The organism is Lacticaseibacillus jixianensis (assembly GCF_003946485.1).
In the GTDB taxonomy this organism is placed as follows: domain Bacteria; phylum Bacillota; class Bacilli; order Lactobacillales; family Lactobacillaceae; genus Lacticaseibacillus; species Lacticaseibacillus jixianensis.
In genome coordinates this window covers 1-57,120 of sequence record NZ_RHOJ01000007.1, presented here as the reverse complement: position 1 = coordinate 57,120, position 57,120 = coordinate 1, and the positions used below count along the sequence as shown (strand labels likewise).

Annotated in this window: 50 protein-coding genes and 1 tRNA gene (1 of these 51 only partly in view); 13 read left to right on the top strand and 38 right to left on the bottom strand. The window is 58.6% G+C overall.

All coding sequences use genetic code 11. The annotated features are described in order from the left end of the window. The 3 genes in view from EKM85_RS04765 to EKM85_RS04755 are tightly spaced (at most 33 nt apart) and all read right to left on the bottom strand, a layout consistent with a single transcriptional unit that may run on beyond the window. A protein-coding gene (locus EKM85_RS04765; protein WP_125585127.1) for an NAD-dependent protein deacylase crosses the window boundary here: on the bottom strand, positions 1 to 367 show its 5' portion. The gene continues 320 nt to the left of window position 1, outside the view; 367 of the gene's 687 nt are visible here — the first part of the coding sequence; it begins with the start codon at positions 365 to 367; its stop codon lies beyond the left edge, outside the window. Positions 368 to 377: 10 nt separating this feature from the next. Next, complete coding sequence (locus EKM85_RS04760; protein ID WP_125585126.1) at positions 378 to 1,310, bottom strand: hypothetical protein; 933 nt, start codon at positions 1,308 to 1,310, stop codon at positions 378 to 380. A gap of 33 nt (positions 1,311 to 1,343) precedes the next feature. Then, positions 1,344 to 2,120, bottom strand: coding sequence for a PHP domain-containing protein (locus EKM85_RS04755; protein WP_125585125.1), 777 nt, complete (start codon positions 2,118 to 2,120; stop codon positions 1,344 to 1,346). Between the two features lie 62 nt (positions 2,121 to 2,182). On the opposite strand from EKM85_RS04755, the gene EKM85_RS04750 reads away from it, so the two are divergent. The 3 genes from EKM85_RS04750 to EKM85_RS04740 all read left to right on the top strand — a co-directional run bounded on the left by EKM85_RS04750 (position 2,183) and on the right by EKM85_RS04740 (position 4,003). Next, complete coding sequence (locus EKM85_RS04750; RefSeq protein WP_125585124.1) at positions 2,183 to 2,692, top strand: YbhB/YbcL family Raf kinase inhibitor-like protein; 510 nt, start codon at positions 2,183 to 2,185, stop codon at positions 2,690 to 2,692. Positions 2,693 to 2,762: 70 nt separating this feature from the next. After that, positions 2,763 to 3,302 (top strand): dihydrofolate reductase family protein, encoded by a 540-nt coding sequence (locus EKM85_RS04745; RefSeq protein ID WP_125585123.1) that lies wholly within the window; start codon positions 2,763 to 2,765, stop codon positions 3,300 to 3,302. A gap of 197 nt (positions 3,303 to 3,499) precedes the next feature. Then, entirely contained in the window at positions 3,500 to 4,003 is a 504-nt protein-coding gene (locus EKM85_RS04740; protein ID WP_125585122.1) for an NUDIX hydrolase, read from the top strand. A gap of 59 nt (positions 4,004 to 4,062) precedes the next feature. On the opposite strand, the gene EKM85_RS04735 is transcribed toward EKM85_RS04740, so the two are convergent. The 4 genes from EKM85_RS04735 to EKM85_RS04720 all read right to left on the bottom strand — a co-directional run bounded on the left by EKM85_RS04735 (position 4,063) and on the right by EKM85_RS04720 (position 9,800). After that, positions 4,063 to 5,046, bottom strand: coding sequence for a DUF1002 domain-containing protein (locus EKM85_RS04735; RefSeq protein WP_379882313.1), 984 nt, complete (start codon positions 5,044 to 5,046; stop codon positions 4,063 to 4,065). Positions 5,047 to 5,143: 97 nt separating this feature from the next. Then, positions 5,144 to 6,088 carry a Ppx/GppA family phosphatase gene (locus EKM85_RS04730; RefSeq protein ID WP_125585121.1) on the bottom strand — a complete coding sequence of 315 codons (945 nt, stop codon included), beginning with the start codon at positions 6,086 to 6,088 and terminating at the stop codon, positions 5,144 to 5,146. Continuing rightward, positions 6,085 to 8,274 (bottom strand): RNA degradosome polyphosphate kinase, encoded by a 2,190-nt coding sequence (locus EKM85_RS04725; RefSeq protein ID WP_125585120.1) that lies wholly within the window; start codon positions 8,272 to 8,274, stop codon positions 6,085 to 6,087. The genes EKM85_RS04730 and EKM85_RS04725 overlap by 4 nt, the downstream gene beginning before the upstream one ends. Further along, positions 8,271 to 9,800, bottom strand: a complete 1,530-nt coding sequence (locus EKM85_RS04720; RefSeq protein ID WP_125585119.1) for a Ppx/GppA phosphatase family protein — start codon at positions 9,798 to 9,800, stop codon at positions 8,271 to 8,273. The genes EKM85_RS04725 and EKM85_RS04720 overlap by 4 nt, the downstream gene beginning before the upstream one ends. A 162-nt stretch (positions 9,801 to 9,962) precedes the next feature. Between EKM85_RS04720 and EKM85_RS04715 the strand changes: the two genes are divergently transcribed. After that, the gene (locus tag EKM85_RS04715; RefSeq protein WP_125585118.1) at positions 9,963 to 10,880 is read left to right on the top strand and encodes an aldo/keto reductase; all 918 of its coding nucleotides are present in this window, start codon (positions 9,963 to 9,965) and stop codon (positions 10,878 to 10,880) included. 145 nt (positions 10,881 to 11,025) lie between these two features. On the opposite strand, the gene EKM85_RS04710 is transcribed toward EKM85_RS04715, so the two are convergent. Genes EKM85_RS04710 through EKM85_RS04690 form a run of 5 tightly spaced genes read right to left on the bottom strand, consistent with a single transcriptional unit; the run spans position 11,026 to position 18,146 of the window. Next, positions 11,026 to 12,036, bottom strand: a complete 1,011-nt coding sequence (locus EKM85_RS04710; protein WP_125585117.1) for a GDSL-type esterase/lipase family protein — start codon at positions 12,034 to 12,036, stop codon at positions 11,026 to 11,028. 1 nt (position 12,037) lies between these two features. Further along, positions 12,038 to 14,080: a beta-galactosidase gene (locus EKM85_RS04705; RefSeq protein WP_125585116.1), complete on the bottom strand. Its 2,043-nt coding sequence runs from the start codon at positions 14,078 to 14,080 to the stop codon at positions 12,038 to 12,040. 53 nt (positions 14,081 to 14,133) lie between these two features. Then, positions 14,134 to 16,371, bottom strand: a complete 2,238-nt coding sequence (locus tag EKM85_RS04700) for an alpha-galactosidase (protein ID WP_225418934.1) — start codon at positions 16,369 to 16,371, stop codon at positions 14,134 to 14,136. Next, positions 16,343 to 16,819 carry a DUF3284 domain-containing protein gene (locus EKM85_RS04695; protein ID WP_164510662.1) on the bottom strand — a complete coding sequence of 159 codons (477 nt, stop codon included), beginning with the start codon at positions 16,817 to 16,819 and terminating at the stop codon, positions 16,343 to 16,345. The genes EKM85_RS04700 and EKM85_RS04695 overlap by 29 nt, the downstream gene beginning before the upstream one ends. Before the next feature lie 22 nt (positions 16,820 to 16,841). Continuing rightward, on the bottom strand, positions 16,842 to 18,146 hold the full coding sequence (locus EKM85_RS04690; protein ID WP_125585114.1) for a PTS sugar transporter subunit IIC: 1,305 nt from the start codon (positions 18,144 to 18,146) through the stop codon (positions 16,842 to 16,844). Positions 18,147 to 18,275: 129 nt separating this feature from the next. Between EKM85_RS04690 and EKM85_RS04685 the strand changes: the two genes are divergently transcribed. Then, positions 18,276 to 19,127: an AraC family transcriptional regulator gene (locus tag EKM85_RS04685; protein ID WP_125585113.1), complete on the top strand. Its 852-nt coding sequence runs from the start codon at positions 18,276 to 18,278 to the stop codon at positions 19,125 to 19,127. A 65-nt stretch (positions 19,128 to 19,192) separates the two neighbouring features. Here EKM85_RS04685 and lepB read toward each other — a convergent pair whose 3' ends face one another. The 8 genes from lepB to EKM85_RS04645 form a co-directional block, all read right to left on the bottom strand. After that, on the bottom strand, positions 19,193 to 19,807 hold the full coding sequence (gene lepB / locus EKM85_RS04680) for a signal peptidase I (RefSeq protein WP_125585112.1): 615 nt from the start codon (positions 19,805 to 19,807) through the stop codon (positions 19,193 to 19,195). Further along, positions 19,791 to 21,173, bottom strand: a complete 1,383-nt coding sequence (locus EKM85_RS04675) for an MATE family efflux transporter (protein ID WP_125585111.1) — start codon at positions 21,171 to 21,173, stop codon at positions 19,791 to 19,793. The genes lepB and EKM85_RS04675 overlap by 17 nt, the downstream gene beginning before the upstream one ends. Before the next feature lie 154 nt (positions 21,174 to 21,327). After that, positions 21,328 to 22,197 (bottom strand): TPM domain-containing protein, encoded by an 870-nt coding sequence (locus EKM85_RS11640; RefSeq protein ID WP_191987291.1) that lies wholly within the window; start codon positions 22,195 to 22,197, stop codon positions 21,328 to 21,330. A gap of 10 nt (positions 22,198 to 22,207) precedes the next feature. After that, on the bottom strand, positions 22,208 to 22,795 hold the full coding sequence (locus tag EKM85_RS04665) for a LemA family protein (RefSeq protein ID WP_125585110.1): 588 nt from the start codon (positions 22,793 to 22,795) through the stop codon (positions 22,208 to 22,210). A gap of 93 nt (positions 22,796 to 22,888) precedes the next feature. Further along, positions 22,889 to 23,905 (bottom strand): tryptophan--tRNA ligase, encoded by a 1,017-nt coding sequence (gene trpS, locus EKM85_RS04660; RefSeq protein ID WP_125585109.1) that lies wholly within the window; start codon positions 23,903 to 23,905, stop codon positions 22,889 to 22,891. 655 nt (positions 23,906 to 24,560) lie between these two features. After that, positions 24,561 to 25,883: a dihydrolipoyl dehydrogenase family protein gene (locus tag EKM85_RS04655; protein WP_125585108.1), complete on the bottom strand. Its 1,323-nt coding sequence runs from the start codon at positions 25,881 to 25,883 to the stop codon at positions 24,561 to 24,563. A gap of 14 nt (positions 25,884 to 25,897) precedes the next feature. After that, positions 25,898 to 26,836, bottom strand: coding sequence for an ABC transporter ATP-binding protein (locus tag EKM85_RS04650; protein ID WP_125585107.1), 939 nt, complete (start codon positions 26,834 to 26,836; stop codon positions 25,898 to 25,900). Further along, positions 26,836 to 28,365 (bottom strand): ABC transporter permease/substrate-binding protein, encoded by a 1,530-nt coding sequence (locus EKM85_RS04645; protein ID WP_125585106.1) that lies wholly within the window; start codon positions 28,363 to 28,365, stop codon positions 26,836 to 26,838. The genes EKM85_RS04650 and EKM85_RS04645 overlap by 1 nt, the downstream gene beginning before the upstream one ends. A 138-nt stretch (positions 28,366 to 28,503) precedes the next feature. On the opposite strand from EKM85_RS04645, the gene helD reads away from it, so the two are divergent. Further along, on the top strand, positions 28,504 to 30,801 hold the full coding sequence (gene helD / locus EKM85_RS04640; protein ID WP_125585105.1) for an RNA polymerase recycling motor HelD: 2,298 nt from the start codon (positions 28,504 to 28,506) through the stop codon (positions 30,799 to 30,801). Between the two features lie 98 nt (positions 30,802 to 30,899). Here helD and EKM85_RS04635 read toward each other — a convergent pair whose 3' ends face one another. From EKM85_RS04635 to EKM85_RS04625, 3 genes are all read right to left on the bottom strand, one after another. Beyond that, entirely contained in the window at positions 30,900 to 31,571 is a 672-nt protein-coding gene (locus EKM85_RS04635; RefSeq protein ID WP_125585104.1) for a CPBP family intramembrane glutamic endopeptidase, read from the bottom strand. Between the two features lie 334 nt (positions 31,572 to 31,905). Continuing rightward, positions 31,906 to 31,978 (bottom strand) — tRNA-Thr (locus tag EKM85_RS04630). Between the two features lie 83 nt (positions 31,979 to 32,061). Next, on the bottom strand, positions 32,062 to 32,706 hold the full coding sequence (locus tag EKM85_RS04625) for an HD domain-containing protein (protein ID WP_125585103.1): 645 nt from the start codon (positions 32,704 to 32,706) through the stop codon (positions 32,062 to 32,064). 86 nt (positions 32,707 to 32,792) lie between these two features. Here EKM85_RS04625 and EKM85_RS04620 point away from each other — a divergent pair, with 86 nt between their 5' ends. Beyond that, positions 32,793 to 33,215 (top strand): MarR family winged helix-turn-helix transcriptional regulator, encoded by a 423-nt coding sequence (locus tag EKM85_RS04620; RefSeq protein WP_125585102.1) that lies wholly within the window; start codon positions 32,793 to 32,795, stop codon positions 33,213 to 33,215. Here the strand turns inward: EKM85_RS04620 and EKM85_RS04615 are convergent, their stop codons facing one another. Then, on the bottom strand, positions 33,216 to 33,947 hold the full coding sequence (locus EKM85_RS04615; RefSeq protein ID WP_125585101.1) for a nitroreductase family protein: 732 nt from the start codon (positions 33,945 to 33,947) through the stop codon (positions 33,216 to 33,218). It abuts the gene before it with no gap. A 31-nt stretch (positions 33,948 to 33,978) separates the two neighbouring features. On the opposite strand from EKM85_RS04615, the gene EKM85_RS04610 reads away from it, so the two are divergent. After that, positions 33,979 to 36,516: an excinuclease ABC subunit UvrA gene (locus EKM85_RS04610; RefSeq protein WP_125585100.1), complete on the top strand. Its 2,538-nt coding sequence runs from the start codon at positions 33,979 to 33,981 to the stop codon at positions 36,514 to 36,516. Positions 36,517 to 36,577: 61 nt separating this feature from the next. On the opposite strand, the gene EKM85_RS04605 is transcribed toward EKM85_RS04610, so the two are convergent. From EKM85_RS04605 to EKM85_RS04575, 7 genes are all read right to left on the bottom strand, one after another. Beyond that, positions 36,578 to 37,417, bottom strand: coding sequence for a class C sortase (locus EKM85_RS04605; protein ID WP_125585099.1), 840 nt, complete (start codon positions 37,415 to 37,417; stop codon positions 36,578 to 36,580). A gap of 24 nt (positions 37,418 to 37,441) precedes the next feature. Further along, a complete protein-coding gene (locus EKM85_RS04600) occupies positions 37,442 to 39,097 on the bottom strand; it encodes a SpaH/EbpB family LPXTG-anchored major pilin (RefSeq protein ID WP_125585098.1) in 1,656 nt (551 codons plus the stop codon). A 13-nt stretch (positions 39,098 to 39,110) separates the two neighbouring features. Continuing rightward, positions 39,111 to 40,400, bottom strand: a complete 1,290-nt coding sequence (locus tag EKM85_RS04595) for a pilin N-terminal domain-containing protein (RefSeq protein ID WP_125585097.1) — start codon at positions 40,398 to 40,400, stop codon at positions 39,111 to 39,113. Between the two features lies 1 nt (position 40,401). Then, entirely contained in the window at positions 40,402 to 43,515 is a 3,114-nt protein-coding gene (locus EKM85_RS04590) for an MSCRAMM family protein (RefSeq protein ID WP_125585096.1), read from the bottom strand. Between the two features lie 255 nt (positions 43,516 to 43,770). Next, entirely contained in the window at positions 43,771 to 44,760 is a 990-nt protein-coding gene (locus tag EKM85_RS04585) for an aldo/keto reductase (protein WP_125585095.1), read from the bottom strand. A gap of 152 nt (positions 44,761 to 44,912) precedes the next feature. Next, positions 44,913 to 45,725 carry an HAD family hydrolase gene (locus EKM85_RS04580; protein ID WP_125585094.1) on the bottom strand — a complete coding sequence of 271 codons (813 nt, stop codon included), beginning with the start codon at positions 45,723 to 45,725 and terminating at the stop codon, positions 44,913 to 44,915. Positions 45,726 to 45,965: 240 nt separating this feature from the next. Further along, positions 45,966 to 46,310 (bottom strand): hypothetical protein, encoded by a 345-nt coding sequence (locus tag EKM85_RS04575; protein WP_125585093.1) that lies wholly within the window; start codon positions 46,308 to 46,310, stop codon positions 45,966 to 45,968. Between the two features lie 172 nt (positions 46,311 to 46,482). Here EKM85_RS04575 and EKM85_RS04570 point away from each other — a divergent pair, with 172 nt between their 5' ends. Then, positions 46,483 to 46,752, top strand: a complete 270-nt coding sequence (locus EKM85_RS04570) for a DUF2187 domain-containing protein (RefSeq protein ID WP_125585092.1) — start codon at positions 46,483 to 46,485, stop codon at positions 46,750 to 46,752. 15 nt (positions 46,753 to 46,767) lie between these two features. Here EKM85_RS04570 and brnQ read toward each other — a convergent pair whose 3' ends face one another. Genes brnQ through EKM85_RS04555 form a run of 3 tightly spaced genes read right to left on the bottom strand, consistent with a single transcriptional unit; the run spans position 46,768 to position 49,463 of the window. Then, positions 46,768 to 48,114: a branched-chain amino acid transport system II carrier protein gene (brnQ, locus tag EKM85_RS04565; protein WP_125585091.1), complete on the bottom strand. Its 1,347-nt coding sequence runs from the start codon at positions 48,112 to 48,114 to the stop codon at positions 46,768 to 46,770. 9 nt (positions 48,115 to 48,123) lie between these two features. Further along, entirely contained in the window at positions 48,124 to 48,939 is an 816-nt protein-coding gene (locus EKM85_RS04560; protein WP_125585090.1) for a Cof-type HAD-IIB family hydrolase, read from the bottom strand. Between the two features lie 53 nt (positions 48,940 to 48,992). Then, a complete protein-coding gene (locus tag EKM85_RS04555) occupies positions 48,993 to 49,463 on the bottom strand; it encodes a nucleoside 2-deoxyribosyltransferase (RefSeq protein ID WP_125585089.1) in 471 nt (156 codons plus the stop codon). A gap of 83 nt (positions 49,464 to 49,546) precedes the next feature. Between EKM85_RS04555 and EKM85_RS04550 the strand changes: the two genes are divergently transcribed. Continuing rightward, positions 49,547 to 50,029 carry a ribonuclease H family protein gene (locus EKM85_RS04550; protein WP_379882331.1) on the top strand — a complete coding sequence of 161 codons (483 nt, stop codon included), beginning with the start codon at positions 49,547 to 49,549 and terminating at the stop codon, positions 50,027 to 50,029. Here EKM85_RS04550 and EKM85_RS04545 read toward each other — a convergent pair. From EKM85_RS04545 to EKM85_RS04530, 4 genes are all read right to left on the bottom strand, one after another. Further along, the gene (locus EKM85_RS04545; RefSeq protein WP_125585087.1) at positions 50,015 to 50,911 is read right to left on the bottom strand and encodes a LysR family transcriptional regulator; all 897 of its coding nucleotides are present in this window, start codon (positions 50,909 to 50,911) and stop codon (positions 50,015 to 50,017) included. The two genes, EKM85_RS04550 and EKM85_RS04545, sit on opposite strands and share 15 nt — an antisense overlap. Positions 50,912 to 51,162: 251 nt before the next feature. After that, positions 51,163 to 51,531: a DUF1634 domain-containing protein gene (locus tag EKM85_RS04540; protein WP_125585086.1), complete on the bottom strand. Its 369-nt coding sequence runs from the start codon at positions 51,529 to 51,531 to the stop codon at positions 51,163 to 51,165. Beyond that, positions 51,528 to 52,373 (bottom strand): sulfite exporter TauE/SafE family protein, encoded by an 846-nt coding sequence (locus EKM85_RS04535; RefSeq protein WP_125585181.1) that lies wholly within the window; start codon positions 52,371 to 52,373, stop codon positions 51,528 to 51,530. The genes EKM85_RS04540 and EKM85_RS04535 overlap by 4 nt, the downstream gene beginning before the upstream one ends. A gap of 6 nt (positions 52,374 to 52,379) precedes the next feature. After that, complete coding sequence (locus EKM85_RS04530) at positions 52,380 to 52,994, bottom strand: hypothetical protein (protein ID WP_125585085.1); 615 nt, start codon at positions 52,992 to 52,994, stop codon at positions 52,380 to 52,382. Between the two features lie 163 nt (positions 52,995 to 53,157). Between EKM85_RS04530 and EKM85_RS04525 the strand changes: the two genes are divergently transcribed. Genes EKM85_RS04525 through EKM85_RS04515 form a run of 3 tightly spaced genes read left to right on the top strand, consistent with a single transcriptional unit; the run spans position 53,158 to position 57,015 of the window. Then, positions 53,158 to 55,536 (top strand): ATP-dependent DNA helicase, encoded by a 2,379-nt coding sequence (locus tag EKM85_RS04525; protein WP_125585084.1) that lies wholly within the window; start codon positions 53,158 to 53,160, stop codon positions 55,534 to 55,536. After that, positions 55,514 to 56,185: a hypothetical protein gene (locus tag EKM85_RS04520; protein WP_125585083.1), complete on the top strand. Its 672-nt coding sequence runs from the start codon at positions 55,514 to 55,516 to the stop codon at positions 56,183 to 56,185. Before EKM85_RS04525 ends, EKM85_RS04520 begins: the two co-directional genes overlap by 23 nt. After that, complete coding sequence (locus EKM85_RS04515; protein WP_125585082.1) at positions 56,182 to 57,015, top strand: sce7725 family protein; 834 nt, start codon at positions 56,182 to 56,184, stop codon at positions 57,013 to 57,015. The genes EKM85_RS04520 and EKM85_RS04515 overlap by 4 nt, the downstream gene beginning before the upstream one ends. The last annotated feature ends 105 nt before the right edge of the window (positions 57,016 to 57,120 follow it).

The following is a 57,120-nucleotide window of genomic DNA, read 5'->3' as shown; positions in this document are numbered from 1 at the left end:
TTTGACAGAAAATATTGTAAAGATTGCCATGAAACTCGATCACGTGTTTGGCACCACCCTTTTGATGCAGGCCGTCAACGTTTTGGGTGACGATGGCGCCCTTCTCATTCGTGATCGCAGCCATCTTTTCGTGGATCACGTTGGGCTTGGCGTTTGGGTAATACATTTTCTTGACCACCCAATCGTGAAAGGCCTGATGGTGCAGGCGCAGATTATCGTCCGAAAGCGCCTCTTCCGGGCTGGCGAGGTCGGAATACAGCCCGCCCTTGCTGCGGTAATCGGGAATGCCGGACGCCGTCGACACCCCGGCACCGGTCATAAACGTCACAAATTGGGCTTGAGCAATGGCTTCCTTAAGATCAAACATCGCGCGCCTCCTAGCCGCGAATCGCGTAATCCACCTTGTACTGGAGCAGCACCGTCTTAAGCGGCGTCTGGTAAAGCTGCTGGAATCCTTCCGCCGACAAATTGGCCAAAGGCAGCACAAAGGCGTTCTGCCCGTCGCCCTTACCCAAGGCAACGTAGGCCCGCTTTTTGGTCGTGCGGTCGATCATTTCACTGTGCAACACTTCGAACGTCTGGTTCAGCGCCAAGCGGAGCTGCCGCTCGGAAAGGATCGGCGGCAAGGTGGCGAACTCCGCGTTGGCGGTCGCCTGAAACCCATGCTTTTGCAAGATCTGATCGAACTGCCACCACAGCCGCACGACCATGCGGCGGAAGTCAAACGGCCTGGTGCACGGCTTCGCCATCAGCGTCGTGTAAAGCTGCTGGGCCAGTGGCAAGGCGTCCGCGTAGTTAGCACCCCAGTATTTGAGCTGGCCCTTGCTGCCGCCTTCAAACGCCACCAGCGCATCCAGCAGCGTCATCACGCAGTAAACCAGCTGGTCCGGCCGCGGCGTCTTCGGCAAGACCGCCGTCACCCCCGCCGCCAGCTGCTTTTCGACCGCCGGGGTCAACACCCCCAGCTTGGCCTGCGCGGCGCGGATCGGCAGGTGCAGCGCCGCGTTGTACAGCGCCGTCCCCACCGCAAAGAACTGCTGGTCCACTTGCGGCTCGCCCGTCGCCAGCCGGTACTGCAGCGGCGGAAAGCCGTCCGTCACCAGTTTCATGTGCAACAGCTCATGGCTGAGGGTGTAGTCCACATTGGTGGTGTCGCTGATCCTCAGCTCAAGGTGGCCATTGGGCAGCAGTTTCTGCGTCGATTGGGTGTGCGTGAGGACCCCTGAGGCCGGCCCGTCGATCACCACGTCTACCGGCATGGTGTAATGCTGTTTCACTTCATCCAGCAAAATCGAAATTTCTTCGTTCATCAGTTTGTTCCTCCTCGATTAACCGCTTGCGCCTTAAAAGCGCACCAGCTGTGGGCGATGCTGCTCGTAAAAGGCCACCTTGGTGAACCCGGTCCGCCGCAGCATCTGCTTGGCCGCTGCGAACCCGCTTTGCAGTTTCTCGGCCGTATGACTATCCGACCCCAAGGTGATCAACTCGCCGCCGGCCGCGCGGTACCACGGCAGCACCAGCTCGTACAGCTCGGCATCCTGCCAGCGATCCATTGACTTCGTGTTGACCTCAAGTGCCATGCCGCGCCGGACCACTTGGCCGAAGATGGCCTGCAGGCACGGCTTGGCCCATGCCTCAAGCTGGGCCGGGGTCACATCCAGCACCCGCAACCCGTAATCAAAATGTGCCAGCACGTCCCCGTAAGTGGTCTGCTCAAGCCCCGTCAGCATCCGCTCAAAGTAGGCCTGCACGTGTGCTTTCGGCTCCCGGCGGCGAAATATGGGATCCTGAAAGTCGTGATGACCATCGTGGTGGAAGCTGAGCAGCACCAGGTCAAACGGCTGGGCGGCGAGATAGCGGGCAAGATCAGCACGCCGCGGCGCGTAATCGCCGCATTCGATTCCGCGCAGAAACCGGTTCGCGTACCGGCGCTTAAGTGCGGTGAGCTTGGCCGAGTACGCGGCCTGATCCGGTTCATCGTCTCGCCCGCCATCGTCGGGATTGGCGAGTTCAAGGTGCTCCGTCGTGATAAAAGGCGCCGCAGTCTGGGCGAGGTAGTCTTCGAACTGCGCGGTTGAATCAAACGAGAAATAGGTGTGCACGTGCTGGTCATACTCCATTGTAAGCCCGCCTTTCCGGTTCGTGGTACTCTTAAGTTAACGCTAACAGGAGGCGAATGACAATGGAAGTAAACGTTCCGACAACAAACGGCTACCTCGCCGACAAATTCGGCAAGTATGCGCCGGAAGCAGACAAGCATGCCGGCACTCCGACCCGCAGTTTCCCCATTGAAATCAAGGATGCACCCAGTCAGACGCAGACTTTCGCGCTGTGGTTGATCGACTACGATGCGGTGCCGGTGTCCGGCTTCCCGTGGATCCACTGGACCGCGGCCAACATCCCCGCCGGCACGACGGTGATCCCAGAGAACGCCAGCCATGACGGCAGTCTGTCCATGATTCAAGGCCATAACTCCACTGCTGGGCGAATCGTCGGCAACACCGACCCGCTGACAGTCACCGGTTATGTGGGTCCGCAACCGCCCAACGCGGATCACGCCTACACACTGACCGTTTTTGCCCTGGACAGCGCACTAACTTTAGCAGACGGCTACTGGCTCTCCGAACTGCGTCATGCCATGGCTGGGCATGTGCTTGCCGAATGCACCGTCGATCTTTGGTCGCGGCGGTGATTATGAAAGTCTGAGAAACCGTTTTCTTTTGTGCTACAATTAACTTAATCAAACAGAAGAGGGTGGTTGGATGTCTCGCAATGTGATTTTGTACCTTACCGAAAGTCTTGACGGTTTTATCGCTGAACCCAACGGCAGCACAGATTGGCTGCGCAAGTTGAACTCCAGCGCAGGAGACGACGCATACCAAGGCTTCTACCAAAACGTCGACACGGTGCTGATGGGCCGCAAGACCTACCAGCGCGCGCTCAAGCTCGCCGGGACCTATCCTTACCAAGATAAGGAGTCGTACGTCTTTTCGACCACACTGCACGATACTGACGACCCGACCACCGTGGTTGCCGGCAACATTCCGGAATTCGTTCGCCAATTGAAAGCGAAAAAAGGCGGCGACATTTGGCTGGTGGGCGGTGCCGATATCTTCACCGAACTGCTGAAAGCGGAGTTGATCGATAAGCTGACCATCACCATTGCCCCGGTCCTCTTGGGCGACGGGATCAGCCTTGTGTCCACGAACCTGACGGACGTCCCGCTGAAGCTGGAGAGCACCATGCAGCACGGCCAGGTGGTCACGCTGACTTACCAAGTCTGCAAGCAAGCCGAAGAATAAGCCTGGACGACTGCGCCCCAAACCGGTGTCGCCCAAAGGACAAACGCCTCTGCGCCGCGTTTCTAGAAGCGCGGCCCAGAGGAGTTTGCGTGCTTGGCAGTGTTTGCCAGAACGCACCGCGGCTTTTCGGGCTTACCCTTTTTGCATCTGCAGACCCCGACGTGTAAACTAAGCCTTCCAAGAATGGGGGCGGCAAAATGATCACCGATAAACTGAACGAACCATGGGATCTTTATGACCGGAAATTTAACCTCGTCGGCAAGCAGCGCCGCAAAGACCCGGTGCCGCACGGACTGTATCACCTGACCGTCGCGCTCCTGGTGTTCGATGGCCACGGCCGGCTGCTCGTGCAGCGCCGCAGTCCGCACAAGCTGCACCGGCCGGGCTGCTGGGACCTGGCCGCCGGCGGGTCTGCGCTGCGCGGTGAATCAAGTGCCCAGGCGGCGGCACGCGAGCTGCACGAGGAACTCGGCCTTACCGCTGACTTTACCCAGGAATCGCCGGTCGCGACCCTGTGGCACGCCTCCTGGGTCGAGGTCGTGTACCAGGTCACCTTCCCCGGGCTGACCGTGGCCCAGCTCGTCCTGCAGAAATCGGAGGTCGCGGCAGTGGCACTGTTGCCGCTTCCCGCCGCAACTGCCCGCTTGGCCGGCAGTGATACCGACTGGGCCGCAGTGGTGCAACGGGCCCGGCACGACTAAAAAATCGCCTCACGGTTGCGCGCAGTTGCGGGCAATGCCGTGAGGCGATTTTGATCTGCTTAGCTGAACAGGCTTTGGATCCAATCACCCAAAGTCTCGAAGAAGTTCACGATACTATCCCAGAGCCGCTGGAGGAAGTTGCGGTTTTCTGGGGTATCTAGGCCCTTCAGCTTGCTGAACAGGCCTTTGGCGCTGGCTTGAATGCTGGACGCCAGCTTGTTTGCCTGCGCCTTGAAGTCGCTGCTTTTCAGCGCGCCAGAGTTTTGGATCTTGACCAGCAGGTTGATGATCTGCGTGCGCTGGTTGTTGTTGATGACCGTGGTCAGGTTGTTCTGCTTCAGCTGACTGTCGACAATGTTGCCAATCTGATTCTGCGACAGTGTCTGCGTGCCGCTGTTGCTCTGACTAGCCATCTGCGACTTCATCCCCGCCACGGCGTTGTTCAGCTGCTTATCGGAGTAACCGTCCTGGCCCTTGTTGGCCTGGGTGATGCCAGACAAGGTGTTGACCTCGTCTTGGGCGGCGGTGATCTGCGATGAGTTCAGGGTCTCGCCATTTTGCGCGAAGGCGGCATAGACCCCCGCCAAGGCGCCGGAGCCGTCGATCTTGACCGCACTGGTGATGTAGATGTTGGCGTTGCTGACGCCGGCGGTCAGTGCCGCGTTGCGGTACTGGTCAGCGGTGATGGTCGTGATGTTATTGACCCCGTTATAGTCCACGATCTGAACGTTGATGCCGCCGCTGCTGGTCTTTTGCACCAGCGCGCTGGACCATACCCCAGAATTGGGCGTGAACGACGACCCCGCCGGATTGAGATACTTAACTAGCGTGCTGCCGTTGACGGTCAGCTGCGTAACATCGCTGACGCTGGCCGCATTCTCTAAGGTGGTCAAGGTCCCGCTCTTTTGGGCAGGGGTCAACGAGACCCCTAACGTCGCTACTGGCGTCCATGTGTCTGCGGCGTGCACGGACGCTTGCTGAACGCCAGCCATGCCGACCAGCGTGGTAGCGGCCGCCGCTAACGCAAAAAGCCATTTTTTCATGTGTTTGCTCCATTTCTAGTTGATAGTTCAGTTATACCAAAAGTCGCCTGACTGCATGCGCATTCGGGCGGCTTTTAAGCAAAGCTTTGGCAATCGGTTAAGGCTCGTTCACCGCAAAGTTCTCGGTGGTGGTCAGATACTGATACAGTGCGCCTTCTCGCAGCCCATTTTGCGAAAACATCAGCCGATCACAGTCGATGTAGCGCAGCATTGTGATCACCGGGGTCAGGCCGCCAATGATGATGTCCGCCCGTTCGCGCGCCAGCCCAGGGATCTCCTTGCGCGCCGTCAGGTCCTTGCCCAGGACGTCGGCGTATATTGCATTGGCGGCAGTCGTCGACATCCGGTAGCCATGGATATCCTCGTAGTTGCCAAGCGCCTCACGCCGGCGCTGAATCTTGGCGAGGGTGCGGTTAGAGCCGCCCAGGGCAACGATTGGCAAGTTCAGGGCCTTACGCAGCCACCAGACCCCGTTCAACATTGTTGAGAGATCGGTAATGAGGTTGAACAGCTCCACCGGTTTAACGCGGTCTGCGCTCAGGTAACGCTCTGACAAATTGACCGCCCCCACCGGCAGCGAAATGCGGTGGGCCAGCTTGCGACTTTGCACCAGGGCCAGCTCTGTCGAGCCCCCGCCGGTGTCCATGATCAGCGCATTTTGGATCGGCAGGGTGTTGACGACCCCCAGGTAATCCAGCTCGGCCTCACGGCTGCCGGAGATCACAGTAATTGCAAGGCCCGTCTCCGCCTTGACCCGAGTCAGGAAGGCCTTCTGGTTGGCAGCGCCGCGGGCCGCCGCCGTTGCCAGTACGTCCAGCTTTAGCGGGTGAAACGCGCGCAGGGCCGTCGCAAACTTCTTCAGCGCCGCGATGGTGCGCACCATCGCCGGCTCCTTCAACGTCCGCTCTGGCCCCATCTCCTCGGACAGGCGAACCATTTCCTTGAGCTTAACCACTTCCTTTGGCGTCCCGTCAGTAGTCATTGGCCACACTGAAAGCCGCGCTGAGTTGGAGCCCAGGTCGATCACGGCATAGTAATTCATCGCTCATCCTCCTGGCTTTGCGGCGCCGTGAGCGGCGTGAAGTGACGCGCGCTGGCCGGGTCCACCGGTGCTGCTTGCTCCTTGTGTGCCGCCTGAGCGGCAGTCTTCGCCGCTGCTTCCTCGAGGAACGTTTCCTGGGCATTTTGCGGGTTGACCCCGCGGCGGTCGACGCGCGTCCACGAATCGTCAGCCTGCAAGACCCGCGTTTTCACGTTATCGTCCCATAGGGTGTTGAAAATTTGGATGATCCGATCGTGAATATCGTCCTGCATGATTGGGAACAGCAGCTCAACGCGCCGCGACAGGTTGCGCTTCATCAGGTCCGCAGAGGACAAGTAAAGGTGCTCCGCCCCGCCAGCGTAGAAGTAGTAGATCCGACTGTGCTCCAAGAACCGGCCGACGATCGAGTGGACCGTGATGTTCTCAGACACCCCGGGGATCCCCACCTTGAGGTTGCAGATCCCGCGCACGAGCAGGTCGATCTTAACCCCTGCGGCAGAGGCTTTGTAAAGCGCCAAAATCATGTCCGTGTCCGAGAGGGAGTTCATTTTCATCCGGATCACGGCCGGCCGGCCCGCCTTCGCCTCGGCGATCTCTTCGGCGATCCGCTCCTTGAGAAAGTCGCGGATCCCCAGTGGCGCGATCACCAGCTTGTTAAAGTAAGCCGGCTCGGAAAAGCCCGAAAGCATGTTGAAAATGTTCGACGCGTCCGTGCCCATTTCGGTGTCCGCGGTGAAAAGGCCCATGTCGGTGTAAACGCGGGCGGTCACGTCGTTGTAGTTCCCCGTCGCCATGTGCATGTAGCGGCGAATCCCGTCCTCATCGCGGCGCACCACCAGCGCCAGCTTACTGTGCGTCTTCAGGCCAACCAGTCCGTAGATCACGTGGCAGCCGGCGCGCTCCAGCTCCTGCGCCCAGTGGACGTTATTTTCCTCATCAAAACGTGCTTTGAGCTCGACTAGGACCGTCACCTGCTTGCCATTTTGCGCGGCCAGTTTCAGGTAGGAAATAATCGGTGACTTGGAGGAGACCCGGTATAAGGTCATTTTCACGGCCAGCACCTGCGGATCCAGCGCGGCCTGATGGATGAATTCAACCACCGGGGTGAAGGAATCATACGGATGCTGCATGAAGATATCGTGATCCCGAATCTGGTCAAACAAGTTGCCCTGAACCAGCTGCTGATTAAGGTAGGGCTTGAATGGCGGGTACACCAAGTCGGCGTGCCCGCGCACCTGCTTGACCAGCTTGGACAGCACGTTGAGATCAATTGGGCCCTTGATGGCGTAAATCGCACTTTCCTTTTCGACCCCGAGGCCCTTGATCAGCCGCTTGCGCAGATACTTGCTCATGTCAGCATCGATTTCCAGCCGCATCACTTTGCCGCGCTGGCGCTTTTTGAGCTGGGACTGGATCTCCTTCATTAAATCGGATGCGTCCTCTTCGGCCACATCGAGGTCCATGTCGCGCGTCACCCGAAACAGCGCCGTCTCGCGAATCGTGGCGCCGACGAACAAGTCGTCCAGGTGTTGGCGAATGACGTTCTCAAGCAGGATGAACTCGTTATCGCCGCCTGGCAAGCGTAAGACCCGCGGGAAGACATCAGGGACCTGCACCATGGCAAAGCTGCGATTCTTCTCATCCTTGTCGTCTTTACCCTCGTCTTCCGGGCGTTGGAGCCTGATGGCCAGATTTAAGGAGTTATTCGCCAAAAACGGAAACGGCCGGGTCGGGTCGACCCCCATCGGCGTGAGGACTGGGTACAATTCTTGGTCAAAGTAGTCCCGGCAAAAGTCCGCCTGCCGCTGCGAAAGCTGATCGATGCCCAGCAAGTGAATATCCAGTTCGTCTAGTCGCGGCATCAAGGAGCGCGTCCAGGTCGAATACTGCTTTTCGACCATCGCGTGCGCGTCCTTGGCGATCCCGGCAAGCTGCTGCACCGGCGTCAGCCCCGCGGCGTCAGGCGTTTGGTAGTCGACCGCGACCATTTTGCGCAGGCTCGCCACCCGGACGTTGAAGAATTCGTCCAAATTGCTTTGCGTGATCGCCAGAAACCGCACCCGTTCAAGCAGCGGGTTGGTCTTATCACGGGCTTCTTCGAGCACCCGGTCATTGAACGCCAGCCAGCTCAACTCACGGTTGGTAAAGTGCTTAGGATCGTCAGACTTGATTTCATTCTTGCTCATAGCCGCGTCTTTCCTTTCAGCTCAATTGGCAGCCCGTAAACAGCAGCGAAGAATTCACCCTTCGTGTTCAGGGACCAACGTTCCAGTTCAACATCATCGTTTGCCGTCGCCGTTAACAGGACCCGCTCGTCTTGCAGGGAAACGCGGATCTTTTCGATCTTCTGCTGGCGAGACGCGTCCAGGGCATCCGCAACCCGCAGCAGCGCCGCCAGTTTGGCAATGACCAGGCGCCGGGCGGTGTTGAATTCCGTCAAGTCAGACAGGTCGGTCTGCGGGGTGTCGCTGGAATGGTAACGCGCGATGGTCGCCACCATCCGCTGTTCCGGCGCCGTCAGACCAATCAGCTCTGACGCCTGGATGATGTAGTCCGAGTGCTCGTAATGTTTGTGGGTATCGACGTACGCACCAATGTCCGTGACGGTTGCCGCGATCTCCAGGAGCAATCGTTCACGCTTGCCCAGTCCGTGCAGTTTTTTCAACCGATCGAACAGCTGCAAAGCGTACTTGACCGTGAAATCCCGGTGCTTGGGGTCGACCATGTAGCGATCGGCGAGGTTGCGGGCAGAGATGAGGATCTCGTGGTCGGGATCGATGGCCACCGCCTTCGAACCGAACGCCGAAGCCGCACTGACCTCCAGCCCGTCCAGCAGCTTCAGATCCGAGATCCAGATCTCCTCTGAGTTCAGGCTCTTGATCAGCCGGTAAACCAGGAGCACCGTTGGCAGCACCTGCGAGGTCTCACTGGCGGTCAGCTCGTAGTGCTCACTCAGGTACTGATCGGACGCGCGCGTTAGCTCCCGGTACAGCAGCTTGAAGCCCTCCCGGTCGATCTCGACGGTGCCTTGGCCGGTGGGGATCAGCGCCCCAAACACCGACAAGGCCGACCCCATCAGGATGACGTGCGGGTAGTGTTGGTTCTTCGGCAGCAGCCGCATAAAATCGGCCAGCCGTGAGTCGATGTAGTCGCGCATCACTTCGACGGGGTTCGGCACCGTCCGCTGCAAGTCGGACATCACTTCGAAGACGCGCAAGGGCCCCAGCGAAAGGTTCCGCGAAAAGCCGAAATCGCCGTCGGCAAAAGCCGTCAGCTCCACCGAGCCGCTGGAGATGTCGATCAGGACCGTGCCGCTGTTCGTCACCTTGTCGAAGTCCGGAAACTTCCCCAGCACCGCCTGCGTGCGATAAAACGACTCCTCTGATAGGGTCAGCATCGCCACCGTAAGGCCGGTGCGACTCAGGAGCTGATCGCGGACAAATTGGGCGTTTTCGGCCTCAAAAAAGCTGTGGCTACCCACGACTTTGACTTGAGCAACGCCGTAGTCCTTCATCAAGCGGTCGATCGTCCGGAGGGCCACCGCCAGCTGATCGACGGTTTCGGGTTCGATCTCGTGAGTGGCAAAAATATCCTCGCCGGTCGAAACTGGGTAGGCGCCCCGCTCCACTTCCTTGAGCGTGCGCAGGTCGGTAATACTGAAAAAGACAAATTGGGCACCGATGACGACAAACCCGCGTTCAGATGCTGCCATGATCAAACCCCTCCTTTTATCCCCCATCATAGCATGGTCAACCGGTTCTGCGAATGGCAATAGCCCACATGTAACAGCTTTCAAAACCCACCTGGGTGTGCTAATGTGAAGAAGAATTGGTGTGCACCCATACTGCACGATCACTGAAGGAGGAATTACGATATGAAGCATTTGAATCTCGGCAATGTCGGCGTCTCTGTGTCCGCAGTGGCGCTGGGCGTCATGCGGATCACCAAGCTGGACGTGGCTGATGCGACCAAGCTGATCGAAAGCGCCCACGACGCTGGCGTCAACTTTTTTGATAACGCCGATATCTACGACGGCGGTAAGGCGGAGACCCTGTTCGGCCAGGCGCTGAAAAACGCCAACTTTTCGCGCGACGATGTGATCGTCCAAAGCAAGGTCGGCATCGTACCTGGTCAGCGCTACGACTTTTCCAAGCAGCACATCGAGGCCGCCGTGGATGGCTCCTTGAAGCGCCTTGGCTTGGACTACTTGGACGTCCTTCTGCTGCACCGTCCAGACGCCTTGATGGAGCCCGCCGAAGTCGCTGAAGCGTTCAACGATCTGCAGGCCGCCGGCAAAGTCCGCCACTTTGGGGTTTCCAACTGCAATCCAATGCAGATCGAACTGCTGAAAAAAGCGGTAAAGCAGCCGCTGGTGGCTAATCAACTTCAGTTTGCCGTCACCCACACTGGCATGATCGACAACGGTATCCACGTGAACATGACGGACGACCGCTCTGTTGACCATGACGGCTCCCTTCTTGAGTATTCGCAGCTCCACGATATGACCATCCAGGCCTGGAGCCCGTTCCAGGCCGGCTTCTTCGGCGGCCCCTTCATTGACAACCCGAAGTTCCCGAAGCTCAATGCCAAACTCCAGGAGCTGGCCGACCAGTACCACACCAACTCTAGCGCAATCGCGGCGGCCTGGTTGATCCGCGTCCCTGGCACCCAGGTCATTGCTGGCACGACCAACGCCAAGCGCATTGCTGACATCGCTGAGGCCGGAGACATCACCTTGTCTCGCCAGGAGTGGTACGATGTCTACCTCGCCGCGGGCAATGATCTGCCTTGATGTCCTAATTGCCTGCCAGCAGAAACCACTGAACGGATTTTACCTAAAATGCAAGCACCCCTGCGCTGCGATTCTACTCAATCGCAATGCAGGGGTGCTTGTTTACTGGTCGTGGCGTGAGGAAACACCCTCGCCCCCTTTTGGCTCACACTTGGTTCGGCGAGGGACCTGCCACACTGCCGCTGGCGATCATGAAATCACCGAGCCGACGCGCAATTTTGGCCATTCCCACCGCCGTCGGATGCAGCAGGTCGGAGCTCAAGTCGGTCAACTGGGCCAGCAGCTGAAGGCCGCTGACATACGGGAGCTTGCCTTGACATTCCTCCTGGACGATCTGCCTAAAGGCCCTGACCTTTTCCGGGGCGGCGGGATAATCTGTCACCACCATATCGGTGGCGACCACGGGCCGTGGGTCGGCCGCAAACGGCGCGATAAAGCGGCGGACCCGCGCGCGAAAAGCGGCCGGCGAGAACGCGTCAAGCATATTGATGCCAAGCTCTAAAGAGGCAAACGTCCAGTCCTGCCGGGCCGCCAAGTAATCTGCCAGCGCCGGCTCCAGCCAGGCAGAACCCGGAAAACCGAAGTTCAACAGATCTGCCTGAAACCGGTCAGCAATCAACTGGGGATAAGTGGCCAACGGATTGAGCGCCAGCGAACCGTGCGTGATGGAAGAGCCATAGGCCAGGTACGTCTGTTTGGGCATCTGCTGGGCCCGCGGAACAGATATTGCACCGGTCGCTCCCCAGTAATAGGTGCGGCAGTACGGCAAACAAATGCGGACCACAGCCGGATCAAACGCCAGGTTCGCCGCGCGTGCGACTTCTTGCAGCCGCTTCAGGTTGGCCGGCGCCGAAATGGTGACCGGCGTTGGTACCGTCGTCAAGATCCGATTCGCCGCCGCCCAAGTGCCAGGGAAGCTGCCGTACCGAATGTAGGCCACCTGGGCCTCTGCGGCCGCCTCCACACTGAGGGTCAATTTGACCGTAGGCGCCTGCATGACAAAACGCAGCTCAACGCCGCTGGCATCGGATGACGTATGCGTAGCCGGTTCGTCTAAGCCCGCAAAGACCGCCGCCGGCACCCGGTCGAGCAAGGGACCGGCCTTAGTGGCGCGGATCCGGGCCACGTTATGGAATAAGATCCCGTCTTTTTCCACGCTAGGCACGCTCCTTTGCGATAACGACTCGGTAAGGGGTCAAGACCAACTGACCAAGCAGTGGCCCGTGGCTTTCGCAATCGATCAGCGGCCGCGCAAGGGAGATGGTCTGAGGGCAACTGCTGAAATTCATGATGAAGTAAGTCCTCTCACCTTGACCCACCCGGCTTTGGATGGAAACTGCGGGATTGGGCTTGGCCACCAGGCGGGCCAGTTCGGCCTGGACCACCGGTAGTGATGCATACAGTACGTTCAGCAGATCCCGTTTGGTGCGCGGGCCAATATAATACGCAGTGCCTTGCCCAAAACGGTGCCGGGTGATGGCTGGGCTACCCGCATAGAAATCATCCTGATAACGGCCCAACACCTCTGCATCCACCGGCTCGATCAGCTGATTGTAGTCGTGAGTTTCAAACTGTTGCCCGGCGAAATCAACGTGATTATGTTCGTCAGGATACACCGAGTCGAACTCCCCCAACTTGATGCCAAAGGTCTCCTGAAGAGGCGCCGGCCAGCCGCCAAGGTAAACCGAATCATGTTCGTCCACAATGCCAGTAAAGTAGGTTGCCACTAGGGTCCCCCCCTGGCTCACGTAAGCGCGCAACCGCGTCATCAGCTCCGGGCGCATGAGGTACAGCATCGGGGCAATCACGAGATCATACTGCCTGAAATCGTGGTCGACCGGGACCAAGGTGACCGGAATGTCATGTTGCCAGAAATAGGCGTAATGATCTTCAAGCGTCTGAAAGTAGCGCTTGCGGTCCCGCCCGAACGCCGCTTCACGATGCTGCGCCCAAAGCACATCCCAATCGTACACGATCCCCACTTTGGCCTGCCGTTTCGCCTTGCGCAGCCCAGCCAAGGCTGAAAGCCGCGCCCCGTAAGCTGCCACTTCCTTGAAGACCCGGGTGTCGTCACTACCATCATGGCCGATCACGGCCCCGTGAAACTTCTCAGAGTTGGCGCGGGCGGCGCGAATCTGGAAGTAAAGTGAGCCTTCCGAACCATGGGCGATCTGCTGGAAAGACGCTAACGCATGGACCCCGGGTCGCTTCAGCTTAGCTACTGGCGTATTCACGCGCGACGGGGCAGACTCCATCACCAAGAACGGCTGCTCTTTCAAACCATAAAAGGTGTCGTGAACGAACGCGGTCTTCATTGCCGTTTCGGCCAGTGGTTCATAATCATTGTTCCACTGTGGGTAGCTGTCCCAAGAGACGAGGTCAACGTGCTTGGCAAACGCGCCGTAATCGAGGCCCTGAAGCGGGATAAAGTCGTGGCCCGGGCCTTCAGCCATGAAGTTCGTGGTCACCGGCACTGCCGCATTGGCGGCGCGCAGTGGGGCCACTTCGGCGTCAAAGAAATCGATCGTGATTGCCGTGTTAAACCGCCGCCAGTCAAGCGCCATCCCGTGGATTTTGGTTGAAGCCAGTTGACTGGGCACTTTGATCTGATGCCAAGAAGAGTACGTCCCACCCCAAAAACTCGTGAGCCAAGCGTCATTCAGGGCCTTCAGTGTATGGTACTTAGCCTGCAGCCAACGCTGCCAGTTGGCTTCACATAAATCGCAAAAGCACTCCCCTGAATACTCGTTGGACACGTGCCACATCGCCAAGGCCGGATTTTGCCCGTAACGCTCGGCCAATTTGGTGTTGATCAATTTCACCTTGGCGCGATAGACCGGGCTGGAATAGCAATGATCGTGGCGAAATCCGTGGGTATGCCGCTGGAGCCGCTCGTCGACGCGATTGACCTCTGGATATTTCTCGCTGAGCCATTGCGGCCGCGCGCCACTGGGCGTTGCCAAAATCACATTGCCGCCAAGCTGGTTCATGCGGGCAAAAATATCGTCCATCCAGGAAAAGTCAAAGTGGCCTTCTTCCGGCTCGAGCGCCGACCAAGCAAAGACGCCCAAAGTAATGGTATTGATGTGCGCCTTTTTCATTAAGGCAAAATCCTGATCGATGATGTCTGGATAATCCAGCCACTGATCTGGGTTGTAGTCGCCGCCATGCAGCAATTTTTCATCGACATTGAAATTCATTACTCGTTATTCCTCCCTGTTAATAAAACAGCCGCCAAACGCGGCGGCTGTCCTTAGACGGCGATCAGGTGCAATAGGCACGACTGATAGTCGCCGCTAAATTTTGCGGTGTCAGCATTGACACCGTTAAATTGAACCGGCAGCGGGACCCCGACGTGCCGCAGCACACTTTCGGCAAAAACGGTGGTTTGTCCGGCAATGCGATAGCGCTTTGCGGGATCCAGAAACGGCAATTTCAGCCGATCCGCCACGGTTTGCCCCGGTGTTGCCAAGACCCGGAAGAACCCCACTAGTGCCTCAGAGCAATTGACGTTGACGACTGCCCACGCGTACTCATTCTGATTATCGAGCGTCGGTGGCAAAAGTTCAAACTGTCCGTTCAGCACCAATTGCTGCTCTTGCCGGTACTGGTCGACTTGCGCCTTGAGTGCTGCCAACTCCTCTGTGCTCAGTTTCATCAGGTCCAGCTCGTAGCCCAGGACGCCGAACGTTGCGACATGATACCGCATCGAAAGCGGCGTAGTGCGTCCGACCTGACCATTCGGGACGCTGGTCACGTGATTACTCATCGCACTGAGCGGGTAGCCCAGGCTCGTGCCCAGCTGAATCTTTAGCCGTTCCACGGCATCGCTGTCATCCGATACCCAGACTTGCGGCGAGTAAAATAGGATACCGAGATCAAAGCGGCCACCGCCGCCAGCACAGCCCTCGATCAGCAGATGAGGCCGCGCCTTTAAGAGCTTCGCATAAAGGGCATAAACCCCGCGGATGTACCGGTGGAAAAACTCACCTTGCGGCCGCCCAGCGGCAGCCAGATATGCCGAGTACGCTTCCGTGATGTCACGATTCATGTCCCACTTGATGTAATCGAGTTGGGTTTCATCAATCACTTTCATCATCTGGGCGAACACGTTGTCAACCACCGCCGGATTGGCGAAATCGAGGACATACTGATGCCGGCCGATCGAGCGGCGGCCTTGCGGCGGGCCAACGACCCAATCAGGGTGCTGCTTGATCATGGTCGTCCCCGGCGACACCATCTCAGGTTCAAACCACAACCCGAACTGCAGGCCGGTTTGGTGGATCGCGTCCGCAAAAGCTTTGAGCCCGCGGGGAAACTTACGCCGGTCCACCGACCAGTCCCCCAATGACGAGTCATCTGCATCGCGGCGGCCGAACCAGCCATCGTCCAGGACAAAGCAATCGATGCCGATTTGCTTTCCGCGCTTGGCAAGCGCAAGCAAATGGTCGGTATCAAGGTCAAAGTAGGCGGCTTCCCAGCTGTTCACCACGATTGGCCGCGGCCGACCCTGCCAGTATGGCGCAATAATATGACGATTCGTGAAGTTTGCCGCTTGCTGGGCCAGGCCGTTGACCCCTCGGTCAGAGTACAGCAGAACTGCCTCCGGAGAGGTAAAACTGCTATGTGGCTCTAACTGCCACTCGAATTGCGAAGGATGGATGCCGCTCATCAGCCGGGTCTGCTGCCACTCATTCACTTCGGCGGAAGCGAGGAAATTGCCAGAGTAGATCAGATTGACCCCGTAGGCACTGCCGCTGCGCAGCGTCCCAGGTTGGGCCACTAGCGCAACAAATGGGTTTTGCTGGTGACTGGAAGCGCCATGAAGTGATTCAACGGCGACCGTACCTTGCGCAAGCGACTGGGTTTGGACCTGCCGTTCACGGGCCCAGTTCCCCGATAGATGGAGAAACGAATAGTCAGCATCGGGTAAGTCCAAGGACGCACTCAGACACCGCGTCAGGGTGTACGTCCGCGCCGCGTCATTTGAGACCGTGACCCACCGCACCACCGCCGCCGCATCTGGAAACAGGACATAGTGCAAGACCACTTTGATCGCCCAGGTCTGGTCGACTAACGTGATGGCCAGCCCGTCGGCGTGTTCGCCAAACGCACCAGGGTTAGCCAAGTCACGAGGCTTGCTGGCTGTCACCGAGTAGGACTGGTATTTCAAGTCCGGATAAAGCGGCATTTGGTCTGCCTTCAGTGCTAAGCTGCCCTGCCGATAATCGGTCGTCCCATAGACCGGCAATTCCTGCATGGTGTCAGCGAGGCTGAATTGGTGATCCGTGGCACTGAACTTTACGGTGCCACCCGATTTGCTGACCGGTGCCGCCAGCGCATCTAACTGCGTCTCATCCAAATCAAGCCGAGGCCCGAAGTACAAATGACCAAGCTGCCCATTCGGGAGCACATCGATGACATAGCTGACCTGATCATTACTCAGGTGGAAATACTTCTCATCAAATATTTGCAGCGTCGTTGGAATCACCTACTTTGCTTTCACCGGCAGCAGACTGTTCGATCCACTGCATTCTTTTTTTAATATTATGCCGATAAAGCAGCGTGTAAGCCCAGCCGACCCAAGAGAAACTGCGTTCAAAGTTGCGTTTCTTGAAAGTATTGGTCTCACTGTAGGTCACTTTCGTTCCCCGTGCAGTGGGGCTCAGTTGATAAGTCGTCGTGATCTCACCTGCAGCGTAACTGACCTTCAGGGTAAAGGTCCGCTCCGGGATCAGTGCGGTCACTGTCATCATGGCTGCCACTGGGGCTTTATCGGTCTTTGTTCGAAGGGTCGTGGTCACAGCGGTCCCCACTGCCAGCTCATGAATGCCTGCATTGCGACTGTTGAAGTACGCCAACTGCGAGGCCATGATGGTCGCGTAAACCGCAGCCACCGGCTGAGCCATTTCATAAGTGTAAGCCATTGTTTTGGCCATCATGATCCCTCCAATTCAGTGCCTATTGCTCAGTTGCTGCGCTCTCAGCCTCTTTTTGAGCCTGCGCTTTTTCTTCGTTCAGGTACTGCTTATCCAGCACCTTCAGGAACGGGATCCAGATCAGCGTAGAAACGACGACAATGACGATCTGAAGCAGCCCGCCGCGCCAAGAACCGGTGGCAAGCCAGCCTTGCAGAATGATCGGGGTAGACCAAACAACCGTCGCGCCAGTCGGGTATGGGACCAGCCCAGTGGCAAAGGCGAAGTAGGAAATCGTGGTCATGATCAGTGGCACGACGATCCATGGCAGGAAGATCGTTGCGTTCAGGACCATTGGCACCCCAAAAGTCATGGGCTCACTGATGTTGAAAATAGACGGCACCGAAGTCAGCTCCATGGTGTGCTTTAAGCGTGAGGAACGCGCAATGTAAAGCCCGGCCAGCGAAATTCCGAGGATCATCCCGGAAGTTTCAAAACTGCCAGCAAAAGTTGAGCAGATGATGTGAGGAATCGTCTTGCCGGCCTGGTAGGCATTAAAGTTCTGGATATCCAAGGCCGCATAAATTGGTGAGACGACTGAGTTGACCAGCAGTGTCCCGTGAATCCCAAACCACCACAGGAACTGGGAGAAGAAGAGCACCACGAGGGTCGCTGGCAAGGTGGCACCAAGCCCTTGAATCGGGACCTGCAACACATCATAAATGAAGTCAAAGGCGTTGCCCCATTGGGTGAAGGTAAACAGCCAGCGGATGAGCGTGAAGGTCAACAGCGCTGCCGAACCAGGAATGACGGCAACGAAGGACTGGGCAATTGCCGGTGGAACAGATTCTGGCATCTTGATCGTAATATTGGCATTCTCAAGCTTAGCGTAAATAATGGTCGAGAAGACCCCTGTCAGCAGGGCAACAAACATCCCTTTTGACCCCAGGAGATTAATATCAATGAAAGAACCCGCCTTGGTGCTGGTGATTGGCAGGAGCATGACAAACGCCGACAGCGCGATCCCGCCAGCGTATAACTTGGTCGCATGGTAGTGGCCAGCCAAGTGGTAGGCCACCCCAAAGACAACAAACAACGAGGTAATATTCATGGTCGCGTTAGAAACTGGGCCAAGAAAATTGTTTAAGAAGTCGGTGACGGCTTTTGGCATGTACTGCGCAAAGCCAAAAGTAGTCGGTAAATTCTGGATGATGATCATGATGGATGCGAACATAGTAGCAGGGAACGCCACCATGAACCCATCTCGGATACTCATGAGAAACTTATTTTGTGAGAACTTGGTCGCCAGGGGCAACACTTTCTCATTCATTGTATCTTGCAAACTCATGTGATTCACGCCTCCTTGGGCTTGATGATAGCAAAAATCAAACTGAATTTTGTAAATCGATTTACAAGGGTTATGATAGCGGCGTGTAAGCCCTAACAAAATAGTAGAATGTTGAGGTAACCTGTCCAAATGTCGACAAATTATGAAGCAAACCGAATCGATGACTTTTCTAGCCTGAACCGTAACAGTAACTTGGATATTAACGTCTATACCTGTGGGAGCGAGCGCTGCGAACCAGACCATGCGTATGGCCCGACCGTCCGCAGCGGTTATATGGTTTACTTTGTCTTAGCCGGCGAGGGCAGCTATACCGTTCGCAATCAGTTTTACGCATTGCACAGCGGCCAAGGCTTTATCATCGAGCCGCACACGCTCATTCGGTTCCAAGCCGACCATCACCAGCCGTGGACGTACTTATGGATCGGGTTTTCCGGCCGGTCCGCCGGGCGCTACCTGCAGACCACGACGTTGAATAACGCCCACCCCATCTTTGAGTTCGCTCAAACGGGCGCAGTGATCAGCGCCGCTCAAGCCGTGATCGCAGCTTCTCACACCAGTCGCAACCGCAACTTACTCATGACGGGCAAGCTTTACGAGTTTCTTTATCAGCTCAGTTCCACCTACCCCAGCACAGAGGTCAGAACCAGCCTAGACCAGAAAGAAGTACTCGAGACTGCCCTTTTTTTCATCGCCAATAACTACAGTGAGCAAATTTCGGTTAAGGAAATCGCTGCTTCGTTGCACATCGATCGTACCTACCTGCATCGCCTCTTCGTCAGGCATGTGGGGCAGTCGCCGCAGCAATATATTAAGAGCTACCGCATCCAGCGCGCCACGCAACTGTTATTAGAAACAAGCTACCCGATTCAAGTCATCGCCCACGCGGTCGGCTATCAAAATCCGTTTTCCTTTTCGAAGGCCTTCAGCCAATTGGCTGGTTGTTCACCGCGCAAATACCGGGCCCAGCATCACCCTCAGTGACGCCAAAACGTCCCTGCCCATCGCGCTCACCACGCCGCGACGAACAGGGACGGCTCTCCCTCAGCCTAGAAAAGCGTCTGGCGATTCAGCGGCCAGTACCGCCACTTCACCACGCCGACCACGGCGCTTTGCTTAATGAACCCGAACCGGCGGCTGTCATACGAGACGGGCCGGTTATCGCCGAGCACAAAGTAATGCCCGGTCGGCACCCGCTGGGCGGCGGTCGCCTTCAGCGTGGGCAGCGAGAAGCTGCTGGTAAACGCCGGACCGCTGCCGACCGTTCCTTTTTGCGCCGCTTCAAGGGCCACCGCCCGGCGGACAAAAGCGGCTTTCAGGAACGGTTCTGCCACCCGCTTGCCGTTGATGTAAAGCACGTCTTTGCGCACCATTACTGTGTCCCCGGGCAGGCCAATGACCCGTTTGATGTACTCATGGCCGGGGTCTTCGGGGCTGGCAAAAGTCACGATGGCAAACCGCCGGACCTGAGCGTTGCGACTGACCACCAGCCGGTCGCCCGGCCGCAACGTCTCGGCCATCGACTCACCGGCAACGCGCGCGTTAGCAAAAAACAGCCCCAAAATGAGTTGCACCAAGAACGTCGCGGCCACCACGGCCACCACGCAGGCCCCCCATTTGAGGCTGAATTTAAGCAGTCCGGCCTTTTTACTCGGCTTTTTCATCCGGCAGGCTCCTTTGCTGGGCTTGTGCTTGGGCGTCCTCCTTCTGCCGAATCTTGCGCATGGTCCGCACGTACATGTTGACCAAAACAAAGACGGACCCGATCCAGGCCAGCGGGTTGGCCATTGACGCCCCAGTGAACCCGAGGTGGGCGACAAGGACGATGCCGGCAAACGCGCGCATCATGAGCTCAAACAGCCCTGCAACAGTCGGCACCAGCGTGTGACCAAGCCCTTGAAGCAGGTTGCGCATCGTGAAGAGCACCGCGAGCAACCAGTACATGCTGGCGTTGTACTTGAAGTAGATCTGCGCCAAGGCGGTGACGGCGGGCTGATTTGGGCCCAAGAACAGGTTGACCAGTGGCTTGGAGAAGATAATGATCAACGCCCCCAAGACCGCTGAAATCCCAACGTTGAGCAGCAGCGTCTGCCGCACGCCGCGTCGGATCCGGCCGTACTCGCGTGCCCCCAGGTTCTGGGCCGCATAGGTCGCCATCGAGACCCCAAATGACGACGCCGGCAGCGTGGCCAGCTGATCGATCCGGCCCGCGGCGGTGTATGCCGCTACGGCATCGGTCCCCAGTGTGTTCAGCATGACCTGCAGAATGATCGAGCCGATGGCAATGATCGACATCGAAAACCCCATTGGCATCCCGACAATCAAATGGTGCTTGATCTCCGCCCAGTCGATGACCAGATCATTCTTGCTAATGTTGAGCAGTGGCACCCGCATTTTAATGTAACCCCAGCACAGAACCGCCGAGATCAACTGTGCGGTCACCGTCGCCCAAGCCGCCCCGGGAACTCCCCAGTGAAAGCCGAGGATAAAGGTGAACTCAAGGACGATGTTGATCACGGTGGCAATGATCAGGAAGATCAGCGGCGTGCGCGAGTCGCCCAGCGCCCGCATCATGTTGCTGAGCAGGTTAAAGGCCATCGAGGCAATGATCCCGTAGAAGATAACGCGTAGGAAGGCGACTGAGTCCTCCAGGATCGCTGGCGGGGTCTGCATCGCCACCAGAATTGGCCGTGTCAGCGCGGCGGCCCCGACGGTCAACACCAAGGCAATCGCAACACAGATCCAAATTGACACCCCAAAACTCTTGCGGACCCCGCGCTCGTCGCGGGCGCCATAGGCCTGCGCCGTCAGCACCGAAAGCCCGGCAGTCAGGCCCTGAGCGAACCCGATGATCAGAAAGTTGACCGACCCCGTTGCCCCGACAGCGGCCAGCGCATCCTTGCCAATGGTGCGGCCAACGATCAGGGCATCCATGAAGCTATATAGCTGTTGGAAAATATTCCCAATCAAAAGTGGAATGGTGAAAAAGAAAATTAACTTGATGGGATTACCCTTCGTAAGCGTGTGCATGTATGCCCTCCTCTGCGTCAATCAGACACTTGAATCACTGTAGCACAATTATTCAGAAGCGAAAGGGGGTCAGCGCACTTGATATAATTCCGTCACATTTTTCGCCATAAAAATAACGGCAGACTGAAAGCCGTCTGCCGTTGCTCCGATTCAATTAGATACCAGCGCCGCCGCCGCCAGAGGAGCCGCCGCCAAACCCGCCGCCGGAGCCGCCACCGAAACCACCGCCGCCGCCAAAGCCGCTGCCGCCGCCCCAGTGGTCATCGCGATTCGAGCTGGACAGCAGATCCCCGAGCAGCCACCAGAGCCAAAAGCCCGAGCCACCACCGCCGCGGCCGCCGCGGTGATTATTACCCCCGCTGAACAGCATCGCGAGCACAGCCACCGTGATCAGAACACCGAAAATGCCGCCCAGCACATTACCGCCGCCGTCATCTTCTTCATCCTGGCCTTGGTACTCGGCCAACTGGCTAGCCGTCACCGCGTTCTTGTCGGTTTTGAACTTGTACTTCTTATCAATGATGGTGGCAACCGCGTTGAACACATTGCGCAGCCCTTGGTTGACCTTGGCGGGATCCTTAGATTTGATCTTCGCCTTGTTAGCCTGCAGAATGCGGCCAGCCGTGGCGTCTGGCAGGTTACCCTCCAGGCCATAGCCCACCTCGATGAACAGGTTTTGCGCCCCGTCGTTGTCGGCGTACACCAGCAGGACCCCGTTATCGCTGGCCTTTTGCCCGACGCCCCAGCGGCTGAACAAAGCGGGCGCATACTCACCCAGGTCTTCACCGCCAGAGGACTTGATCACGGCAACTGCAACGGCAGGTTGCTGCTTAGTTTGCTCCCAGACGTGATTCTTGTCGTCAATTAGCTGCTGGGTCTTCGGCGCCAGCAGGTTCAGCTCATCGGTGTAGTAAGTGCCGCCGGTGGGCTTATCTGGATAGCTGACCGCCTGCACCGGCGTGGCGCGGGCAAAAATCAGCATCAGGGGCAACAAGAATAAAACGCTAAGCCAGCGTTTTTTCATGGCTAACCTCCTAATCGCCGAGGTCTACCTTCGGCACTTCGCTTGCGCCTGGATCAGCCTTAAAGGTTGGCTTCTGGCCTAAGCCCATCATTGAAGCAAACAGGTTCTTGGGGAACGTCACCACACTCTGGTTGTAATCACGCACACCGTCAATGTACCGCTTGCGTTCAACCGAGATCCGGTTCTCAGAGCCTTCCAGCTGCGTCATCAGCGTCTGCACGTTCGCGTTGGACGCCAACTGCGGGTAGCTCTCCTGGATGACGGAAACCAAGGTGCCGACACTGCTGTTCAGCTGGTCGTCGGCCTTCGCCTTCGCCGTGGTCGTGTTGGCCTTGTTGTAGTTCTCGCGGGCCTTTGCGATCGTGCCAAAAATCTTGTCCTCGTGCTTCATTGAACCCTTGACCGCACTGACCAGATTCGGCACCAAATCGGCGCGCCGTTGCATCACGTTTTCGACCTGACTCCACTGCGCCTCTACGGCCTGATTCTGTTTTTGCAGGGAGTTGTAAGTACTGATACTGTATATCGCGACAATCAGCGCCACGACGCCGATGACGATCCCTGTGATCGCCAGCGGACTGAATTTTTTCTTTTCCATCGCGTTCTCCTTCAATCGTTAGGATAAAAAACGGGTTGATACGCCTAGTGTAACATGTTTCAACACGGCGACATCAGCCCTAAGATTGAGGGACTATTTAAAATAGTTAAAGCCGATCGCATCCCGGACCTCATCCAGGGTCTGATTTGCGACTTCATTCGCGTGCTTAGTGCCAGCGATCAGCATCTCTTGCACCTGACCCATGTCCTCAGCGTACTGCGCCCGGCGCGTCCGGATCGGCGCCAGCACCTGCTCCATCACTTCAATGAGGTAGCGCTTGAGCTTGACGTCACCCAGGCCGCCGCGCTGGTACTGGTCTTTGAGCGAGGCCACCTGCTTCTTGTCCGGGTCGAAAATATCCAGGTAGGTGAACACCACATTGCCTTCGACCTTACCCGGGTCTTCCACGTGAATGTGGTCGGGATCAGTGTACATGGACATGATCTTCTTTTGCACCGTCTTCGCGTCGTCGGCGAGGTAGATCCCGTTGTTCAGCGACTTGCTCATCTTCGCGTTGCCATCGATGCCTGGCAGCCGGCCGCGGCCCTTCGGCGGGAAATACCCCTCTGGTTCGACCAGCACGTCCCGGTTGTAGGTCCGGTTGAACGTTCGGACGATCTCGCGGGTCTGCTCGAGCATCGGTTCCTGGTCGTCGCCAACCGGCACCGTGTCCGCCTTGAAGGCCGTGATGTCCGCCGCCTGGCTAACAGGATAGATCAAAAAGCCGGCCGGCACGGACGCGCCAAAGTCCTTCTGCTTGATCTCGGTCTTCACAGTGGGGTTGCGGTCCAGCCGCGCCACGGTCACGAGGTCAAGGTAGTACATGGTCAGTTCGGTCAGCGCCGGAACGCCGCTTTGAATCAGAATGGTCGACTTGGCGGGATCAATACCCACGGCAAGGTAGTCCAGGGCCACTTCCATCAAGGAGTTGCGAATCTTTTCTGGGTCCCGTGCATTGTCGGTCAGCGCCTGCGTGTCGGCGATCATGATAAACGTGTCGTAATCACCAGAATTTTGCAGGGCCACGCGGTTTTTCAGTGAACCAATGTAGTGACCGATGTGCAGCCGACCGGTCGGCCGATCACCGGTGAGAATTACTTTTTTTGCCATTGTGTTTTCCTCCATCTAATAATAGGCTGCGTAGGGCGCGTGGGTTTAGGGGAACAGGTAGCCTAGCCCACCGCCTTGGCGCCGCTTTTTGGCGACGAGGTGGTGGGCGTAGCTGGCTGCTTCCCCGTTGCGCGCTCGAAGCGCGACTGAATAGGCTGCGTAGGGCGCGTGGGTTTAGGGGAACAGGCAGCCTAGCCTACCGCCTTGGCGCCGCTTTCTGGCGGCGAGGTGGTGGGCGTAGCTGGCTGTCGGGCTAAGCGCGCTGGTCTGCAGGCCTTCTAACTGGGCTTCGACCAGCAACGCCCGAGCATCCAGCTACGGTCTGCGCTTCACCTGCTGCGCAGGCAAAGCTCAGACCTAGGCTGGCTGTCGGGCTAAGTGCGCTGGTCTGCGCACCTTGAAAAAAAGCCCTCCCATGTCATTGACATAGGACGGCTGCGCGCGGTACCACCTAATTTCACCAGCCTGAGCTGGCACACTCGAACGGCTTAAGGCGCACCCACCGGGCGTCTTGGGTGAGCCAATTCACTGAGAAACGCGACCGGCTTTCCAGTACCGCCAGCTTCCTGAACGCCTTTTTTCAGCTACTCATCACCCGCATCGACGCGAATATAGTTTGATGATAGCACGGCCAGAAGGAAAGTTAAACCGGCACTTACAGCAGATAGCTGAGATCACTGGCTGCGCTGGGATAAGCAAACACCATGCGCAGCACCTCCGCCGTCGGGGTCTTGGTGTTGATCGCCATGGTCAGGAGATTCACCAACGATTCCGCGCCACTGGCCACGACAACGGCGCCGGCGATGCGCCCAGTGGCCTTTTCTTCAACGACCGTCACCGAGGCGAATGATTCCTGCGTCCGGTTATAGGTGTACCAGTGCGTCACCTCTGCCGCCTTCACCTGATAGCGCTCGTCATCTGCCGCAGCATCCGGGGAGACCCCGACCTGAGAGACCTCAAGCGCGCCGTATACCGTGGTCGGGATCACCGGATATTGGATCGGCTGCTGGTTGCCCAACAGGTGTTCGGCAACGTAGCGCCCTTCAAACCCGGCCACCGGCGTCAGCTTTGGCTGCTTCTTGTTCACAACGTCCCCGATGGCATAGACGTGGGGATCATTGGTTTGCATAAACTCGTTAACGGGGATGCCGCGCGTGCCCGCTTGGATGTGCCCGCGTGCAAGGGTCAGCGCCTGATCGGGCAGCCGGCCCATTGCGGCAAACACCCGCTGCACGTCCAGCGTGAAGCCCGGCGCGGTGAGGCGCACGCCGTTCGGCAGTTCCTCAGCACGGCTCAGCTCAACGTTTTCGTGGAAGTGGATGCGCTTAGCGACCATCGCCGTTTGCAGCGCACTGACCGCAGCGGTGGGAAAAGCGCGCAGTGCCCGATCGCCATGCATGATCACATGCACATCCGCGCCGGCTGAGGCCGCAATGTTCGCCAGCTCCATACTGACGTAGCCCGCCCCGATAAAAGCAATACGCTGCGGCAGCTGATCCATATCCAGAAATTCACGACTGGTCTTGATCAGATTGTGCCCCTTGATCTGCGGCACCACGGGTTGGACCCCTGTGGCGATGATGATATCCTGGCCACGGTAATATTCCGTGTTCACGATAATGGTGCGGTCATCGACAAATCGGGCGACGCCATCGACCGCTGTCATGCCCGCTTTGGTCACTCCGCCGCGCGTGCCCGCCGGGACCTTGATTGTGTATCGCCGCTTAAAGTCCATCAAGTTGGGCCAATTAATGTCAGGGATCCCGTTCAAACCGGCATTGGTCATGCGCGCCGCGTAGCTTTTCGCCTGCACGGCACTGTACAGCATCTTCTTGGGGTCACAGCCGTAATTCGGGCACGTGCCGCCCCACAAATCGCGCTCGACCACCAGGACCTTCTTGCCGGCCTGGGCCAGTGGGTAGGCCGCGGCCAAGCCGCCCGGGCCGCCGCCAATCACGATGACGTCATATTCTTGCATGTGCGCTCCCCCTGTTAGTTTGCCGCACTGGCCAAAAACGCCAGTACCTGTCTTGCATCTAGTTTAAAGTTACCCTCATGGCAAGCCACTGTCACGGATTTACCCTCTCCCAGTGGCCGCAGGACCGTTCGCAAGGTTGCCTCTTCCTGCGCGTCGACGGGCTCGTTGACACTTGGGCTGCCAAAGCGCCGCAGCTCAAGCAGTAGCGTGTCCAGCAGCACCGGAGCGGCGCTGGCAAAGAAATCCGAGACAAAATCACTGGCCGGGTTGGCCGCGATTTCCTCCGGTGTTGCCACCTGCTGGAGCTCCCCGCGCCGCATGACGGCGATGCGATCGCCAAGCTTCATTGCCTCGTTCATGTCGTGGGTGACAAAAACGATCGTCAACTTCATTTTGCGGTGCAGCCGTAGCACCATATCCTGCAGGCTGGTCCGAGAGATGGGATCGAGCGCGGAAAACGGCTCGTCCATCAGCACCATCGGCGGCCGCGACGCTAGTGCTCGGCAGATCCCCACGCGCTGCTGCTCACCGCCTGATAGCTCCGCCGGCATCCGGTCGCGGTACTGGGCCGGCGGCAGGTCGACTGCCGTCAACATCTCGTCGACGGCTTGGCAGATCTTTCCTTTCTCCCAGTGCTTCATTTGCGGGATCAGGGCAATGTTCTGCGCCACGGTCATGTTGGGAAACAGGGCGATCTGCTGCAGGACATACCCGATGTGCCAGCGCAGATCTCGCAGGTCGGTGTCGATCAGCCGCTTACCGTTGAAGTAAATGTTGCCGTCAGTCGGCTCGATCAGCCGGTTGATCATTTTCAGTGTGGTCGTCTTGCCCGAGCCAGACGCGCCGACGAGCACGAAGAGCTCACCTTCGCCGATCTCCAAATTGAGATCCTTGACGGCGGTGGTTTCGGCGAACTGCTTGACGACGTGTTCAAACCGCAATACTTTCGCCATCAGCGTTCCTCCTTTAACAGCCCGTGCTGAGTCAAGTAAGCCTGGGCAACGGCCGCCGCGGTCTTGCCGCCCACGTTGACCTCATAGTTCATTTCCTGCATATCCTCCGCCGAGATTTTCCCGCCCAGTCGATTCAGTGCTGCCACCAGTTTGGGGTGCGCCTTGGCAAACTTGGTGCGCCACAGCGGCGCGCCTTGGTACACGGGAAACAGCTTACGGTCATCCTTTAGGGCCAGGAGGTGGTACTGGCGAATCTGCGAATCCGTCGCGTAGCCATCCGTCACCTGCACCTGCCCGCGGTTAAGCGCCTGGTAGCGCATGGAGGCATCCAAGGTCGCAACCGCAAAATTCAGCCCGTACTTGTGCTGGAGCCCCTTGTACCCGTCCTCGCGCGCGTTGAACTCAACGTCAAACCCAGCCTTGAGTGGGGCCACTTTAGTGAGATCCGAGATCTTGGCGACCCCGTTTTGCTCGGCCCAGTCCTTCTTGACCACCACGGCGTATGTGTTGTTGTACGCCATCGGCCGGCCAAGGGTCAGCCCCTGGTGGTGAAGCAGCGTCTGCGCCACGGGATACGGGTCCGCACCCTGACTGATCGCCGCCTGCTGCTTGGCCGTGGGCTTCAGCAGGCTGGACACCACCGTCCCGGTGAATTCCGGATACAGGTCGATCTTGCTGCTTTTGAGGGCACTGTAGAGGAAGCTCGTCTGCCCAAAGTTTGGCTTCACGACCACTTGGACGTTCGGGTCCGCTTGTTCGATCAGCTGCTTGTACATGTTGATGAGGATTTCCGGCTCTGATCCCAGCTTGCCGGCCACCGTGATTGTTTCCTTTGCTGGGGTCAATGCTTGGTAGGCACCGTAGCCGCCAAACCCGATCACCAGGGCGCCCACCACGGCCACTGAGACCTGCCAGCGCCACTTGGCAAACATCGCAATAAACCACGAGAAAATGATCGCCAACAGTGCCGCCGCCAGGGCGCCAAGCAGCGTCAGCATCGGATCGTTGAGATTGATCCCGCGCATAATAATGTCACCAAGCCCACCGCCGCCGACCAGCGCCGCCAGCGTGGCCGTGCCAATGATCAAAACGGCCGCCGTGCGCACCCCGCCCAGGATCACGGGCATGGCCAACGGCAGCTCGACTTTGACCAGCCGCAAGGGCTTGCTCATACCGAACGCCTCCTCGGCCTCCTTGTATGCGGGGTCGATTTCGTGCAGCCCGGTGTACGTGTTTTGAAAAATCGGCAGCAGGGCATACACGACCAAAGCGATGATCGAGGGCGCGGTGCCGATCCCGACGATGGGGATCAACAGACCGAGCAACGCCAGACTGGGGATCGTCTGCATGATCCCGGTCACCTGGAGCAACACGCCAGCAAAGCGCTCGTGGTTCTGCGCCCAGATGCCCAGTGGCACCGCAATGAGCAGCGCCAGCACCAGCGCAAGCAAAGACAGCTGAAGGTGCTCGACCAGCTTGGTCAGCAGCGTCGCCCGCTGGTTTAAAAACGTGTCCCAGAATGCCTGCATATTATCCTCCGTATCTGTTTCCTTGTATTATAAAGATACCACTTTACCACCTTTAGTAAGCAAGCCTGCCGCGGTCCGCTTTACAACCCCCCAGAAAAAGCCTACACTGATTGCACTAATTTTAAGGAAGGTGCGGCCATGTTGAACGAGACGCAAGTAGAAGAACAGGCACGAGTCGACTTCGTGCGCGCCAAGCTCAAGGAGCGGCTCGCGACGGTGCAGCAGCAGCTCGCCCGGGCCCACAAAGAGACGACGCGCATCGAGCGGGCCTACGGTGATGCCACCCGCGTTAACATCACCGAAGTCGATGACCGGATGGAAACCAACGCCGCGGTCCAGCAGCAGAAGACGATGGTTGCGCGCGCCGTGGAAAACGAGCAGATCCTGGAAAAAGAAGCGCGCCGTCTTCACCTGCTTCAGGACAATCCGTACTTTGGCCGCATCGACATCATTCAAGACGGTGAGCCCGACACGCTGTACATCGGCCTAGGCACCTTCATCGATCAGCAAGACGAATTTCTGGTCTACGACTGGCGCGCGCCGATCGCGGCCATCTACTACAACGGGACCCTCGGCCCGGTCACCTACGCGACGCCGTTTGGCCCGGAAACCGTGGAACTGGTCAACAAGCGCCAGTTCACCATCGTCGCCGGCCACATCACCAACATGTTCGACACCGATGAAACCGTCGGCGATGAGATCCTGCAGTCCGTGCTGGGCGCCCAAAGCGACGTCTACATGAAAAACATCGTCGCCACCATTCAGCAGGAGCAAAACGACATCATCCGCGACACCACCCACGACCTGCTGGTGGTGCAAGGGGTCGCTGGCTCCGGGAAAACTTCAGCGGTGCTTCAGCGCGTCGCGTACCTGCTCTACCACAGCCAGAAGGGCCTAGCCGCCGACCAGATGGTCATGTTCTCGCCAAATCAGCTGTTTGCCAACTACATCTCTGAGGTCCTGCCGTCTTTGGGGGAGAAGAACATGCGCCAGGCCACCCTGGCCGAGTTTTTGGGCAAGCGCTTCTCCGGGCTGCACGTCGAGACCCTATTTGAACGCTACGAGCGCGATCACGCCAGCCTCCCTGAAGCCGCCAAGAAGATCCGCCGCTTCAAGGAACGCGCCGCCTACCTGGCAGAACTCAAGGCTTACGCCAACACCCCGGGGCGCGTGCCATACTTTGTGGATATCACCCTGAACGGTGAGGTCTTTTTCTCCGCCAAGACCATCACCAAGATCTTCACCAGCCAGCCCCCGCGGGCGACCGCGGCCAACAAGTTCCTGGACACCAAAAACGCCCTGATTCGGCGCTTAAAAACGCGCATCAAGATGGCCATTTACGACGACTGGGTGCAAGACCAACTAGGGAGCCTTTCGTCGGCCGCGGCGCGTGACATTCTGGGCGAGCGGCGGTTCGAAAACGGGGAGGAAGAACAGCGCTACATCGCGACCCAACTGGTCAAAGACGCCTTCGCTCCGGTGTACGACGCCATCTACAACGACTACTTCCTCGACCCGTACCAGGAGTACGCGCAGTTCCTCAAGCAGTGTCAGCCGCCGGTCGCGCAAAAGGTGTGGACCGAAATGATCCGCGCCTACCAACGCGACTTAGAGGCCCACGTCCTGCGGCTCGCCGACGCCGCGCCAGTACTTTACCTGCGCGATCTGATCGCCGGCTCCGGCCAAAACCACGCCATTCAGTACGTCTTCGTCGACGAAATGCAGGATTACTCCATGGCGCAGCTGCGCTACCTTCATTTTGCCTTTCCAAAGGCCAAGCTCACACTGCTGGGCGACGCGCGCCAGGACGTCTTTACCGCCGACTACCAGCCCAGTGACTTCATCAACGAGATCGCGGCCGTGTTTGGCACCAGTTCCGTGCGCTTGATCCAGCTGAACCGCAGTTACCGCTCGACTTTGCCGATCACCAACTTTGCCAAGGCCCTGCTGCCGCAGAGCGACCACATCCAGGCGTTCACCCGCGACGGCGTCAAGCCGCAACTGATCACGGTCCCGAAGACCGGCTACCGCACCGGCCTGATCCACACGCTGAACCAGCTGCTGGAAACCAACACCACCGTGGCGGTACTGACGCGCGATGCGGCGCAGGCAGCGCAACTGTTTGCCACGCTGCAACTCGACGTCCCCGTGTCGTTGCTGACGGCCAACGACCACCAGCTGCACGCCGGGTGCGTGATTTTGCCGATTTACCTGGCCAAGGGGCTGGAGTTCGATGCCGTCGTCGGCTTTGACGTCTCAGCCGCGGCCTACCCAAGCCAAGCCGATGCCGACATCCTTTACACGCTGGCGTCGCGCGCACTTCACACGCTGATCCTGATCGCCCTGGACCGGCCGAGCCCGCTGATCTTGGCCCTGCCCCCAGCGCTTTACACCACCGCCCAACCGGATCCGGCCATCTCCAGAAGCTCCCACTAAAGCAAAAGCTGGCGCGCACAGGCGGCAGCTTTTTTGTCGCGCTTGATTTTTGCCAGGGCGACTTAAATAAAAAACGCCTAATCACTCAGGCGTCAGGGTCACAGCATCAAGGCTACGGTGTTGTTCACAAAGTGCAGGAACATCGAGTAGCGAATATCCCCGGTGTAGGCGTAGGTCAGGGCAAACACCCCGCCTAACGCCGAGTAGATCGCCCAGTTGAGCGGATCGGCGACCCCGGTGTGCGCCAGGCCAAACACCATCGAAGACAGGATCCCCGCGAAAATTCGCCAGCCGAGTCGGTCCTGGTGAGGCAGGCTGTGCATCAGCAGGCCCCGAAACAGCAGCTCCTCCACCGCCGGCCCCCCGACACAGGCGATCAGCGCCATGGCCAGCGGTGCTTGCTGCATCAGGGTGAGCAGGTTGCTCTGATTTTGCGGCTGCGCAGCCGCCCCGCTCATCTGGATCAGCCCGCCGGCGATTTGGACGGCGTACATCAGGACGACCATCAACGCCGTAAACCCGGCCATCTTTCCGTCCAACAGGCGGCGGTGCCAGTGGTCCGCCTTCTCCTTGCTGAGGAACCACTGATAGGTGCGCCACAGCACGATCAACAGCACGCCGAAGACCACAATGAACAGCCCGGCCACGAAGACGCTGCCGGCCCGCCCGTTTGAGCGGATCGTCGGCAGCAGGACCATGAGTTCGGCGTAGGTGTAGCCAATAAACAGAAGCAACACGATGCCCAGGCGCTTCAGTGTGGTTTTGATCATAAGGGGCCTCCTTCAGCGCTCAATCTGGCGCGTGAATAATGGTGCTCTTATCGTAGCACACTTTTCGAGGCGATTCGTAGCGGGTGCAGAGCGCCAGGCTTAAACGGCCGGCGGGGCGGCAATGCCCAGAGCCAGGCTAATCGTCGGGCTAAGTACGCCAAGCCTCTGCACCTTCTAATCGGGCGCCGACTTAGCAACGGGGGAGCATTTAGCTACGTCACCCACTTCACCTGCTCCGCAGGCAAAGCGGGCGACTAGGCTAAATGTCCCCCTAAGCCCGCTAAGTCTCTGCACCTTCGACAAAAAAAGCCCGACATCTCTGTCGGACCATCGCAGCCGTTTACCGGATTTGAACCGGTGACCTCATCCTTACCATGGATGCGCTCTACCTGCTGAGCTAAAACGGCATAGGCTGTTTGCTAAAAACAACTGCCTAATCAATATACTATATCTCTTAAAACCCTGCAACCCTACGCGCGCAAAAAGTGGCTCATTTTTCGCCGCGCCATTCGGCCGCAAATTCGGCCAGGTAGTCAGTCATGACCTGGTGCCGGTTTGTCGCCATGCGCTTGGCTGCCGGGGTGTTCATCTGGGCCGCCAGCTTCAGCAGCTTTTCGTGAAAATGATTGATGATGGTGCTGTCTGCACCCCGGTACGCCGCGGCATCGAGGTGCTCCCTGGGCGTTAAGGCAGGGTCGTATAACTTGCTGCCGTGGGCGCCGCCGTACATCATGGCGCGGGCGATGCCGATCGCACCGATGGCGTCCAGCCGGTCGGCGTCTTGCACCAGCTGGCCTTCAAGGCTGAGTGCCTGCTTGCCTGCCAGGCTGGCCTTAAAGCTCATGTGGTCAATGATCGCAAGGATGGCCTGCCGCTGACGCGCGGTCAAGCCGGCCGCGGTCATCGCCGCTACCGTCCTCGCCTTGGCCGCCGCCACGTCCGGCACCAGCTTGTCGTCGTAAGTGTCGTGCAGCGCCGCCGCGGCCACGGCCACGATCGGGTCGGCCGCAGGCGTTTGCGCCAGCAGTGTCTTGGTCGTCGCCACGACCCGCCGAATATGATCCAGCGAATGGCCGCTGGCATCATGGCCCAGCACCCCCGCGGCGTAGTTCAATAACTGTTCTTCTTGCGTCATGCTGCTCCTTTTCCTTTGCGTTTCGCGGGTCCATCTCGGTATGCTTAAGTTAGTGACCGGAAGCCGCCGCGAAAGGACGTGGTCGTGTGAAATTACGCCATCTACAAATCAACCAAACGCTGAATCAGTTTACCCGCCTCACTCCCAGCGATGGGGCTGAGGGCCGACCGGTAGCCCAGCAGAACCTGCTATTTTGGGTCGCCGCTGAGCCCACGCCCCCAACACCCACGGAGCTGGCGGAAGCGATGGGCCTGTCTAAGGCTGCCATCACCAAAATGATGGGGCCACTGCTCGATGATGCCCTGCTGGAGAAGACGCCAGATCAAACGGACAACCGCAGCTTCACCCTAAGCCTGACCGAGGCCGGCAAGCAGGCGGTCCGCGATATGAGCGACGACTACTTCAAACCAATGAACGCCCTCAGGGAGGGCCTGGGCAAAAAGAAGTTCACCAAGTTGATCAAATTACTTGACCAGGCCAACGAGGTGCTCGTGAGCCAACCCGAATGATTACTGTGGTAGGTTAAAACCCTGGTCGCGTAAAATCTGACCGATCTCCGGACGATGATGGGGGTCGGTTTTTGTGTACGCCCGCAAGCTGCTGGTGAAGGTCTCCTCTCGCGCGTTCCACTGGCGGTGCCGGTAATAATCTTCAAGGGTGTTATCATAATCATGTAAGTCGGCCATGGTCGGGTAAGTGTCTTCGCCGACCACCGCTGCGTGCGGCAGGCGGGGCTTGTGCTCCGGCTGCTCCGCCGGCACTCCCACCACCAGGCCCAGCACTGGGAACGTGTGTCGGGGCAAACCCAGCAGCGCGATCATCCGGCGCGGGTCGTTCAGCACACTGCCGAGAAAGCACGCGCCTAGGCCGCTGCGCTCTGCGGCGGCAACTAAGTTCTGCGCGGCTAGCTCACAGTCGGCCACCCCACCGAGAAAACCGGCCCAGCCGGTGAAGCGGGCCGCCGCTTGGCCGGTCAGCTTGGCCGCCTCAAGGTTGCGCTGCTGATCGAGCACGAACACGTACAGCATTCCCGGCCCCGCCACAAAGGCGCAGTTAGTGAGTGCCGCGATGTGCTGCCGCTTGGCCTGGTCGGCCACCTTGATCAAGGTAAACTGCTGCAGGAAGTTGCTAGAGGCAGTCGCCTGGGCAACGTCCTCCAAGGCGCGCTGATCGGCCGGCTGCGGCGCGGCGCTGAACTTACGGATGGTGCGGTGATTCAAAGCACTGGTATCGATCATCATGTACTCACTCTTTTCCAAAGAAGGTTTTCTAATGTCTAAGTCTACCACGATTCCAGACGCGATCGAGGTGCGGGGTGCGGCTGTCCACAACCTGCAACACCTAAACGTCGATATTCCGCTTCATCAGCTGGTCGCGATCACCGGGCGCTCCGGTTCGGGTAAGTCCTCCCTGGCGATGGGCGTGCTTTACGCCGAAGGAATGCGCCGCTATGTCTCCGCACTGTCGACGTACACCCGGCGCCGCCTTGGCCAGGTGGGCCACGCACAGGTCGCTTCGATCGCGCACATCCCCAGCGCCATTGCGCTGCGCCAGCGGCCCATCGTGCCCGGCATCCGCTCCACGGTCGGCACGACCACCGAGGCCCTGAACGTCCTGCGGCTGGCGTTCTCACGCCTGGGCTCGCCGCGCTGTCCCAACGGTCATCAGGTGCCGCCCACGCTGAACATTGCCCGGGCCATGGACTTGCCTAACCAGCCAGATTCGGGGATGGGGGAGATCACCTGCCCGACCTGCAACGTCAAGTTCAAGGCGTTTGGCGCCGAGGATTTCGCTTTCAACTCCGCCGGTGCCTGCCCGACCTGCGGCGGCACCGGGGTCGCCCGGACGCTTGCCCCCGAGCGGCTGATCCCCGACCCAACGCTGACCCTCCGTCAAGGGGCTGTGGCCTCGTGGCGGCTGCCGGGACGCAATTTTATGATCTTCGTTGCCCAGCAGATCGGCCTCGACATCGACACCCCATTCAAGGACCTGCCCCAAGCGCAGCAGGAGATGGTGTGGCACGGCAAGAAGCAGGCCTACGCCATCAATATTCCCTCCAAAACCGGGAAAATTTTCCACATGGACCATGCCATGTACGAGAACGCCTTTAACGCGGTCGAAGATTCCATGGCGACCACGACCAACGAGCGTGCCATCACGCGGCTGAATCGCTTCTACCGCTTCGACGTGTGCCCGACCTGCCACGGCTCGCGCTTTCGGCCGGCACTGCTAGGCCAGCTCATCAATGGTAAAAACATCGCCGAAGTCTCGGCCATGACGCTGAGCGAGCTCACAGCTTTCATCCCTACTATCTATGACTGGCTGCCGGCGGCCATGCAGCCGCTAGCACACGACATTCTGCGGGAGCTGACCACGGTGCTCAAGCCGCTGATCGACCTCGGCCTTTCGTACTTGCAGCTCAGCCGCGCCGGCGCAAGCCTGTCCACTGGTGAGCTGCAGCGCATTCAGCTGGCGCGCACGCTGCGCACGGAAACCACCGGCGTCCTGTACGTGCTGGACGAACCGTCGATTGGGCTGCACCCGGCCAATGTCGCCGGCCTGATCGCCGTGATGCGCAGTCTGGTTGCTCAAGGCAATTCGGTCGTGGGTGTGGACCACGACACGGCCATCATCGAAGCCGCCGACCAGGTGCTGGAAATCGGCCCCGGTGCCGGGGCAGCTGGCGGCCGCCTGCTCAACCAAGGCACTCCGGCCGCCGTCGCTCGAAAGCCAAGCTCCCTGATCGGACCATACCTGACGGGCGCTGCCGACTTGATCGTCCGGCCGACCGCGACCCAGGCCCACGCCGCTGCTAAGAAATGGTACGGGCTGACCGTCACCAACCGCTTCAATCTGCACAATTTGACCGTTCAGTTTCCAGTCAACCAGCTGAGCGTGGTTTCCGGCTTTTCGGGCGCTGGCAAATCCACGCTGGTGTTCGATGCGTTGGTGCCGGCACTGACGGCCACCAAGCCGAACCCCGCGCCCGCTTTTGTTAAAGACCTGCACCGCGGCGGCCTGCGCAAGGTCGTCGCCATCGATGCGAGCCCAGTGGGCAAAAACGTCCGCTCGACGGTCGCCACTTACACCAACATCCTCGACCGGCTGCGCGACTTGTTTGCTGGACTGCCCGCAAGCCGGCAGCGCGGCTATACCGCCAGCAACTTCTCCTACAATGTCACTGCCGGGGCCTGCCCGACTTGCGGCGGCACCGGCCAGATCAGCCTGGACATCCAGTACCTGCCGGATATGCAGCAGGTCTGCCCGACGTGCAACGGACGACGTTACAACCCCGCCGTGCTTGACGTGAAATGGCAGGGCCGCTCGATCGCGGACCTGCTGGACCTTTCGGTGGACGAGGCGCTGCCGGTGTTCAAAGCCGAGCCGGCCATCGCCGCCACCCTGCAGACGCTGCACGACATGGGCCTGGGCTACCTGCACCTCGGCGAAAGCACCCCGGCGCTGTCCGGCGGCGAGGCTCAGCGCCTCAAGCTGACCGCGCACATGGGCCGAACGCAGCGCGGCACCCTGTTCGTCTTCGATGAGCCGTCCGTGGGCCTGCATCCCCTTGATGTCGCCACCCTGCTTCAGGTCTTCCAGCGCCTCATCGACGCCGGCGGCACGGTCTTGACCATTGAGCATGACCTTGACGTCCTGGCCAATGCCGATTACCTGCTGGACCTAGGACCTGAAGGCGGGCGGTTCGGCGGGCAAATCGTCGCCAGCGGGACCCCGCAAGAAGTCGCACAAAGCACAGCTGGCCACACCGGGGCGTACCTAAAGGCGCACCTGGCCAAATTTAGCCACTAACGCACAGAAAAACGCACCGGCTCGCTTGACTGACAAGCTTGTCGGTGCGTTTTAAGTTTGGCTACGGCACCCGCCGATGCTTCTTGACGGCGCGCACAATGAGCGTGATCACCAGGGCGACTGCCGCCACCGCAGCGGCGATGATCCCAATGTTCTGCCACCAAGCGCGGCGGTTGCCGCGGTCGGCCTCCTTGGCGGTCGCCTCAGAATACGGCACCCGGTGACCTGTGACCAGCAGGCGGTGAGAATTGATCCCCACCGGGGTGCAGGTCATCAGCGTTGCCAGGTCCCGCCCCGCCTCGATCTTGAGGCTGGACGTGTCATCGGGCTCGATCACCTTGATCTGGTGGACCTTGTAAGCCAGGTGCTTGTCGTTCACCGTGATGATGAACTGCTGCCCCTTTTTCAGGTCCTCCAGGTCATCGAACAGCGTCTTGCTCGGGACCCCACTGTGCGCCGAGATCACCGTGTGGGTGCTCTTGCCCCCGGTCGGGTAGCTGGTCCCCGGCAGCACCACAGCGCCAGAGGCCAGCAGAGTGTCACTGACGGTGTCGTACAGTGGCACGTTGACCTTCAACTTGGGAATCGTGACGGCGCCAATCAGGTGCTTCTTCAGGGCACTGACGTCCTGGATCCCTTTACCCGGCTGCCGGAAGACATCGGCGTTCGGCCGCATCCCGGTTTCTGCCAGGCGCTTGTTGAATTCCTTTTGCGCCTTCTCGCGGGCCGCGGCGTTCTTCTTCGCGGTTTCGGAGTCCCGCTTGAGGCGGTACTCCACCACCACGAAGTTGACGGCACGGGCCACGAACGGATAAGCGAAGACGGCCAAGCCGATGAAAAAGACGATGATCACGAGCAGGTCCGTGAAGAGGGTCGCTTTTTTACGTTTCTTTTTGGCCATCCAGACTCATCTCCGTTTCGTTGATTACGCGCGGCGCTTCTTGATCATCACCGCCGTGCCCATCGCTGCCGTCCCCACGATCAGGAAGGCCACGATGCCCATGGAACCAGTGATTGGCAGAACGCCGTCGATCGGGGTGTTTTCAACTTCGGCATACAGATTATTATCGGTGTTCAGTTCAAGCTTGCCATCTGCCCCTTGGGTGATTGAGAAATCCAGCGGGGTATCAGACTTAGCGTAGCCGTCTGGCGCCTTGATTTCGTGCAACTGATAGGCACCGGTTTCCAGCCCGCTGAATTGCAGGTTACCCTCGTTACCTACTGAACTACCCGTTTCAAAGGTGGTCCCTGTCTCATTCCAGACAATGTCATCCGTTGCGTACACCCCATCGACATTCTTGAGGGTTGCCTTACCATCAAACTCGGCATACTCAGTGATATCACCGCGTTGGCGTGAAACCTTAAAGGTTGCACCGGCCAGCTTAATATCGTCGTCATTGGAGTCTACCTTAGTGAACCTGTAGCCCCCGGTTTCAACTTCCTTAGCCTTGGCCACAATTGATTCATCACCAAGCGTTACCCCGAATTCATTACCGATATCTTGAGTCGGTACCGCATATTCGTTAATCACAACAGTATAGGTAAACTTCACCTGCGTGCCGGCAATCGCATTCAGCAGTTCAGTCAGCTTATCCTGATTAGCCGTTGCAAAGTCAATATTGTATGTAAACCCAGCCTTGCTATTTGCGTCACCTGATATGATTGTTCGTTGTGCTAAATCAGTGAAGAGCTGCGTCACGTCCTCCCCATCGGCTTCGATTTTATCAATTCCTTTAAGGGTCGTTCCCACTTCGGTCATTTGGTCCTTGATGTTAAGCTTATTGTAGAGGTATTCCCCGTTGGCTTTCTTATCTTTAATGTTACCCGGAATATTCACCCGAGCATCGTATGAAATTTCTTCACCAACTTCGAAGTTATAGACCTTTTCATCTGAAGAATTTTCATCCTTGGTGTTTGTGATTTGCTTTTCGATGGCACTATTTTTGGCATACAGGTGAATATCCTCGAAGTACTTACCATCATCGTCCGTGATAGGCATCCCAAAAACTAGCGGCAAGCTCATGAACATGTTGCTGTTACCTAGCGTTTCGCTCCGAACTTCTTCAGCCAGGTAGATTTGATACTTATCACCCGTCTTGGTGACCACGTTATTAAACTTGGCAACACCATCATTGCCTGTGATTACACTGTCGCCCTTTACAGCACCGGCGCCAATCCAGGTGCCCTTGTTTTGCGACCATTCATGACTAATTTGCGTTGTTGCTTTCTTAATCGCCTCTGTCAAAGTCAGTGATTCGTCTTTTTCCATCATGTCCGGTACCATGGAATCAACTAACCCACGAATGTTATAAAGATCAAACTGAACACCCGGAACAGGCTTTGACCCTTCAAAAGTCATCTGCGCCCCAGTGTTTTGCTGAGGGGTTGAATCAGCATCAAGGAAGCTGAGCTTATGTACGTTGACGGTGACCGTTTCCGGTAGCTTATTGTCTGTCTTAGCCTTCGCCGCCGTGGTCACATTCGGGGAAGTTGCGGCAACCGTGGTCATTGTGGTGAGGGCCATCGAGCAAACCATCAGGCCTGCCATCGTGAAGCGAGTCAGTTTAGTTGCTTTTGTCATTGTTGTGTTCTCCTTATCGGTTGAGTTGGTGGCGACGCATTGTCCGCCAAGCGAAGAGCATCAAGAACATTCCAAGCACGATCATCGCAAAGCTGATCAGATTACCAGTCTGCGGTAAGCGGCCGGAAGACGGCTTGTCCGGGGTGGTCGGGGCCGCTGGAGTCGTTGGCGTCGTCGGTTGGGAAGGGTCGGTTTTGCGCGCGTTGTAGACACGCGGGCGGCCCTTTTCAATCGTCGGCTTCAGCACGACACCGGATTCGGTTTCGTCCATTGGTTCCCCGTTGATCAGTACCGGGTTTTTGCTGCCATCTTCCTTTTCCCAAGAAGTCGGGATTTCAACTTTAACGCCCTTATCGCCCAAGTCATTCACATAGCCTGGCACGGAGCGCAATTCTTCAAAGTAGTACGTGCCCGACGGAAGGAAGCGTTCGCCGGTGTTCACAAGGCCATCCTTGTCGGAGATGAACTTGTTCACCTTGTCATCGTTGAGCGGGTCTGCGGATTCAACCCATTCGTTCTTCAGGTCGGTCACTTCGGACATACTCAGGTAGCGCTTCTGCCCATTTTGAATCTCGTAAAGGGCAAACACGGCACCCTCCAGCCGCACATCCTCACCAGTCGCGGTCCGGCCAAACTTGAAGAAGTACGGATCGCGAACGTAGCCAATATTCTTGGAGTAGATGTGAATCGTGCTCAAGTACTCATTGGCCGGGTTGCGCTGCGGCAGGACCACCATGAGCGGCGCCGCCTTGCGTGACAAGTCGACGTTGACAAGTGCCTCCGCACCAACCCCAGTTTCGATGATCAGGTAAGCGGCGTATTGATCACCCACTTTGGTCGGCACGGTGAAGCGGGCGATCCCGTCTTCGGCCTTGCCGGCCACCGTGTCAGTGGCGGTTTTCCGCTCCTCGATAGTGGCGAAATCCGCTTCGGCTTCTTTCAACGCCTCGCTACGTTTCTTATTTGCCCACTCGTCGACGAACGCTTTCACCGGCTGGCCCTTCGCCCGTGCTTCGTTGTATGCCGAAGTGGCGTCAAACAGCTTGAAGGTCGCGCCGTTCAGGCCGAAGGTGTTGTCGGTTTGAATCTGGTCAAGAAGTTCCCCGGTGTTGTTGTAGTTCCAGGAGAAGTCTCCCCATTCATCATCCGGCCGGGCGGTGGCCCGAATATCGCGGTTGATCCGTTTGTGGATCACGATCTCCGTATTATCAGGCGCCGCCTCGGCCGCAGCCGTGGTCTGCGGTTTCAAAAATGGGATCGCCAACGCCGCGGCGGCGGCAAACAGCAGAAGTTTTTTCAACATGTTAGCGCACCTCCATTTCGCGGGTGTGGCGGAAGAAAAGCCAAAGGCCAACGGCAAGGGCCACGATCATCGCCGCCATCGCGACGAAGGCTGACGTGCCCGGGCCACCCGTTGCTGGCAGCACCGGATCGATTGGCTCGTTGTTCACGGTCATATTGATCTGGTTATGAGCCACACTGACCGCGGTTAGCTCGGAATCGAAGGTGTAGCCCTTATCCAGCGCAATGTCATTGGCACTGTATTCCAGGGTCACTTTGCCGTCCTTGCTGATGGTCAGGGTGAACTTGCCTTCCAGTGTCTTATAACCGCTCGGTGCGACCAATTCTTCAAGGGTGTAGACACCAGCAGTCAGATCGGTAAAGTTTAGTTTGCCGTCCTCGGTGGTTGCCGTTGCATCGTAACCATCCGCGCTAGTGATCTTGAAGACCGCCCCATTAAGGTAGTCCTCAGGTTCACCCTTCTTGGTCAGGTCAAGGCGGAATGGCTTCAGGTTGTTTTGAAGCTTACCCGCTTCGCCCCAATCCTTGTTCCAAGTGATGCTACCGTCGGCCTTGATCTCTACTTGAATACCTTCTGCTGGCAATCCTTTATGACCAGCCGGGGTCTCAAGTTCCTTCATGGTGTATGTTCCCGGACGCACCTTGGTGAAGTTAACCACGCCGTTATCTCCGGTGATGTTGGAAACGTACATTTCAATTTCATCATCGTAGAGGGCAAACTTTGCACCCTTCAGCGTTTGGCCTGCGTCGCCGATCTTGGTGAAGGAAACATCAACTTCTTCCTTTTCCTGGAAAATTCTCACCATGTTTGTGGTCTGTTCATAGACCTTTTCCTCGTTGTCATTTTCGTCTTTCATGAACCATTGGGAAGTAGCAGTGTTGTCCATCCAGAATTTCTTGTCTGGCAGGTCAGCTTCTGCAGTGGTCGGCTCAACAGCCAACTGAATACTGAAGAACCCTTTGTTGAACAGCAGATGTTTGATCTGCTCCGAATCGAGCGTCACCGTCACCGTCGTTCGGCCGCCTTTGTCTTGCGTGACAATTTGGTTAGCCGGTAGGGGAATGACGCGAGAAACACCGTTCACATTGCGATCACCAAACAAGTTAACTGCTGATTGATTTCTTAGATTCGACAGCTTAACCCCTGCTGGTAGCTCATCAGTAATCACGATTCTATCTGGCCGGGCGATGTAGTCACCAACCTGGCTGTACAACTCCTGGTTGAGGTAGTAGAAAAGTTGATCGCTACCTGCGTTACTTTGGCCGGTTTGCGGATCAACGTAATAGTCGTTGACCTTCTCTCCGTCCATTTCGTTAGGCGTGTAGATCGCACCCCTATCACGGATGTCTTGCTCCGAGCCACCACCCGCACCAGAATCAGTCGTGACACTCTTATTGACTGCAACGTCCGGGTTAAAGAGCTTGATGTCCCCACTGGCATTGGCCAGCCACGTTGAGGTCGCCTGCGAGCCAGTTCCGCGAACAAATTTAAATGTGTGACCAGTCAGGTTGAAAGCGACGGCACCATACTCAAACCGGTCACCAGTGATGTTATCGCCCCACTCGTCGTCTTCTAAGCTGTTGGGCTTGTCCCAGTTGCCCCAGTAACGAGCCGTGTAACCCGTGACATCGCCTGCGCCTGCCTTATCAGCTTCGACCCAGGTGTTAGGCGGAGTCCCATTACGCCACGAATTAACGGAAGTTTTACTGTTGCTTGGTCCAAGCCGGGTTGCGTTAAACGCGGTATTTTTTACCCAGTCGGTCTTAACAACGCTCGCCGTCAAGCCATCTTTTGAACCAGCAAATTCCCCTGGGTTAAGTGACGTGAACGTCAGTTGAGGACTGCCGGTCGCGTTTTCGGAAGTGACAAAGTTGATCAAGCGGCTCGGATCGTCCGCCTGGAAGAACTGAACTTCCCAGTCCAGGGCAAAGATATTCGCGATCGAGATCCCTGAGTAGAAGTTACTGGAGAAATCGATCCCCATCGGATTAGGGTAATTCCATTCGAGGTTGTTCTGGCGCCGTTGGATATTGTTTACCGTCACATACGCGCCAATGTCGACCGGATTGAGATTCGTATCCAGAACTTGGCCGACGTTGCTGTAATAAACGCGAATTTCGAAGTCTGCCGGAGGGGCAGTACGGGAAAAAATCACTGCGGCTGAACTGCCAGTCGTGTAATCAGTCGAGACCTTTTTTTCCATGTCTTCCCGCGAACCATATTTGCCACGGCCGGCCTGACTGTTTACGCTCTTGTCGTAATAATTAACGCCTTGACTATTGTTGAGCGGTATTTCTACGCCCTTAGAATAGGCGGCTACCCGGAAGTTCTGGGCCTGAACCGAGCTGCTGAGCATCAGGTTAACGGCATTGAGATCTGCGCCGCCGCCTGGCTTGGTAATATTGCCGATTGCTTTTGTTTCTGGCAATACTGCCGCCGGTTCTTCGGCTGCTTCTGCCTCATCTTCAGTCGCTTCTGCTTCTGGCGCTTCCGGAGCAGCTTCTTCAACTGCCGGGGCTTCCGGCAGTGCGACTTCGTGCGGACCGGCCTGATCCTCGTTCAGGATATCAGCTTGAACATCCGCATCAGGGTCGGCGTCGGCGTCAGGGTCGGCATCCCCTGCCGCGGCCGCTTCATCGCCCGCGGTGTGAACCGCAACGCCCGCAGGCATCTGGGCGGTTTGGCCGCCCTTTTGGTTAGCCTGGACAGCGACGAAGATCTTGCGCACGTCCTTGCGGGTCGTATATTTCAACGTGCCCTTAGCCGTTTGACTATAGTCTTTTTCAATTTGCCATTGTTCCGCCGGGGTCGTGGCCTGGGTCGCTTGAACCAAGTCATTCTCCTGCGGTGCGAGCTGATCGTTGCCCGCCTCATCGGTGCTGACCCGCAGCTTTAATGCGCGCAGGTCAGTGGTGTGATGCCGCTGATAGTTCAGCGTCCAGGTGATCTCATCGCCTGTCTCCTCGCCGCTGACCGTCACCCGCTGCTGCTCGTCATCCAGGATGACGTGTTCTTCGGGCGGAGCGACCGCATTGACGTTCACCCCGCTCAGGCTGGCGGCCTGAGTCAAGAGCAACACCAGCACCATGAGGCCGTGCATGATAGATTTTTTCATGTGGTTCCTCCTTAACGTGTGATCCCTACCTCAGCGAGACGTGCTAACCGTCGTCATAGTACGGTTTAAAAAAACGCATACATTTCCCTCCAAACTTATGGAAACGGTTATTTTTTGCCTATTTAAAGCCTAGCATGTTGCCTCACTCACAAGAAAATCAGACATTTGTTATTTATATAATTATGCAAAGAAAAAGCCCGGATCCCTTTGCCAATAAGGAATCCGAGCACTTTAACGATTGATGATGAGGCTTTGCTACTTGATGATCTTCTCGATCGCCGTTAATTCATCAGGGGTAAAGTCCAGGTGTGAACAAGCTTTCAAGTTATCCGCTAAGTGATCCGTACTGGTGGTACCAATGATCACACTGGTGACGACTGGATCGCGCAGCAGCCAGGCCAGCGCCATCTGAGCCAGCGTCTGGTCGCGGCCTTTTGCCAGCTCGTTGAGCGCGTTGAGCTTGGTGACGACGGCGGCCCGCCCGTTGGCAAACGTGGCCTCGTTCGTCGGGTGGATCTTGAAAGTATCCGGAATGCCGCCGAGGTAGCGGTCAGAGAGCAGTCCCTCCGAAAGCGGACCATACGCCACCAGCCCGGCCCCGGCGTCGCGCAGCACATCAAGCAGCCCGCTGGTTTCCACGTTGCGGTTAAACATGTTGTAGCTCATCTGGTCGACAACAAACGGGGTGCCGAGATCCTGGAAAAGCCGGATGGCGCGCTTTGCCTGCGGCGTGTCGTAGTTGGACACACCGATGTATAAGGCCTTCCCCTGACGAACCACATCATCCAGCGCCCGGACGGTTTCGGCGACGTCTACCATCTCGTCAAAGCGGTGGGCGTAATAAAGGTCCACGTAATCCAGCTGCAGCCGCCGCAGTGAATCATCGATTCCTTGCAGGACGGCCTTGCGGGAAGTCCCCGTTCCAAATGGGCCCGGATGGATCTCGTAGCCCACTTTGGTTGAGATCACCAGCTCATCGCGGTACGGCTTCAGCTCCTGGCTGAGGATCTGACCCAGCAGCCGCTCACTTGAGCCAAAATCGCCGTCGCCGTAATGGTTGGCGACGTCGAAATGGAACACCCCGCGGTCAAACGCGGCCAAGATCACATCGCGGCGAGCCGCCAGCGGATCGGCAGAGCCAAAGTGCTGCCACAACCCTAGCGAAATTGCTGGCAGCACCAAACCAGAGTGCCCCGCGCGGCGGACAGGCACGTGGTCGTAACGCGTTTCATCTGCATGATACATATGCTCACTCTCCTTATCTGCCTTAACGTTACCACGAACCCGCCGGATTAACAGCAATCCGCGCTGGCGTTGGGCGAAAGCCTGATTCACGGCCGGTTCAAGCCGCAAACATCCTGGGTACCATTCAAAAAAGGGCGGCATGCGCCAGCCCTTTACAGATTGAAATAACGCGTCAAAAACTGGGCGAGGCCGTCCTCTGTGTTCGGCGCGGTTTCGTATCTAGCCACCGCCTTGACCGCCGGATCAGCATTCCCCATCGCCACGGAGATGCCGGCACTTTTCAGCATGCCAATGTCGTTTTTGCCATCGCCAAACGCAATCGTGCGCTGCGGCGGAATTGCCAGCTTGGCCTGCAGCTCCGCGATCGCGTTCGCCTTGTCCACCGCCTTGGGGATCAGCTCAATGTTATTGGTGAAGCTGGCCGACAGGTGAAGCAGGTCTTGCGCGGCCAGCCGGGACCGCACCTCGGCCAGCGCCTGCGGATCGGTCAACGAAAAGATGATGCCATTCACGATCTCATCGGCATGCTGCTTCAACGCGGCGACATCCGGCAACTGGGTGACCGGCAGCGGCCCGTCCGCCGGCGCAAATGCGTACATAAAAGCCTTCACCGCTGGGTCGGGTTCGTTCACGTAGAACACGGCATCGTCCGTGAAGTACACCGCGGTTAGCCCGTTTGCCGCGGCTGTCGTCTCCACCGCGTTCAGGGCATCAGCGCCCAGCGTGTGGTGAACACGGCTGCCGGCCAGATCGTATGACGCGCCATTAGAGGCGATGATCTGTGCGCGGGGCCCGATCTGCTGCGCCATCGTTTGGGCCAGCGCGTGCATGCGCCCGGTCGCCAAATAGAACTCGTGGCCGGCGTCGAGCAGGCGGTTGATCACCTTGCGCGTGACCTCAGTGATAGTGGTATTATCGACGGCCAGAGTGCCATCAACATCGGATACGATCAAGTACGGGCTCATGGCCGCGCCTCCTGTACGGGTTGAATTCCATCTATATGAAAATAACGAATCGAGCTAAGCGCGCCGGTCTTCGCTCCTGACATCATCGGGCTCGAGGTCGCAACGCGGGAGTGGTCAGCTACGCCTGAGGCCTCGCCGGCAAAAATCGCCGGCAATGCCTCAGGCTAGGCTGCCCATCCCGCTAAGCGCGCGACCTCTGCGCACCTGACAAAAAAGCAGTGATTGCTCACTGCCTTTTGCCTAGCGCCCCTGAGGCGCTGCGGCAATCGTTTCCTTGTACCAGTCGGTCCAGGGCTGGGCCGGCTTGCCGTTGGCGTTGAACTTAACGTTGACGGCTTCCAGCAAGGCCGCAAAGTTCTCCTCGCGGTCACGCACCAGCCCGTCGTGCAATTCCTGGGACATGAACGAGCGGTTGCTGATCAGCCACTGGTTGATGTCAGCAATGCGCCCGGACAGGTCGATTTGGGCAAGGGCATCGAGGCCCTCGTGTTGGTACTGGTCAATATAAAATGTCGCAAAATCATTGATCGCGGTACGCTTAGCGGCGTCGCTAAGCTGTGCGAACGAAAGTGTTGTCTCAGCCAAAAATCGTCATCCCTTCTTATACGCTATCTCCTATACGATAAGCCTTCCTGAGGCTTTTTGGCAAATTAATCTCCATGTTTAAAAGTTAGTCCTTGGCTCTTGCTTTACGCCAAGGGATGCGTTAGTATCCTTCCTATCCGTTAAGGTAATCGACCGAAAGGAATTGAACGTCATGAAGAAAGATGAGATTCGCCTCGGCGACACAGTCCGGGCCAAAGTGAAGGAAGATATGGAACACGTCTTCACCGGTAAGGTCCAGAAAAAGTACGAGAACTCCGCCCTTCTGGAAATCACGGACTACGACCCAAGCGATAAACAAAACGCAGCCGAACTGAACTTTAAAATCGTGATCAACTTCAAGGCAGTCACCAAGAACCTCGGTGGCGGCCATGATCCGGAACCAGAACCGCAGCCGGACGAGGCGCAGAGCCCCCAAAAGTAACCAGATGAAGCGTCGCTAGCCGGCGCTTTTTTGGTGGCGAGAAATGGCCTCCAGGACCGTGCCGACCACCAGGCCTGCGGTTGCCGGCGCCAGCCAGCCCAGCCCGTAGGCAAAGCCAGGCAGGAAGCGGCCGAGGCCCAGGAGCTGAGCCACGAGGCCGTGGTGCATCGCCGCCGGCAGGGCGTTAAGGCCATCCAGTAGCGCCGGCAAGACGGTGAAAATGGTCACCGTATTGAACAGCCACTTGGAGCGACCCAGCCACGGCGTCAGCAGACTCAGCAGGATCAGCGTGATCGCCATGGGGTAGAGAAAGTAAAGGACCGGGGTCGCAACGCCGAGGATCGCATCAAGCCCAAAGTTGGCGAAGACAAACGAGGCCACAGCCGCAACGCTGATCAGTGCGTGGTAAGAGACCCGCGGAAAAAGTTCGTGCAACGTGTCCCCAAACGCGGAAATGAGGCCAATTGCCGTTTTCAGGCAGGCCAAGATCACGATGGCCGCCAGTAGCACCGAGCCAATGTCCCCGAAGTAGGCGTGGGCCACATGGGCCAAGATCGGCCCGCCGTTGCTGGCGCGGGCAAAGACGCCAAGCGAGTTGCGGCCGAGCACCGCCAGCAGCGCGTAGAGGACAGCCATCAGCACCACCGCCAGCGCCCCGGCCTTGATCGTGCTGCCCGCAATGGCCGTCGGTTTGGTCACCCCCAGCGCCTTGAGCGCGTCCACGACGATGATCCCGAAGGCCAAGGCGGCCAGCGCGTCCATCGTCGAGTACCCGGCGGTAAACCCCGTCAAAAGCGGCTGGGCGCGGTACGCCCCGGCCGCTGGACCGCCTTGACCCAGCGGGTGGACCACCACTGCCACCAGGAGGATCCCCAGCACAACCAAAAAGGCTGGCGTCAGGATTTTGCCCACGTAGGCCATGATCTTCGTCGGCCGCCGCGCAAACCACCAGGCCAGGCCGAAGAACAGCAGCGAATAGCCTAAGAGCCCCCAATTATCCTGGCTGGCCGAGGCCAACGGGGCCAGGCCGATCTCGTATGAAATCGGCGCCAGCCGCGGCAGGGCAAACGCGGGACCAATACAGATGTACAAGGCCAACGTGAACCAAAAGGCGTAGTGCCGGTTGACCTGACCGGCCAGCTCGTAGACGCCGTCAGTTTTGGTGATTCCGATCGCCGCAACGCCCAGCAGCGGCAGCCCGACCCCGGACACGAGAAAGCCAAGCAGCGCCCACCCGAGGTGGCTGCCTGCCTGCTGACCCACGAAGACTGGAAAAATCAGGTTGCCGGCGCCGAAGAACAGGCCGAACAGCATGGAGCCGATGACTAGGAGCTCGCGGCTCGTCAAGCGATGTGAGTCCATTGCGCCCTCCTATGCCGCCAAGTGCAGGTAAGCCTGCAGGAAGCGGGCCACCCCGTCATGCGCGTTATCCGCAGCGGTCACTTCATCGGCAGCCAGCAGGACCTCCTGGCGCGCGTTTTGCATGGCGACACCCACGCCGGCATATTCGATCATGTCCAGATCGTTCAAGTCATCGCCAAAGGCCAAAATGTCCCGCTGCGTGATGCCGTATGCGGCAGCGACGTAGGCGACAGCGCGCGACTTGGATGCGTAGTCCGTCGTCACCTCAAGCGCCGTGTGATCCCCGCTCCACGCCCCCCAAGTCTTGGCGATGAGCTGAGGGAAGCGCTCCTGCACCGCGGCGGTGAGCGGGGTCAAAGCGGCCCCATCAATGAACATCGTGACCGAGATCGGGGGCTGCGTCAGGCCCGCGGCGTCAAACAGGTGCGCCGGGTGCGGCAAATCCGGCAAAAAGGGAATATTGACGTACGGGTGGTCCGCCCGCAGCAGCTGTTTGCCCTCAGCGACCATCACGGCGATTGGAAAATCTTGGCGCAGATCGCGCAAAGCCAGCGCCGTTGCCACCGGGATCGTGGCCTGCAGTTCCTTAGCCCACTGCTGGTGCGGCTTGTGAATCAAGGCCCCGTTAAAGTTGATCATGGGGGTCGTGAGCCCAAGCTGATCATACAGCGGCTCAGAAATGGCATCGGGCCGGCCGGTGGTGATCACGACGAGGTGGCCGGCGGCTTGCGCGGCCCGCAATGTCGCGATGGTTTGCGGCGTCAGCTCGCCGGCCCGGTTCAACGTGGTCCCATCGAGGTCTAAAGCAATCATTTTCTTATTCATTGATGAAACGGCTCCTTTCACCGCGTCGCTTGTGCAAGGAAAAACTGCAGCGCTTAATAGACCGCACCGGAGTAAAGGTTCGCACTGAGCGTGGTGAAGTCATAGCCGGCAAGCTCGCTGAGCTTGATGACTAGATCCGCCGCGCCCCAGGCCATCAGGTTGATCGGCTCGCCGTACTGGTCATCGGGGATGATCAGCATGACCGGCTTGCCCAACGCGTGCGCGTAGCCAATCTCCACGCCGCACCCGACGTCCTCCTCTTGCGGCAGGTAAACGGCCGCGACCAAGTCGGTTTGCTTGATACCCAGCAGATCCCCGCGGTACGTCGCAGTGGCCCACGCCGGATCCTTGAGCAGCTCGGGGTGTGCGCCCACGTCCAGGTCGTTGTACGGATGCGCTAGCGGCACGTACGACTGCTCAGCGTTTAGCGTCGGGTTCTGCTTGACTGCCGCAAGGGCAACATCGTACGCCTGGGTCTGGGCCGGGGTGAACCAGCCAGCGGCAAAATAGATACTTTTTGACATATTCTTGCTCCTTTAGGCTTCACGCAAGCACCGCAGACAAGGGCAGTCCTTGCTTGTATAATGGAGGTCTGGAGGTGGCAGACATCAACATTCAACTGTACACGGACGGTGGCAACCGCAACACCGGCAACGTCAAAGGCGGCTCGGTGCGCCCCACCGACAAAAGCGCGTGGGCGGCACTGCTGCTCTACGGCGAGCACAAGAAGATGCTCGCCGGAGCGGATTATGGCCGGACCAACAACTACATGGAGATCACCGCGGTCATCAAGGGCCTTACAGCGATCAAGCGGCCCGACTTGCCGGTCGACGTTTACTCAGACTCCGCCTACGTGATCAACACCATCAACGAGCGCTGGTGGGTCAACTGGCAGAAGAACGGCTGGAAGAAAAAAGGCAAGCCAGTGATCAACGCCGCCCTGTGGCAGGCGCTGATCGCCCAGATTGCGCGGTTCGATCAGCCCCCAGTGTTCCACAAGGTCAAGGGGCACGCCACCAACCAGCACAACAACGAGGTCGATGCAGCGCTGAACGCTGCGATGGACAAACTGCCCTCACGCCCGCATTAAATTGTTTGGATAGTTTTTATTAATAAAGTCCGTGATCACCGTCAGCATGTGCGCCACTGACGGTGATTTTTGGGTCGTCAGGTTGGTAACCAGGCACAGCGTCCGGGCGAACGGCTCGGAAAACGGCCACACGTTCACGTCACCGGTGAGCTTCTGCAAGGCGAGCCGCGGCAGTACGCCGAAGCCCAGTCCCGCCTCCACCATCGACAGGATCGACTGATCATCGATCGAATAGTTCAGGGAATTGGTCGACACCTCGTAGCGGTCCAGCGCGGCCTTGGTGTCGCGATCGTAGTCCCCCTGCTGGAGGATAAAGGTCTGCTTGGCCATGTCGGCGTCGGTCATCGTCTTGCCGTTTTGCGGGGTGAAGTCGCGCGGGGTGATGCAGTATATCGGATCCTTGAGCAGCGGCTGCACCACCAGGGACGTGTCGACCGGCAGCAAGGAGAACCCGATGTCCAGCGCGCCGGTGCGGACCTGGTCGCCGATCTCGTTGAACCCCCCTTGCATCACCGAGACCGCGACGTTCGGCGTCTCCGCTTTGAACTGGCGGATCACCGGCGGCAGCCAACTGGTCGACACCGAGGAGAAGGCGCCGAGGCGCACTCGGCCGGTGTTTTGGCCGTTGATGTTGTCGGCGATCTGCACCAGCTGGTCTTCAAGGTTCAGGATGGCCTGAACAGTCGGCAGGACCCGCTGGCCGTCCGGCGTGAGCTCCATGCCGGTGCGGTTGCGAATGAACAGCGGGAACCCTAAGGCGGCCTCGAGCTGCGAGACGCTGTGGCTGATGGCGCTGGGCGTGACGTTAAGCGCGGCCGCGGCGCGGATGAAGGTCCCCTCTGTGACCACGGCGCGAAAGACTTCGTAACTGAAGTTGGACATGATAGCTCCTCACGTGACGATTTTTCATGGTAAAAATTGTTATGTGAATAATGATACGCTGGTTTGGCCGCCGGTCAAGTCCGGCACCCCCTTTCAGTGCAAATTAAACCAGGCGAGACCGATCCTCTAATCGCGCGTCAAACGCAATGTCCAGACACACAAACGCCCCTACACCGCGATTCAAAGGACGTGAATCGCGCGGCAGGGACGCCTGCGTTTTGGGCTAAAACCGCATTATGTTCGGCCTCTTCTCAGCCGAAGTAGCCGATCACCATGGCCCCGATCAGAATGACCAGCACGGCGGTCGTGATCCAGGTATACAGCCAATCCTGTTCCTTGAAAAAGGCGTAAATCGACACGACCACCCGCAGCACTGGGGTCAGGATCAGGAGAAACAGCCCGACCATCAGTACCGCATACGGCTTGAGGGCAATGGCGCCCTGAATGATGGCAGCCGGCCGGCTGGGGTGCGCGTTAGCCGGATAACCCCCGGTGCCTTCGATCAAAAACATGGCCAGGCCGGCGAGGATCACGGCAGCCGCCACAAAGACCCCGACGCGCAGGATCTTACCGATGATCAGCTCAATGTCCTTCGTTTCTTGTTTGATCTTCTGGTTCATCCGATGGTCACCCCGAATCCTTTAAGCAGCATCTGCAGGCCCATGTAGCCGATCACGGGGATGAAGATCCAGCGCAGCACCTTCGTCGGCATGATCTGCATCAGTCGCGTCCCCAGCGTGGCCCCAATCAGGATGCCAATGGCCAAAGGCGCTGCGATTTGCGGCTGCAGCGAGCCGTTGAAGAAGTACACGGTCGCACTGGCGGCCGCGGTGACTCCCATCATCAGGTTAGAGGTCGCCGTCGACGGCTTTAGCGGCATTTTCATGATCGTGTCCATGGCCAGCACCTTGAAGGCGCCCGAGCCGATCCCCAGCAGGCCAGAAGCGAGGCCGGCGCCAAACATCATGGCAAAGCCCCCGGGTACGTTAGTGACCTGATAGTTGACGAGCTGGTTCGTACTTTTATCGAAGTACTCCCCGTTGAGGTTAAGGCGTGCGGCAGCCTTATCCGGCACCGGCGCCTTAATGTTCTCCGGCTTCATCAGCATCTTACGGATCATGTTGTACACAGAAAACAGCAGGAGCGCCCCGAACAGAAAGTACAGGATGTTCGCGTTGAACAACCCGGTGAGGATCGCGCCCAAGACGGCCCCCACGGTCGTGGCAATTTCCAGGAACATGGCGACGCGCAGGTTAAGCATCTCGTCTTTGAGGTACGCGATGGTGGCCCCGCTTGACGTGGCGATGACCGCCACGATGCTGGCCGCGATCGCGTACTGGATCGGGAGCCCCAAAATCAGCGTGAGCACCGGCGTGATGATGATCCCGCCGCCCAGCCCGAGTAAGGCACCTAGGACCCCTGCCATGAGCCCGACACCAGCAAGAATCAGTGCCTGAGTCACCATGCCCTACTCCTCCTTCTTGGCGCTGGCCTTCTTGGCCGGGGCCTTACGAGTGGCCTTCGCCGCCGGCTTGCGGGCGACTGGCTTCTTGGTCGTTTTACGGGCCGTGGTCTTCCGGGTCGTCTTCGCCCGGCTGGCCGGCGCCTCCTTCGCGATCGGCTTGGGGGCCTCCCGCGCCGCCTTGATGAGCACGAGTTTTTCGTGCACCTCGCCCACCGCCGCGGCGATGTTCGGCCGCTTGCTTGCCGCGTACGCGTCGGCCGTGGCGATCTCATCGATCCGCAGCCCCGACACGTTGACGTACGGCGACGCCACGATCAAGTTCAGCTGCAGCGGTGTCGCTTTATCAGCGTCAAGGAAGTTGGTGACCTTCTTGCTGTCTTCAAACGGCAGGTTGATCACACCGGTCTCCACGCGCACCGTTGTTGGCTCTGCGCCTTCGATGGTCAACTGCGCAGAGATCAGCTTGCCGGCGTCAAGTGCCCGGTCTACATCATCAAAAACGGGTGCTAGTACCTTTTCAATGTCGGCCAGTGCGGCCGCTTCGGTTGCCGAATGGTTCGTCTGCTCATAGTTACCCGCGGCGATTGCTTCCTGAAAAGCCTTCACGTTGATTTCCATTTTTATCCCTCTTTACTTGTTCTTGGGCCATCATATCCTATGTAAGCGGCTCGGTTCAACCCGCCGCGCCTTTTCATCCCCGAACAGGCGTTTTATACTAGGGAGAGCAGTGCGCCGGCCGGCCTGTTCTATCGGTCGCCAGCGCCCAGAAAGGAGCACCTTCATGGCCGATAATCGTATCGGGGTCCGCGAGCTGGTCGAACTGACCGTCCGCACCGGTGACCTGGACCCAGTCACCACCAATTCGAACAACACCGCCATGCTTGGTGCTTCGATCCACCGCCGCCTGCAGGCCGCCCACGACAGTGACTACGAAAAAGAGGTCTACCTCGCGCAAACCGTCGACGTGAACGGCGTCGCCTACACCATCGACGGCCGCGCCGACGGGGTCGACACCAGCAAAGCGCGCACGGTGATCGAGGAGATCAAGACCTCGGCCCGCGACTGGGCGGACGTGACGCCAAACACCAAGGACCGCTACTGGGCGCAAGCGCGCGTCTACGGGCATTTTCTGTGCGCCGACCGCGGGCTGGCCGAGGTCGAGCTGGACCTGATCTACTATCAGACCACCACCGACCAAATCACCCGCTTCACCGAGGTCAAATCAGCCCAGGCCCTCGCCGATGATTTTGAGGACCTGCTCAATGATTTTGCCGACTGGCTCAAAATGCGCAGCGACATCGTGGCCCGCCGCGATGCCAGCATTGCCGACTTACCCTTCCCGTTTCCCGCCTACCGCAAAGGCCAGCGGGAACTGGCGGCCGCCGTGTACCGGACGGTCGCCAACGAAACGCGGCTGTTCGTCGAAGCCCCGACCGGCACCGGTAAGACGATCTCCACCTTGTTTCCCGTGGTCAAAGCCATGGGCGCCGGCCTGATCCAGCGGGCCTTTTACCTGACCGCCAAGCAAAGCACGCGCCACGTCACCGAGGAAGCCATGGCGCTGATGACTGCACACGGCCTGCGCGCCAAAAGCATCACCCTGACGGCTAAGGACACGATCACCTTCGCCGACGAGCCCGACGACCCCAGCGTTAATCCCTACATGCTGGGTTACTATGACCGCCTCAAGCCCGCACTCAAGGACCTGCTCGCCCACGAAGACGCCATCACGCGGCCGGTGATCGAGCAGTACGCGCGCAAGCACACCCTGGACCCGTTCGAGTTCTCGCTGGACGTCAGCCTGTTTTGCGACGTGATCATCTGCGACTATAACTACCTGTTTGACCCCGCCGTCTTTTTGCAGCGCTTCTTTGCCGAACCCGACAACGGCAACTTTTTCCTCGTCGATGAAGCCCACAACCTCGTGGACCGCGCCCGCGAAATGTACAGTGCCGAGCTGACCGATACCGACTTTGCCGCTTTGCGCGTCGCAATCGACAAGGAAAAAGGCAAGGGCCTGCCCCCGGTCAAGGGCGCCTTGTCCAAGGTGCTGACCGCCTTTGATGCGGTCAGGCTCACCGTCAACGGGCAGCCGCTAACCTTCCAAAAGCCTCAGCTCGATGACTTCATCGCGCAACTGACCGGCTTCACCGGCGCCGTCCACGACTGGCTGGGTCAAGACCCGGCCACCCGCAAGCAAACCACCGTCGACTTAGTGCTGCCGGTGTTTTTCAGTGCCATCAGCTACCTGCGGATCGCCGACTACTACAACGCCGCTTACGAAACGGAGATCGAAGACCAGGGCCCGGCTTTGCGACTCAAGGAGCTGTGTCTAGACCCCAGCGAGTTCATCAGCGACTGTCTGGACAAGGGCCGCGGGGCCGTGCTCTTTTCGGCGACGCTCTCGCCATTAGCCTATTACCAAGACGTCCTCGGCGGGCGCGACCAGTCGCTGGCTTACCGGCTGCCATCGCCTTTTCCTAAGGCCAACCTCAAAGTGCTGGTGACCCAGTTCATCACCCCAACCTACCGCAACCGGCAGGCCAGCCTGCCGAGCCTGATCGCCAGCTTGACCATGCTGGTGACCACCAAACCCGGCCACTACCTGATCTTCCTGCCGTCGCACAGCTACCTCACCGAAGTGGCGGCGGCCTTTCAGGCGGCGAACCCCACCCTGGACGCAGTGGTCCAGGCCCCCAGTATGACCGCAGAAGAGCGCACCGCTTTTCTGGCCCGCTTTCAAAGCGATGAGCGCCCGGTCGTCGGCTTTGCAGTGCTGGGCGGGATCTTCAGCGAGGGCATCGACCTGGGCGGCAGCCGGCTCATCGGCGTGGCGGTCGTAACTGTTGGCCTGCCCGGCCTCAACCCCGAATCCGACCGGCTGCGCGCGTACTTTGATGCGCAGGGTAAGGACGGCTTCGCGTACGCCTACCAGCTGCCCGGCTTCAACAACGTTCTGCAGGCGGGCGGCCGGGTGATCCGCGGGGCCAAGGACGTCGGCGTGGTGCTGCTGGCCGACAGCCGCTTTGCCGGCCCGCGCTACGCCCCACTGTTTCCACCCCACTGGACGCACGCCACCGTCGCCGCCGATCTCGACGACATGGCGACCCAGCTGATCGACTTTTGGGAGGCTCACCATGAAAACCGCACTCACCCTTGACCTCGAAAAAACCCTTTACGCCTACTGGGAGGACCAAGGCGCCTTTCCCGTGGAGGAAGTCACCATGCCAGACGACCAGGGCATCGTGGATACGCTGGTCATGCAGCCGGGGGAGCCGCTCACTTGGCGCTGCTTTGAGCTGAAAGTGACCAAAAGCGACTTCCACAGCAGCGCCAAGCTCAGCTTCGTCGGCCACTACAATTACTTCGTGCTGCCGCTGAAGCTGTACCACGCCGTCGAAGCGGAGATCCCCGCCGGCATCGGCGTCATGACCTACCAGCCGTTCTCGCCAGCCGCGCTGAAGGCCGCGACCGTGCCCATCACCGTCCCCGGCGCGCTGACCATCAGCCGGCCGCCGCGGCGGCGGCCGCTTCAAGTGCCCGAGCAGGCGCTTTTGGTGCGCTTCATCGCCAGCCTTAACCGCGAGGTGGAAAAGGCCAAGCAGGTGGACAAGGGCCTGGCCCACTTCACGGATCAGCAGCTGCTGGCCGAGCTGAAGCGGCGCTCCGACCAGTACCGGGTGTATGATCCGGACGCTAACCTTTATGACCGCGTGATGGGCGAGGTCGAAGGTACCGCGGTGGCCACCTTGCAAGCCGAAGTGGACGCTCTCACCGCGGAGCTGGCGGCCTTGAGGCGGCGCGCATGAATTACTACCCAGTGATCCGCGGGCGGCAGTTTGACTTACTGGCGCTGCGCGAAATGGCGGCAGCCGGCACGCTGCCTGCGCACATCGTGCCCATCATCGAGCCGGTCAAGGACCTGCCGGCCTTGACCAAGACGGTGGCAGCCTTCACGGCGCACCACCACGCGCTTTACGTGATCAAAAATCCGCAGGTTGGCCGCTACGGCCTGCTGGCTAAGCCCGCTCATGCCTGGGCCGAGTCTGCCTGGGTCCGCGCCGCGCGTTATTTTGACGGCCAACCGGCGCCCCTGATCCTCACCGAGACGCTCGCCCAGGCGCTTGCCTTGCCTGCCGGTCAGGACTGCTTGCTGCCCAGCGGGGCGCGGTTTCGGCAGCTAGGATTGACCAACGCCGCCTACCTCGAAGACCACACGCCCACTCGCGAGCGCACCGAGGACTTTCGCCTCGTGCAACGCGAGTTCTACCAGTACCGCTTGGCGGCGCTGCCCGGCAGCGGCTTTGCCGACTACCCGCTGGCCACGCGCCACTTCGACGAGCACGGCTACCCGCAGCGGGCCGTGGCGCTGCACCTGCTGTTTGCCCAGGACGGCGAGCTTTGGCTTCAGCACTTCACCTCTGTGAACAATACCGACTTCAGCGCGCCGCAGGAGAAGTTCTTCGAGGCAGCGGCGCCGCTTCCCGCCTGGCTCAAAGCCCACCCGGCGGCAGCAACTCCTGCGCTGAAGACCTTGATCGCCTTAGCCGCAAGCCGCCACTTCCCTGGGGCGGGGGTGCTGCGCAAGCTGCAACTGCAACATTTTCTGGGCATCATAGGCCGGTTTCTTGAGGACTAAAGAACTCAAAAAGGGCGTTCATCAGGTTTGAAGTGCCCTACAATTGTTAGACGATAAGTCTGATGATTGTGGGGCTTTTCTTATGACTAAGTACAGCAGCGAATT

Excerpts from the sequence above, each read along its gene's own strand:
- EKM85_RS04635 (WP_125585104.1), bottom strand. The coding sequence starts at position 31,571 with ATGATCAAAACCACACTGAAGCGCCTGGGCATCGTGTTGCTTCTGTTT.
- EKM85_RS04705 (WP_125585116.1), bottom strand. The coding sequence starts at position 14,080 with ATGAATTTCAATGTCGATGAAAAATTGCTGCATGGCGGCGACTACAAC.
- EKM85_RS04730 (WP_125585121.1), bottom strand. The coding sequence starts at position 6,088 with ATGAATTACTATGCCGTGATCGACCTGGGCTCCAACTCAGCGCGGCTT.
- EKM85_RS04545 (WP_125585087.1), bottom strand. The coding sequence starts at position 50,911 with ATGTCCAACTTCAGTTACGAAGTCTTTCGCGCCGTGGTCACAGAGGGG.
- EKM85_RS04715 (WP_125585118.1), top strand. The coding sequence starts at position 9,963 with ATGAAGCATTTGAATCTCGGCAATGTCGGCGTCTCTGTGTCCGCAGTG.
- EKM85_RS04750 (WP_125585124.1), top strand. The coding sequence starts at position 2,183 with ATGGAAGTAAACGTTCCGACAACAAACGGCTACCTCGCCGACAAATTC.
- lepB (WP_125585112.1), bottom strand. The coding sequence starts at position 19,807 with ATGAAAAAGCCGAGTAAAAAGGCCGGACTGCTTAAATTCAGCCTCAAA.
- EKM85_RS04625 (WP_125585103.1), bottom strand. The coding sequence starts at position 32,706 with ATGACGCAAGAAGAACAGTTATTGAACTACGCCGCGGGGGTGCTGGGC.
- EKM85_RS04515 (WP_125585082.1), top strand. The coding sequence starts at position 56,182 with ATGAATTACTACCCAGTGATCCGCGGGCGGCAGTTTGACTTACTGGCG.
- EKM85_RS04740 (WP_125585122.1), top strand. The coding sequence starts at position 3,500 with ATGATCACCGATAAACTGAACGAACCATGGGATCTTTATGACCGGAAA.
- EKM85_RS04590 (WP_125585096.1), bottom strand. The coding sequence starts at position 43,515 with ATGAAAAAATCTATCATGCACGGCCTCATGGTGCTGGTGTTGCTCTTG.
- brnQ (WP_125585091.1), bottom strand. The coding sequence starts at position 48,114 with ATGGACTCACATCGCTTGACGAGCCGCGAGCTCCTAGTCATCGGCTCC.
- EKM85_RS04520 (WP_125585083.1), top strand. The coding sequence starts at position 55,514 with ATGAAAACCGCACTCACCCTTGACCTCGAAAAAACCCTTTACGCCTAC.
- EKM85_RS11640 (WP_191987291.1), bottom strand. The coding sequence starts at position 22,197 with ATGAAAAAACGCTGGCTTAGCGTTTTATTCTTGTTGCCCCTGATGCTG.
- EKM85_RS04585 (WP_125585095.1), bottom strand. The coding sequence starts at position 44,760 with ATGTATCATGCAGATGAAACGCGTTACGACCACGTGCCTGTCCGCCGC.
- EKM85_RS04690 (WP_125585114.1), bottom strand. The coding sequence starts at position 18,146 with ATGAGTTTGCAAGATACAATGAATGAGAAAGTGTTGCCCCTGGCGACC.
- trpS (WP_125585109.1), bottom strand. The coding sequence starts at position 23,905 with ATGGCAAAAAAAGTAATTCTCACCGGTGATCGGCCGACCGGTCGGCTG.
- EKM85_RS04675 (WP_125585111.1), bottom strand. The coding sequence starts at position 21,173 with ATGCACACGCTTACGAAGGGTAATCCCATCAAGTTAATTTTCTTTTTC.
- EKM85_RS04580 (WP_125585094.1), bottom strand. The coding sequence starts at position 45,725 with ATGAGCCCGTACTTGATCGTATCCGATGTTGATGGCACTCTGGCCGTC.
- EKM85_RS04555 (WP_125585089.1), bottom strand. The coding sequence starts at position 49,463 with ATGTCAAAAAGTATCTATTTTGCCGCTGGCTGGTTCACCCCGGCCCAG.
- EKM85_RS04745 (WP_125585123.1), top strand. The coding sequence starts at position 2,763 with ATGTCTCGCAATGTGATTTTGTACCTTACCGAAAGTCTTGACGGTTTT.
- EKM85_RS04725 (WP_125585120.1), bottom strand. The coding sequence starts at position 8,274 with ATGAGCAAGAATGAAATCAAGTCTGACGATCCTAAGCACTTTACCAAC.
- EKM85_RS04610 (WP_125585100.1), top strand. The coding sequence starts at position 33,979 with ATGTCTAAGTCTACCACGATTCCAGACGCGATCGAGGTGCGGGGTGCG.
- EKM85_RS04530 (WP_125585085.1), bottom strand. The coding sequence starts at position 52,994 with ATGGAAATCAACGTGAAGGCTTTTCAGGAAGCAATCGCCGCGGGTAAC.
- EKM85_RS04605 (WP_125585099.1), bottom strand. The coding sequence starts at position 37,417 with ATGGCCAAAAAGAAACGTAAAAAAGCGACCCTCTTCACGGACCTGCTC.
- EKM85_RS04540 (WP_125585086.1), bottom strand. The coding sequence starts at position 51,531 with ATGAACCAGAAGATCAAACAAGAAACGAAGGACATTGAGCTGATCATC.
- EKM85_RS04525 (WP_125585084.1), top strand. The coding sequence starts at position 53,158 with ATGGCCGATAATCGTATCGGGGTCCGCGAGCTGGTCGAACTGACCGTC.
- helD (WP_125585105.1), top strand. The coding sequence starts at position 28,504 with ATGTTGAACGAGACGCAAGTAGAAGAACAGGCACGAGTCGACTTCGTG.
- EKM85_RS04695 (WP_164510662.1), bottom strand. The coding sequence starts at position 16,819 with ATGGCCAAAACAATGGCTTACACTTATGAAATGGCTCAGCCGGTGGCT.
- EKM85_RS04650 (WP_125585107.1), bottom strand. The coding sequence starts at position 26,836 with ATGGCGAAAGTATTGCGGTTTGAACACGTCGTCAAGCAGTTCGCCGAA.
- EKM85_RS04755 (WP_125585125.1), bottom strand. The coding sequence starts at position 2,120 with ATGGAGTATGACCAGCACGTGCACACCTATTTCTCGTTTGATTCAACC.
- EKM85_RS04600 (WP_125585098.1), bottom strand. The coding sequence starts at position 39,097 with ATGACAAAAGCAACTAAACTGACTCGCTTCACGATGGCAGGCCTGATG.
- EKM85_RS04685 (WP_125585113.1), top strand. The coding sequence starts at position 18,276 with ATGTCGACAAATTATGAAGCAAACCGAATCGATGACTTTTCTAGCCTG.
- EKM85_RS04560 (WP_125585090.1), bottom strand. The coding sequence starts at position 48,939 with ATGAATAAGAAAATGATTGCTTTAGACCTCGATGGGACCACGTTGAAC.
- EKM85_RS04760 (WP_125585126.1), bottom strand. The coding sequence starts at position 1,310 with ATGAACGAAGAAATTTCGATTTTGCTGGATGAAGTGAAACAGCATTAC.
- EKM85_RS04645 (WP_125585106.1), bottom strand. The coding sequence starts at position 28,365 with ATGCAGGCATTCTGGGACACGTTTTTAAACCAGCGGGCGACGCTGCTG.
- EKM85_RS04665 (WP_125585110.1), bottom strand. The coding sequence starts at position 22,795 with ATGGAAAAGAAAAAATTCAGTCCGCTGGCGATCACAGGGATCGTCATC.
- EKM85_RS04615 (WP_125585101.1), bottom strand. The coding sequence starts at position 33,947 with ATGATGATCGATACCAGTGCTTTGAATCACCGCACCATCCGTAAGTTC.
- EKM85_RS04655 (WP_125585108.1), bottom strand. The coding sequence starts at position 25,883 with ATGCAAGAATATGACGTCATCGTGATTGGCGGCGGCCCGGGCGGCTTG.
- EKM85_RS04735 (WP_379882313.1), bottom strand. The coding sequence starts at position 5,046 with ATGAAAAAATGGCTTTTTGCGTTAGCGGCGGCCGCTACCACGCTGGTC.
- EKM85_RS04570 (WP_125585092.1), top strand. The coding sequence starts at position 46,483 with ATGAAGAAAGATGAGATTCGCCTCGGCGACACAGTCCGGGCCAAAGTG.
- EKM85_RS04720 (WP_125585119.1), bottom strand. The coding sequence starts at position 9,800 with ATGGCAGCATCTGAACGCGGGTTTGTCGTCATCGGTGCCCAATTTGTC.
- EKM85_RS04595 (WP_125585097.1), bottom strand. The coding sequence starts at position 40,400 with ATGTTGAAAAAACTTCTGCTGTTTGCCGCCGCCGCGGCGTTGGCGATC.